At 68.6% G+C, this 46,087-nt stretch carries 63 protein-coding genes; 20 read left to right on the forward strand and 43 right to left on the reverse strand.

Annotated elements, in window-relative coordinates:
* Window positions 1-146 precede the first annotated feature (146 nt).
* The 3 genes from DEU32_RS16165 to DEU32_RS16175 are packed head-to-tail and all read right to left on the reverse strand — an operon-like array spanning window position 147 to window position 1,276.
* Entirely contained in the window at window positions 147-392 is a 246-nt protein-coding gene (locus tag DEU32_RS16165; protein WP_114851444.1) for a hypothetical protein, read from the reverse strand.
* A gap of 28 nt (window positions 393-420) precedes the next feature.
* Window positions 421-828, reverse strand: coding sequence for a hypothetical protein (locus DEU32_RS16170; RefSeq protein WP_114851445.1), 408 nt, complete (start codon window positions 826-828; stop codon window positions 421-423).
* Window positions 829-853: 25 nt separating this feature from the next.
* Entirely contained in the window at window positions 854-1,276 is a 423-nt protein-coding gene (locus DEU32_RS16175; RefSeq protein ID WP_114851446.1) for a hypothetical protein, read from the reverse strand.
* A gap of 332 nt (window positions 1,277-1,608) precedes the next feature.
* Between DEU32_RS16175 and DEU32_RS17325 the strand changes: the two genes are divergently transcribed.
* Together DEU32_RS17325 and DEU32_RS16185 are read left to right on the forward strand one after the other, a co-directional pair.
* A complete protein-coding gene (locus DEU32_RS17325) occupies window positions 1,609-2,010 on the forward strand; it encodes an antitoxin VbhA family protein (RefSeq protein WP_181819323.1) in 402 nt (133 codons plus the stop codon).
* Between the two features lie 74 nt (window positions 2,011-2,084).
* On the forward strand, window positions 2,085-3,038 hold the full coding sequence (locus tag DEU32_RS16185; protein WP_114851447.1) for a hypothetical protein: 954 nt from the start codon (window positions 2,085-2,087) through the stop codon (window positions 3,036-3,038).
* 87 nt (window positions 3,039-3,125) lie between these two features.
* On the opposite strand, the gene DEU32_RS16190 is transcribed toward DEU32_RS16185, so the two are convergent.
* The gene (locus DEU32_RS16190) at window positions 3,126-4,061 is read right to left on the reverse strand and encodes a DUF3560 domain-containing protein (RefSeq protein ID WP_114851448.1); all 936 of its coding nucleotides are present in this window, start codon (window positions 4,059-4,061) and stop codon (window positions 3,126-3,128) included.
* Between the two features lie 35 nt (window positions 4,062-4,096).
* Complete coding sequence (locus tag DEU32_RS16195) at window positions 4,097-4,462, reverse strand: hypothetical protein (protein ID WP_114851449.1); 366 nt, start codon at window positions 4,460-4,462, stop codon at window positions 4,097-4,099.
* Between the two features lie 365 nt (window positions 4,463-4,827).
* Here DEU32_RS16195 and DEU32_RS16200 point away from each other — a divergent pair, with 365 nt between their 5' ends.
* The gene (locus tag DEU32_RS16200) at window positions 4,828-5,136 is read left to right on the forward strand and encodes a hypothetical protein (RefSeq protein WP_147281497.1); all 309 of its coding nucleotides are present in this window, start codon (window positions 4,828-4,830) and stop codon (window positions 5,134-5,136) included.
* Between the two features lie 18 nt (window positions 5,137-5,154).
* Here the strand turns inward: DEU32_RS16200 and DEU32_RS16205 are convergent, their stop codons facing one another.
* Window positions 5,155-5,436, reverse strand: a complete 282-nt coding sequence (locus DEU32_RS16205) for a hypothetical protein (protein WP_114851451.1) — start codon at window positions 5,434-5,436, stop codon at window positions 5,155-5,157.
* Between the two features lie 117 nt (window positions 5,437-5,553).
* Here DEU32_RS16205 and DEU32_RS16210 point away from each other — a divergent pair, with 117 nt between their 5' ends.
* Entirely contained in the window at window positions 5,554-5,922 is a 369-nt protein-coding gene (locus DEU32_RS16210; RefSeq protein WP_114851452.1) for a winged helix-turn-helix domain-containing protein, read from the forward strand.
* 2 nt (window positions 5,923-5,924) lie between these two features.
* Here the strand turns inward: DEU32_RS16210 and DEU32_RS16215 are convergent, their stop codons facing one another.
* The 8 genes from DEU32_RS16215 to DEU32_RS16250 all read right to left on the reverse strand — a co-directional run bounded on the left by DEU32_RS16215 (window position 5,925) and on the right by DEU32_RS16250 (window position 12,724).
* Window positions 5,925-6,119 carry a hypothetical protein gene (locus DEU32_RS16215; RefSeq protein WP_114851453.1) on the reverse strand — a complete coding sequence of 65 codons (195 nt, stop codon included), beginning with the start codon at window positions 6,117-6,119 and terminating at the stop codon, window positions 5,925-5,927.
* Between the two features lie 52 nt (window positions 6,120-6,171).
* The gene (locus tag DEU32_RS16220) at window positions 6,172-8,019 is read right to left on the reverse strand and encodes a hypothetical protein (protein ID WP_114851454.1); all 1,848 of its coding nucleotides are present in this window, start codon (window positions 8,017-8,019) and stop codon (window positions 6,172-6,174) included.
* Between the two features lie 282 nt (window positions 8,020-8,301).
* Window positions 8,302-8,517, reverse strand: coding sequence for a hypothetical protein (locus DEU32_RS16225; RefSeq protein WP_114851455.1), 216 nt, complete (start codon window positions 8,515-8,517; stop codon window positions 8,302-8,304).
* 69 nt (window positions 8,518-8,586) lie between these two features.
* The gene (locus DEU32_RS16230) at window positions 8,587-8,895 is read right to left on the reverse strand and encodes a helix-turn-helix transcriptional regulator (RefSeq protein WP_181819324.1); all 309 of its coding nucleotides are present in this window, start codon (window positions 8,893-8,895) and stop codon (window positions 8,587-8,589) included.
* A 118-nt stretch (window positions 8,896-9,013) separates the two neighbouring features.
* A complete protein-coding gene (locus tag DEU32_RS16235; protein WP_114851457.1) occupies window positions 9,014-9,886 on the reverse strand; it encodes an FHA domain-containing protein in 873 nt (290 codons plus the stop codon).
* The gene (locus DEU32_RS16240; RefSeq protein ID WP_114851458.1) at window positions 9,883-11,361 is read right to left on the reverse strand and encodes a PQQ-like beta-propeller repeat protein; all 1,479 of its coding nucleotides are present in this window, start codon (window positions 11,359-11,361) and stop codon (window positions 9,883-9,885) included. Before DEU32_RS16240 ends, DEU32_RS16235 begins: the two co-directional genes overlap by 4 nt.
* Window positions 11,358-12,431 (reverse strand): D-alanyl-D-alanine carboxypeptidase family protein, encoded by a 1,074-nt coding sequence (locus tag DEU32_RS16245; RefSeq protein ID WP_114851459.1) that lies wholly within the window; start codon window positions 12,429-12,431, stop codon window positions 11,358-11,360. Before DEU32_RS16245 ends, DEU32_RS16240 begins: the two co-directional genes overlap by 4 nt.
* Window positions 12,428-12,724 (reverse strand): hypothetical protein, encoded by a 297-nt coding sequence (locus tag DEU32_RS16250; RefSeq protein ID WP_114851460.1) that lies wholly within the window; start codon window positions 12,722-12,724, stop codon window positions 12,428-12,430. The genes DEU32_RS16245 and DEU32_RS16250 overlap by 4 nt, the downstream gene beginning before the upstream one ends.
* A gap of 545 nt (window positions 12,725-13,269) precedes the next feature.
* On the opposite strand from DEU32_RS16250, the gene DEU32_RS16255 reads away from it, so the two are divergent.
* The 9 genes from DEU32_RS16255 (at window position 13,270) to DEU32_RS16295 (ending at window position 22,046) form a co-directional block, all read left to right on the forward strand.
* Window positions 13,270-13,746 (forward strand): DUF6668 family protein, encoded by a 477-nt coding sequence (locus tag DEU32_RS16255; RefSeq protein ID WP_114851461.1) that lies wholly within the window; start codon window positions 13,270-13,272, stop codon window positions 13,744-13,746.
* Window positions 13,743-14,018, forward strand: a complete 276-nt coding sequence (locus tag DEU32_RS16260) for a hypothetical protein (RefSeq protein ID WP_114851462.1) — start codon at window positions 13,743-13,745, stop codon at window positions 14,016-14,018. The genes DEU32_RS16255 and DEU32_RS16260 overlap by 4 nt, the downstream gene beginning before the upstream one ends.
* Window positions 14,019-14,039: 21 nt before the next feature.
* Window positions 14,040-14,792 carry a hypothetical protein gene (locus tag DEU32_RS16265; RefSeq protein WP_114851463.1) on the forward strand — a complete coding sequence of 251 codons (753 nt, stop codon included), beginning with the start codon at window positions 14,040-14,042 and terminating at the stop codon, window positions 14,790-14,792.
* Window positions 14,785-16,173 carry a hypothetical protein gene (locus tag DEU32_RS16270; RefSeq protein WP_147281498.1) on the forward strand — a complete coding sequence of 463 codons (1,389 nt, stop codon included), beginning with the start codon at window positions 14,785-14,787 and terminating at the stop codon, window positions 16,171-16,173. The genes DEU32_RS16265 and DEU32_RS16270 overlap by 8 nt, the downstream gene beginning before the upstream one ends.
* Entirely contained in the window at window positions 16,173-17,678 is a 1,506-nt protein-coding gene (locus DEU32_RS16275) for an SCO6880 family protein (protein ID WP_114851465.1), read from the forward strand. The genes DEU32_RS16270 and DEU32_RS16275 overlap by 1 nt, the downstream gene beginning before the upstream one ends.
* 41 nt (window positions 17,679-17,719) lie before the next feature.
* Window positions 17,720-19,354: a hypothetical protein gene (locus DEU32_RS16280; protein ID WP_114851466.1), complete on the forward strand. Its 1,635-nt coding sequence runs from the start codon at window positions 17,720-17,722 to the stop codon at window positions 19,352-19,354.
* Window positions 19,351-21,108 (forward strand): type IV secretory system conjugative DNA transfer family protein, encoded by a 1,758-nt coding sequence (locus DEU32_RS16285; protein ID WP_114851467.1) that lies wholly within the window; start codon window positions 19,351-19,353, stop codon window positions 21,106-21,108. Before DEU32_RS16280 ends, DEU32_RS16285 begins: the two co-directional genes overlap by 4 nt.
* Window positions 21,105-21,509: a DUF4913 domain-containing protein gene (locus DEU32_RS16290; RefSeq protein ID WP_114851468.1), complete on the forward strand. Its 405-nt coding sequence runs from the start codon at window positions 21,105-21,107 to the stop codon at window positions 21,507-21,509. The genes DEU32_RS16285 and DEU32_RS16290 overlap by 4 nt, the downstream gene beginning before the upstream one ends.
* An 84-nt stretch (window positions 21,510-21,593) precedes the next feature.
* Entirely contained in the window at window positions 21,594-22,046 is a 453-nt protein-coding gene (locus tag DEU32_RS16295) for a GNAT family N-acetyltransferase (protein ID WP_114851469.1), read from the forward strand.
* 13 nt (window positions 22,047-22,059) lie between these two features.
* Here the strand turns inward: DEU32_RS16295 and DEU32_RS16300 are convergent, their stop codons facing one another.
* The 5 genes from DEU32_RS16300 to mobC all read right to left on the reverse strand — a co-directional run bounded on the left by DEU32_RS16300 (window position 22,060) and on the right by mobC (window position 27,047).
* The gene (locus DEU32_RS16300) at window positions 22,060-22,971 is read right to left on the reverse strand and encodes a DUF3800 domain-containing protein (RefSeq protein ID WP_114851470.1); all 912 of its coding nucleotides are present in this window, start codon (window positions 22,969-22,971) and stop codon (window positions 22,060-22,062) included.
* Between the two features lie 144 nt (window positions 22,972-23,115).
* Window positions 23,116-23,919: a CPBP family intramembrane glutamic endopeptidase gene (locus tag DEU32_RS16305; protein ID WP_114851471.1), complete on the reverse strand. Its 804-nt coding sequence runs from the start codon at window positions 23,917-23,919 to the stop codon at window positions 23,116-23,118.
* Between the two features lie 140 nt (window positions 23,920-24,059).
* Entirely contained in the window at window positions 24,060-24,947 is an 888-nt protein-coding gene (locus tag DEU32_RS16310; RefSeq protein ID WP_114851472.1) for a hypothetical protein, read from the reverse strand.
* 67 nt (window positions 24,948-25,014) lie between these two features.
* Window positions 25,015-26,646, reverse strand: a complete 1,632-nt coding sequence (locus tag DEU32_RS16315; protein ID WP_114851473.1) for a relaxase/mobilization nuclease domain-containing protein — start codon at window positions 26,644-26,646, stop codon at window positions 25,015-25,017.
* Window positions 26,646-27,047: a plasmid mobilization relaxosome protein MobC gene (gene mobC, locus DEU32_RS16320; protein ID WP_114851474.1), complete on the reverse strand. Its 402-nt coding sequence runs from the start codon at window positions 27,045-27,047 to the stop codon at window positions 26,646-26,648. Before mobC ends, DEU32_RS16315 begins: the two co-directional genes overlap by 1 nt.
* Before the next feature lie 235 nt (window positions 27,048-27,282).
* On the opposite strand from mobC, the gene DEU32_RS16325 reads away from it, so the two are divergent.
* The 4 genes from DEU32_RS16325 to DEU32_RS16340 all read left to right on the forward strand — a co-directional run bounded on the left by DEU32_RS16325 (window position 27,283) and on the right by DEU32_RS16340 (window position 30,633).
* On the forward strand, window positions 27,283-27,624 hold the full coding sequence (locus DEU32_RS16325; protein WP_114851475.1) for a hypothetical protein: 342 nt from the start codon (window positions 27,283-27,285) through the stop codon (window positions 27,622-27,624).
* A gap of 251 nt (window positions 27,625-27,875) precedes the next feature.
* A complete protein-coding gene (locus tag DEU32_RS16330) occupies window positions 27,876-28,655 on the forward strand; it encodes a hypothetical protein (RefSeq protein ID WP_114851476.1) in 780 nt (259 codons plus the stop codon).
* Between the two features lie 20 nt (window positions 28,656-28,675).
* Complete coding sequence (locus DEU32_RS16335) at window positions 28,676-30,010, forward strand: hypothetical protein (RefSeq protein ID WP_114851477.1); 1,335 nt, start codon at window positions 28,676-28,678, stop codon at window positions 30,008-30,010.
* Window positions 30,007-30,633, forward strand: coding sequence for a hypothetical protein (locus DEU32_RS16340; protein ID WP_181819325.1), 627 nt, complete (start codon window positions 30,007-30,009; stop codon window positions 30,631-30,633). The genes DEU32_RS16335 and DEU32_RS16340 overlap by 4 nt, the downstream gene beginning before the upstream one ends.
* Window positions 30,634-30,809: 176 nt before the next feature.
* Here DEU32_RS16340 and DEU32_RS16345 read toward each other — a convergent pair whose 3' ends face one another.
* The 6 genes from DEU32_RS16345 to DEU32_RS16370 are packed head-to-tail and all read right to left on the reverse strand — an operon-like array spanning window position 30,810 to window position 34,134.
* Window positions 30,810-31,406, reverse strand: coding sequence for a hypothetical protein (locus DEU32_RS16345; RefSeq protein ID WP_114851479.1), 597 nt, complete (start codon window positions 31,404-31,406; stop codon window positions 30,810-30,812).
* Complete coding sequence (locus tag DEU32_RS16350) at window positions 31,403-32,008, reverse strand: recombinase family protein (protein ID WP_114851480.1); 606 nt, start codon at window positions 32,006-32,008, stop codon at window positions 31,403-31,405. The genes DEU32_RS16345 and DEU32_RS16350 overlap by 4 nt, the downstream gene beginning before the upstream one ends.
* On the reverse strand, window positions 32,008-32,808 hold the full coding sequence (locus DEU32_RS16355) for a nucleotidyl transferase AbiEii/AbiGii toxin family protein (protein WP_258554906.1): 801 nt from the start codon (window positions 32,806-32,808) through the stop codon (window positions 32,008-32,010). Before DEU32_RS16355 ends, DEU32_RS16350 begins: the two co-directional genes overlap by 1 nt.
* Window positions 32,805-33,125, reverse strand: coding sequence for a hypothetical protein (locus DEU32_RS16360; protein ID WP_114851481.1), 321 nt, complete (start codon window positions 33,123-33,125; stop codon window positions 32,805-32,807). The genes DEU32_RS16355 and DEU32_RS16360 overlap by 4 nt, the downstream gene beginning before the upstream one ends.
* Window positions 33,122-33,916 carry a Fic family protein gene (locus DEU32_RS16365; protein WP_114851482.1) on the reverse strand — a complete coding sequence of 265 codons (795 nt, stop codon included), beginning with the start codon at window positions 33,914-33,916 and terminating at the stop codon, window positions 33,122-33,124. The genes DEU32_RS16360 and DEU32_RS16365 overlap by 4 nt, the downstream gene beginning before the upstream one ends.
* On the reverse strand, window positions 33,913-34,134 hold the full coding sequence (locus tag DEU32_RS16370; RefSeq protein ID WP_114851483.1) for an antitoxin VbhA family protein: 222 nt from the start codon (window positions 34,132-34,134) through the stop codon (window positions 33,913-33,915). Before DEU32_RS16370 ends, DEU32_RS16365 begins: the two co-directional genes overlap by 4 nt.
* Before the next feature lie 393 nt (window positions 34,135-34,527).
* On the opposite strand from DEU32_RS16370, the gene DEU32_RS16375 reads away from it, so the two are divergent.
* The 3 genes from DEU32_RS16375 to DEU32_RS16385 are packed head-to-tail and all read left to right on the forward strand — an operon-like array spanning window position 34,528 to window position 36,477.
* On the forward strand, window positions 34,528-34,767 hold the full coding sequence (locus tag DEU32_RS16375) for a hypothetical protein (protein ID WP_114851484.1): 240 nt from the start codon (window positions 34,528-34,530) through the stop codon (window positions 34,765-34,767).
* Window positions 34,768-35,442 (forward strand): GNAT family N-acetyltransferase, encoded by a 675-nt coding sequence (locus DEU32_RS16380; RefSeq protein ID WP_181819326.1) that lies wholly within the window; start codon window positions 34,768-34,770, stop codon window positions 35,440-35,442.
* 60 nt (window positions 35,443-35,502) lie between these two features.
* Window positions 35,503-36,477: an HNH endonuclease gene (locus DEU32_RS16385; RefSeq protein ID WP_181819327.1), complete on the forward strand. Its 975-nt coding sequence runs from the start codon at window positions 35,503-35,505 to the stop codon at window positions 36,475-36,477.
* A 122-nt stretch (window positions 36,478-36,599) separates the two neighbouring features.
* Here the strand turns inward: DEU32_RS16385 and DEU32_RS16390 are convergent, their stop codons facing one another.
* The 18 genes from DEU32_RS16390 to DEU32_RS17330 form a co-directional block, all read right to left on the reverse strand.
* Window positions 36,600-37,082: a hypothetical protein gene (locus DEU32_RS16390; protein WP_114851486.1), complete on the reverse strand. Its 483-nt coding sequence runs from the start codon at window positions 37,080-37,082 to the stop codon at window positions 36,600-36,602.
* Window positions 37,079-37,363: a hypothetical protein gene (locus DEU32_RS16395; protein WP_114851487.1), complete on the reverse strand. Its 285-nt coding sequence runs from the start codon at window positions 37,361-37,363 to the stop codon at window positions 37,079-37,081. Before DEU32_RS16395 ends, DEU32_RS16390 begins: the two co-directional genes overlap by 4 nt.
* Window positions 37,360-37,731, reverse strand: coding sequence for a hypothetical protein (locus DEU32_RS16400; protein WP_114851488.1), 372 nt, complete (start codon window positions 37,729-37,731; stop codon window positions 37,360-37,362). The genes DEU32_RS16395 and DEU32_RS16400 overlap by 4 nt, the downstream gene beginning before the upstream one ends.
* Window positions 37,728-38,108, reverse strand: a complete 381-nt coding sequence (locus DEU32_RS16405; RefSeq protein ID WP_114851489.1) for a hypothetical protein — start codon at window positions 38,106-38,108, stop codon at window positions 37,728-37,730. The genes DEU32_RS16400 and DEU32_RS16405 overlap by 4 nt, the downstream gene beginning before the upstream one ends.
* A gap of 63 nt (window positions 38,109-38,171) precedes the next feature.
* Window positions 38,172-38,537: a single-stranded DNA-binding protein gene (locus tag DEU32_RS16410; protein ID WP_114851490.1), complete on the reverse strand. Its 366-nt coding sequence runs from the start codon at window positions 38,535-38,537 to the stop codon at window positions 38,172-38,174.
* Window positions 38,538-38,669: 132 nt separating this feature from the next.
* Window positions 38,670-39,014, reverse strand: a complete 345-nt coding sequence (locus tag DEU32_RS16415) for a hypothetical protein (protein WP_114851491.1) — start codon at window positions 39,012-39,014, stop codon at window positions 38,670-38,672.
* 30 nt (window positions 39,015-39,044) lie between these two features.
* The gene (gene nrdH, locus DEU32_RS16420) at window positions 39,045-39,278 is read right to left on the reverse strand and encodes a glutaredoxin-like protein NrdH (protein ID WP_114851492.1); all 234 of its coding nucleotides are present in this window, start codon (window positions 39,276-39,278) and stop codon (window positions 39,045-39,047) included.
* A gap of 250 nt (window positions 39,279-39,528) precedes the next feature.
* Window positions 39,529-39,732, reverse strand: a complete 204-nt coding sequence (locus DEU32_RS16425) for a hypothetical protein (RefSeq protein ID WP_114851493.1) — start codon at window positions 39,730-39,732, stop codon at window positions 39,529-39,531.
* Between the two features lie 2 nt (window positions 39,733-39,734).
* Complete coding sequence (locus tag DEU32_RS16430) at window positions 39,735-40,130, reverse strand: ParB family protein (RefSeq protein WP_114851494.1); 396 nt, start codon at window positions 40,128-40,130, stop codon at window positions 39,735-39,737.
* 2 nt (window positions 40,131-40,132) lie between these two features.
* The gene (locus tag DEU32_RS16435) at window positions 40,133-40,909 is read right to left on the reverse strand and encodes a ParA family protein (protein WP_220152799.1); all 777 of its coding nucleotides are present in this window, start codon (window positions 40,907-40,909) and stop codon (window positions 40,133-40,135) included.
* A 67-nt stretch (window positions 40,910-40,976) separates the two neighbouring features.
* Window positions 40,977-41,345 carry a hypothetical protein gene (locus tag DEU32_RS16440; RefSeq protein WP_114851496.1) on the reverse strand — a complete coding sequence of 123 codons (369 nt, stop codon included), beginning with the start codon at window positions 41,343-41,345 and terminating at the stop codon, window positions 40,977-40,979.
* Window positions 41,346-41,349: 4 nt separating this feature from the next.
* Window positions 41,350-41,694, reverse strand: coding sequence for a hypothetical protein (locus tag DEU32_RS16445; RefSeq protein WP_114851497.1), 345 nt, complete (start codon window positions 41,692-41,694; stop codon window positions 41,350-41,352).
* Between the two features lie 56 nt (window positions 41,695-41,750).
* Entirely contained in the window at window positions 41,751-41,981 is a 231-nt protein-coding gene (locus DEU32_RS16450) for a hypothetical protein (RefSeq protein WP_114851498.1), read from the reverse strand.
* A 64-nt stretch (window positions 41,982-42,045) separates the two neighbouring features.
* On the reverse strand, window positions 42,046-42,285 hold the full coding sequence (locus DEU32_RS16455) for a glutaredoxin family protein (RefSeq protein ID WP_114851499.1): 240 nt from the start codon (window positions 42,283-42,285) through the stop codon (window positions 42,046-42,048).
* Between the two features lie 27 nt (window positions 42,286-42,312).
* A complete protein-coding gene (locus DEU32_RS16460) occupies window positions 42,313-42,699 on the reverse strand; it encodes a hypothetical protein (protein ID WP_114851500.1) in 387 nt (128 codons plus the stop codon).
* Between the two features lie 60 nt (window positions 42,700-42,759).
* Window positions 42,760-43,011 carry a hypothetical protein gene (locus DEU32_RS16465; protein ID WP_114851501.1) on the reverse strand — a complete coding sequence of 84 codons (252 nt, stop codon included), beginning with the start codon at window positions 43,009-43,011 and terminating at the stop codon, window positions 42,760-42,762.
* 509 nt (window positions 43,012-43,520) lie between these two features.
* A complete protein-coding gene (locus tag DEU32_RS16470; protein WP_181819328.1) occupies window positions 43,521-44,981 on the reverse strand; it encodes a ParB N-terminal domain-containing protein in 1,461 nt (486 codons plus the stop codon).
* A 390-nt stretch (window positions 44,982-45,371) separates the two neighbouring features.
* On the reverse strand, window positions 45,372-45,521 hold the full coding sequence (locus DEU32_RS17330; RefSeq protein ID WP_181819329.1) for a hypothetical protein: 150 nt from the start codon (window positions 45,519-45,521) through the stop codon (window positions 45,372-45,374).
* Between the last annotated feature and the right edge of the window lie 566 nt (window positions 45,522-46,087).

Here is a 46,087-nt window from a genome sequence, read left to right on the forward strand (position 1 = left end):
ATGTAGATGATCTTGTCCGGTCAAGAGAAACTGCTCCAGGATCGAATCTCGTCAACCCTTCGATCCTCGTTCGCGGTGTGTCGTGGGGGAGCGCGAGGGGGCACGCCCCCTCGCGGCCGCCGCTGGCTGCGGCGGCCGCGGCGGCGCTACGCCTTGCGGCGTCCGGTCGCGGGGTCGTGCTCGTCGCCTTCGTCGTCCGTGGCTGCGTGGGCGTGGAGCCAGACGTCGGCGCTGTTGGTGTGCCCGGCGGCGCGGAGCAGGTCGGCGACGGCGTCGGCCTCGGTGCACTGCAGTGTCGGGCCGACCTCGTACGCGGTGTCGGTGCTGCGGAACAGGTCTGCGAGTCGTTCCGCTGCGTCGACCAGGGTCGGGACGGGGTTTGGGTGGGTCATGGTCGCTCCTATGCCTCTAACAGAACTATTACCGGTTGGCTGTGATGGTGATGTGGTCGTGCTCGTCCTCCCAGAACAGTTCGCGGATGGCGGCGGCGTGCTGTTCGGCACTGACGCGGTCCAGCAGGTGGCGGGGTGCTGTGACGGTGATCGTCAGCGTCACGGCGGGGTCGTCGACGGTGGGACCACCTGCGCCGTTCCACGCGTCCTGCCAGGCGAATCCGACGCGTCCGATGGGACCCGCACCGTGCCGGTCGAAGGCGGCGCGGTGCTCGTCGTCGGTGTGGCCTGGGCGGCGGGTGCAGTGCCACTCCATGCCGCCGACGTCCCACGTCGTGATCCCGCATGCTGCGCCGGTTTGGTCGAGGTCCGCGTCCGGGGCATTCGGGTCGGTCTGTGCGTCGAGGTTGTCGGGACGTTCGTAGGTGATGATCATGGTTCTAACCCCTCTAATAGTTCTGTTAGCGCTCGGTCCAAGCGGTCGGGAGGCTGACGGGTCGGTCGCAGCCGGTGCAGACGTAGCAGAGGCCGTCGAACTGGCCGCGGTCGTCGTAGTCGGGGCTGACGGTGCGGTGGTCGTGGTCGAACTCGTCGGCGCTGATGGTGGTGCTGCGGTCGTTCTCGTCGAGTACGTCGAGGTGTTCGCTGTTCTCGACGTCGATGCCGCACCAGGGGCAGCGGACCCCGGCGTAGGTTTCGCCGTCGTCGGTGATCTGCACGGGTATGAGGGCCGGGTACTCGGCGTCGCGGACGTACTGGGTGACGGTTTCGCGGATGGTGAGTGCGAGGTCGGGATGCTTGTCGATGAGGTCGCGGACGGGGATCAGGACGTCCCACTGGGCGTCCTTCGGTGCGACGGGCTGAGGTTCGATGGTGTCGGTCATGTGCTCTCTCATTCACGGGTGGCCAACGTTGTTTTTGACCTTCCGGCCATGAAGAGAAAGGCCGGCGCGGAGCTCGGAGTGCATAAGCGGGGGACCGGTCGGCGGCGAAGAATCTTGGGCGATGTGAGGGAGCTTGCGACCGCGTCCGAGATTGTTCGTCGACGGGCGGCGCCGTCAGGCGCCCGCGTTGCGCGGAGGGTGGAGCGTTGGCATGATCGCGAGGCCGGACAGGTCAGAGACCGGTCTTGAGGCGGCCGGCTGTGCCGGCTCCTTCCACCGACCTCCGTCGTCGGTGGCGCGAGCTACGCTCGCTTCGTCTTCGGGAGGGTGCGATGACTGAGGATCGACGGGTGCTGAGCGGCGACGAGCTCGAGCAGGCCATGGCGATGATCGAGAAGGGTCAGCAGCTCGCGGGGCACTTCCCCGACGCTGAGGCGCTGGCGCGGGCCCGCGGCATCCTCGATGGGTCACTGACGTACGACGAGGCAGCGGCGCAGCTCGAGGCGAAGTACGGGTTCCCCGTGCTCCCCTCGCAGCGGCCGTCCCGGCTGGATGCTGTGGAGCGGGATCGGCGACAACAGATCGTCGACGAGGCGCGCACGTCGACTGCGCTCGAGGGTGGTCGCGCGTCTGATGCGGTGCACGAGCTGCAGGACCGGTGGGTTGCCGGCGACATCACGCGTGAGCAGATGCACGCGGAGGTGCGGCGCTTGCACCCGTCGACGTCGGACTGACGGCGGAGTGCGGCGATCCGATAGCGCGCCTGGACGCAGAAGCCGGTGTCGGTGGCCGCTGCGACGATGGGGAGATGAGCGGTGCAGCCAGTGACGAGGACCAGCCCGACGACACGGTGACGGTCGAGTCCGACACCGCGGACCGTAAGGTCTTCCACATCGAGCCCAAGAACGCGGACCCTGCGAAGCGGCGCCGGTACACGCGCGCAGAGGTGAACGAGCGCATGGATCAGATCGCTGAGGCGCTGGACGCCCCTGACCGGCTGATGCAGCAGGTCACGCAGAACGCGATGGGACCTGCACTGACGAAGTTCTTGGCGCAGAACGATTCGATGACGAAGTTCATCGGGGACATGGTCAAGTCCCCGACGATCGCTGCCCTTGCGGCGACGGGGCCGTTCGACAAGGTCGCGAAGGGCTTCGTGCCACCGATCGCCACAGGTATCGACTGGGCGAGCGTGGCGCCGCCGGTGTCCGTGAAGCTTGCGGGCATGGACCTGCCGTCGAGCCTGATGGGTGTGGATTGGGCGAGCATGGTCCCGCCGTCGTCCGCGAAGCTTGCCGGCTTGGGACTGCCGTCGCACCTGGTCGACAACCTCGGCATCTTCGACGGCGTGCAGGCGACGAGCGGGCTCGCTGCGATCAGCTCACAGTTCGCCGGAGTGCGGGATGACGTCGACGAGCGCTTCTCGAGCGAGTTCGCGGGCGCGCTTCCGGCATCGTCGTCGATGGTGGAATGGCAGCCGACGGACCACGCCTGGTTGGACCTGCCGCCCAACCCGGTGCACGAGACGAACGCGCGCATGGGCGAGCTTGTTGAGATCCTGCGTGCGGAGCGCGAGGACCACCTACGGGACCAGCAGCGGGACGCTGAGGCGCTGGCCGAGCAGAAGCGGAAGAACGCCCAGGATCGGGCGCTCCTTCGAATCAGCGAACGCCGTCGACGTGCAGACGCGTGGAAGAACTGGGCTGCGCTTGGGGCCGGTCTGGTGGGTGCAGTGGCGGGAGTGCTGGCACTGTTCCACTGATCGTGGGGGAGCGCGAGGGGGCACGCCCCCTCGCCGGCGCCGGTGGCGTCGGAGGCCCGGTCCGGGTTCGGACCGGGCCTCCTGCTGCTACTCGGGTCGGCGGACGTCCTGGATCTCCGGGTAGGGGACGGTGTTGGTCCAGGTGTATTCGGTCTGCACGCTGACGCTCTTGGCGTTGACGCGGACGACGCTCCACCAGTGCCCGCGCACCCTCACCCGGTCGCCCTTCTTGACCGTCTCGCGGCTGTAGCCGGTGGCGGTCCCGGACTCGACCTGCGCGGCGCGCACGCCTTCCCAGTAGGCGACCTGGTCGCGCTTCTCGTCGATGTACGGGCTGAGGCGGGCGCGGGCTGCTTCGATCTGCTCGGGCGTCGCGGGGACGTAGCCGCGCTCGGCGTCGAAGCGGGGTTCGACGATGCGGCGTTCCAGCTTCCGGATCTCGGCGCTGAGCGTCTCGATGCGGTTAGCGACGGTGACGGGGCGGTAGCGGCTGTCGGTGGTCATGGCGGCGGCGTCGGCGCGGCCGCGGGCGCGCTCGGCGTCGGCGGTGGCCTCGATCGATCGGCGCATGGCGGTGTCGGCCTTGGCGATCGCGTTCCGGTGGCGGCCTTCGGAGTGGTGTCCGACCTTGATCGGTTCGCCGCCCTCGGGCAGGCGGGACATGGCGGTTTCGACGCGCTCCCACGCTGCGGTGTCGGCGGCGTCCTTCCGGTCGGCCTTGGCGTTGAGCGCGTCGACGCGGTCGGCCTGGCGGGCGATCTTCCCGGCCTCGACCTCGGCGGTGGTGCGGTGCTCCATGCTGAGTTCGGTGGTGACCTCGAATCCAGCGGCGGTGAGGGCTTGCACGGTGCGGTTGATCTTGAACCCGTTGGGGAGGTGGTCGCGGCTGTTCGGGACGTACCAGGTGCCGATGCTGCGGCCCCAGCGCCATCCGACGCGCTTGAGGACGTCGGCGGTGCCGTCGCCCTTGCTGGTGCCGTCGATGAGGGTTCCGGCTTCGTGGGTGTGGGTGATTGTCAACACTTCTGTTACCTCTAATACTTCTATTAGGTCTGCGGTTAGTTGCTCAGGGCGGCGTACTGGGCGACCGTCTCGGATCGGTCGTGGAGTGCGTACGCGGCGGGGTCGATGCCGAGTGCTCGGGCGAGTTCGACGCCGACGACGACCCAGGCTCCGGATGCCATGTAGCCGACGCGGTCGGCGGGGCACGGGGTGACGGGTTCGAAGTGGCGGAGCGTGACGCCGGGGATGGTGTTGGGTCGGGTGACGAGGCGGACGGCGGGGGTGCCGTCTTCGGCCTGGTGGGGTCCGTGCTCGTGGGCGACCGTGACGGTGTCGACGTCGCGGCTGATGCCGTCGGCGGGGCTGTGGCTCTCGCTGAACAGAAGCGTGGTGATCGTTCCGGTGCGCTGGTTGGTGGTCATGTGCTCTCTCCTTCACTGCTGACCGTTTTTTTGGTGCATCCCTGCATGGAGTGAACGGCCGGCGTGGAGCCTGGAGGGCCTAAGCGGGGGACCGGTCGGCGGCGAAGAATCTCGGGCGATGTGAGGGAGCGTGCGACCGCGTCCGTGATTGTTTGTCGACGGGCGGCGCGTCAGCGCCCGCGTGGCGTGGAGGGTGGAGCGTTGGCAGGATCGGATGCAGGAATGCACCAACGACGCTCGAATGGGTACGGGCGCTCTGCGCTCCGTGTGTCGACCGGTCGCGGTCGACCTGGGGTGCTCGAGCCGGTGCGTCCACGGCGCGCAGCATTCGAACATGTGTTCGAATCCGTGGGAGACTGCGGGACATGGGTAAGAACCGGCGCTACGGGACGGATGTGTCGGCGGCCGCGCTGAACGAGTTCCTGACCAGGCCGGCGCCGGTGTCGCTGACGGAGGACGAGCGAGGTCCTGGGCCGGTGACGGAGCTGCCGGCCGGTGCTCCGGTGGACGTGTGGCTCCGGTTCCGTCTCGACGCGACGGTGCAGGAGCGTGCGGTCGTCGTGGCCTACACGGATCGGGCGCGCCTGGTGGAGCTCACCAGGCGCGACGGGACGACGTACCGGGTGTGGGTGTGGGCGGGTGCGGTGACGAACCTGCAGCCGCGTCGGCCCTGACCTCGCCTCGAGACGGGATCAGTGGCGGCCGCGGGGCTTGAGGGTGCGGTGCGTGACGTGGGTTCGCGGGAGCCAGAGCTTGTGCGCGAAGCCCATGTGCACGAGTTGGACGTAGACCCGCTCGGTGGTCGCTGCCATGACGAATCCGGGGAGGTGCTGCTGCCCGGTGCGGGTGAACTCGACGTCGACCCAGACGGGGGAGTGGTCGACGGGTTCGGCACCGTCGACAGGCCCGATGCCGAGCGGCTGGTCTTCGGCCGGCTCGGGGTGGGTCGGCGGCGCCCAGGTGTAGTCGGTCACGACGGCATCATGCCGGGTCCGGCCGACGTCGGACTGTCCCAACCTGGGACAGTCCGATAGTGTCCCAGCATGGGACATCAGGACGGCGAACGCCGGACGCCGGCGGATGATGACTCGGTGTTCTCGGCCGCGCATGCGCGCGGCGAGGACCCTGAGACGCTGCGACATGCGGTCGCGGCCGCGGTGCAGGAGGCGGAGGTCGCCTGGTCGACGGCTCGGGTGGTGATGTCGCAGGCGGTGTGGTCGCTGCTCGAGCAGGACCCGTCGTTGTCGGTGCGCGCGATCGCGACGCAGCTCGGCATGTCGAAGTCGGAGGTCGATCGCGTCGTCCGGCGGTTCCGGAACGAGGACGGCTCTCTCGAAGCGATCCGATTCAGTCTCGGCGACGCGCGTGGCCGCGACGTGGTCGGGGTCCGCGTCGCGGACTTCAACAACGTGCGAGCGATGTGGCGGCTGGGCGCGGAGCGCGCAGTGCGCTCGAGCTGACCTCAGTCGCGGCGTCGGTCGCGTTGGACGCGGTCGATGGTTGCGGCTTCCTCGAGGACGCGGAGCTGGTCGGCGGCGTCGGAGTCCGGATGCCGGATGAGTCGATCGAACTGGCGGACGAGGTCGCGTCGACGGGCGGCGAGCTCGTCGACGGTGAGCCATTGGAGGGCTGCTTCGTCGACGGGGTCGTGGTGCATGTCGGTGAGCGTAGATCCGGCGTCTGGGGGCGGCCTTCGTGGCGGCTCGAGGCTATGCCGCGAGCTCGACGTCTCGGAGGGCTTGGAGGGCGCCCTGACGGACGTAACGCATGGCTTCCTGGTGGTCGCCGCGGCCGTCGCTGGTTCGCGGGTACGCGGGCCAGGAGTCGGCGGTGCCGCGGTCGTCTTCCATGCGGAACATGACGGGCTGTGGTGTCGCGGCTCGTCGGGGCTTGGAAGTCCTGCCGGCGCGGTGGGCGGTGTCGGCGTGCCACCAGGCCCACTGTTCGCGTTCGTGCGTGTACTGCTGCGTGCGGCGGTCGAGGGTCCCGTCGACGCCGAGCAGGCGGGCGACGTGGCGGCGGAGGTCGTGGCGGCGCCTGCGCCATCCGGTGTGGGTGAGGACGGCGAGACCGTGCCGGCGGAGTCGTGCGAGGGCGGCGCGGGTGCGTCCGGTGGGGAGGCCAGCCCGGTCGCTGACGTGCTGGTCGGTGTCGTCGCTGGTGGTGAGTGCTTCGTACGCGCGGCGGGCGGTGGGTCCGAGTCCTGCGCGGGTGAACACGTCGTGGCGGCCGGCTTCGAGTCGGTCTTCGAGGGCGTCGAGCAGGGCGACTCGGACGTCGAAGATCTCGGCCGGGGGGCGGGCGGTCACGTCGTGAAGTGGCCCGACGTGTTCGGTGACTGTGGAGAACCGGTCTGAGAGCCGCCAGACGGCGGCGTGGGGGCCGTCGGCTTCGCGTCGGCGGGTGATCCATCCGGCGGTGTGGAGACGGCGGAGGGACCGGTCGACGGTGCTCGAGGGGATGCCGGTGGCGATCGCCACGGAGCGGAGCGCGGCGGCGATGTCGCGGGAGCCGGAGCGGAGGGAGAGCCAGGCGAGGTAGGTGAGGACGGTGCTGTCGTGGATGTCCGCCTCGGTGCGGGTCCAGCGGCCGGGGGAGGTGGTGAACGCCTGCAGCAGGGCCTCGACGCCGGCGACGATGCCGCGGAGCTCGGTGAGGTCGCGGTGGGCGCGTTCCTCGGGCGCGTAGCGGTAGAGGACGGCGCGGTGCTGGGCCTTGGCCCACTGCCGCTCGAGGCGGGAGTGGGCCTCGGCGGTCTTGCGTGCTTCGCGGCCGCCGGTGGGGCGGTTGCGGGTGCGGTAGTGCTCCATGCCGGGGGCGGTCTTCGCTGCGTGCTCGACGTCGGCGAGGGTCCAGCCGGAGACGGCGGCAGCGAGTAGGCAGAGGTAGCCGGTGCGGGACGGGTCGCCGCCGCCGGCGATCGTCGCCATGTGGGCGGCGCCCCAAGCGGGCAGCGGGCGGTGCACGCGGTGGAGGGCGTCGACCCGGCCGGTGGGTTGCTCGTCGGCGGGGTCGATCGCGGGGCGGAGCGCGCGGAGCGCGGCGGTGATGCGCAGCACGTCCTCCGTGGTCACGGAGGGGGTGCGGAGCACGTCGACGTCGTCGGCGCCACCCATGAGGGTGGACGCGCCGCCGCGGGCGTGGGGGGAGAGCGGGGGTCGGACGGCGCCGGTGGTGTCGTTGCAGAGCAGTCCGTGGTCGAGGGAGCCGCGGAGGACGGCCTTCGCTGCGTGGGCGAGCTGCGACATGGCGCTCTTCTCGACGCCGGCGAGGGGCAACCACACGTGGTAGCCGCCGCGCTCTCCGGGGCTGGACTTGCAGGCCACGTGCGGGACTCCGACGTCGCGGAGGACGCGGATCAGGACGCCGAGCTCGGCGTCCGCGGCGGCTTGCTGCTCGGGGGTCTTCGCGTCGAGGTCGAACGCGGCGAACCAGAACCGACCGGCCTCGTCGGTGAGGTCGATCGTCCATGGCGTCGACGGCGGCTGGTGGCCGGCCGTCGGGTACTTGAGCGGGTAGCTGTTCGACCGGATCGTGCCGTCTGCTTCCGCGATCATGCGGTTCACGTAGCGGCGCTTGGCGATATCGCGGGTCAGCGCCCATGCCTCGTCGACGTCGGCGACACGCGATTCAGACAGACCGGTAGCGCTGTCGGAGTCCTGGGTTATGATGGCGGCACCTCCTGGGGCAACCTCGGTGGTACGACGAAGGCTCCCGGCTCCAACCGGGCTTCTTCATCGGGACTCTCACGACCTGGACTGTTTGGCGACTTGCACAGGTGGTGAAACTGACTTGGGGCTTCTAGCCCTGGACCCCCGCTTCGGCGGGGGTTCTGTCGTTTACGCGGCGACGATAGGCAACTCCGCGTCTGTGGAGTGGTCGATGGGTCTCGGTGCCTGGTCAGGCATCCGGAGATCGGCGGCGATGAGCGCTGCGAGGTAGTCGCTCATCGAGGCGTAGCCCAGCTCTTCCTTGCGCTGCCAGGCGGCCTCTGCGAGCACGTCGCTGGGCCGCGTGCCGAGCAGCGCGCGTGATCCCTTGCTCTTCCTACCCATGCGGCGATCCTGCCGCGCGGGTGTAACAGTTATGCGGACCTGCCGCGGCGTGTCGCCAGACAGCACGTTCTACTCGCCGTCGAGCAGCTCGGCGCGAATGCGCTCGAGCGTGGCGGTGATGTAGTCGGCCTGGACGCTGTACCGCACGCTGCGGCCGCGGCGCGCATCAACGGGCAGGTCGCCGGTGATGATGCCGTTCGCCTCGAGGTCCTGCAGGTACCGCGTCACGGAGGCGGTGGGGATCTCGGTGGCTTCCTGGATCTGCCCGTAGTAGCTGTTGGGGTGCTCGACGAGGTAGCGGACGATCTTCGCGGCCGGGAGCTTCGCGAGCGACGCGAGAGCGTCGAGCGAGGGCGTCAGGTTGCTGGGGTCAGTCAAGGAGAGAGCCTTCTTGGAGTGCCGGCGGATCACGCGAGAGCGGGTGGTTCTCGGGTGTCGGGTGTCATCCGTCGGGGATGCGATCGAGGGTAGTGAGTCGATGCGCTCGGCGGGGAAGTCAGACACGTGCGGTCACCGCCCCCGTGAGCGCGACGGTGAACGAGTGGTCGCCGATCAGCACCTTGTCTCCATCTTTGAGGATGTGCGCGGTGCTGGGGCTGAGCGACACCGTCTCGCCGTCACGCTCGACGCTGGTTCCGTTGCCGGAGTTCCGGTCGAGGATCCAGAACACGTCGTCCTGCCAGGACACGAGGCAGTGGGTGCGGGAGAGCGACCGGCTTTCGTCGTCGATGATGACGACCTGGTCGACCTTCTCGTTCTCGCCGATGCGCGGGTGGCGGCCGATGAGGGCCGTTCCGGTCACCTTCGCGACCTGCCCGGTGGTGAAGCTGAGTTCGGCCTTCGGCCGGTCTGCCGGGGTGCTCGTGCGGACGATGGTCGCTTCGAGCTCGTGGGTGACCTCGGCGACGGACTCGGGTTCCGAGTCATCACCGTGCGGGGCGAGGTCAAGCGTGGGCGGTGCCTCTCCGGACGCGGGGGCGGTGGGTTGTGGCACGGCGGTCGTGGTGTCCGCCGGCACCGCCGTGGGCGGGCCCGCGGCGACCGTGCTGCTCTCGGTGTCGGTGTCCTTGAACCGGGCGGCGACCTCGGGCGTGAGGGGCATGAGGTCGCCGGTGCTGTTGCGGTACATGCCGTTGTCGACGGAGTTGTTGACGGTCACGCGGCCGTCGACGTAGACGGTGAGCATGACCGTCTCGCCGGCGTCGAGCGCGATGACGTCGAGGCTCATGCTGCTCGAGGCGGCGTGCTCGGTGAGGACGCGGATGGCGCGTTCGCGAGCGGCACGCAGCGAGGCTGCTTCGACGGGCACGGCGCGGCCGGGGAGGCCGACCGTGCCGGTGCCATCGGGGTTGATGGTGACGTGGATCATCGGCTGGCCTCCGTGGCGCGGGGGAGTGCGTACAGGTAGGTGTTCTCGACCTTCTCCGCGACGATGAACGCAGTGCCGCCGGTGACGGCGGCGGGGAGCGTGCGGTCGTTGAACCCGTCGGCGGGGGTGTACGAGGTGGTCTTGAAGCTGTTGCCGTCGCGGGTGGCGGCGGCGGGCATGTTCTCGAACAGGCCGTAGACGGTGTCCTCGTCGACGACGGTCGGGGAGAAGTCCTCGACCTGGACGATGGCCGGCTGCTTGCCGTAGTCGACGAACAGGGAGCCGAGGGCGAGGGTCTTCGACGTGACGGACTGCACGGGCACGTCGCGCTCGTCGGCGGAGCGGGTGTCGACGCGTGCGGTGGCGAGCGTGGAGCCGTCGGCGACGTTCACGAGTGCGGCGATGTCGGTCTTCTCGTCATCGCTGGGCCACAGCACGATGAGCGTCGAGTCGTCTGCCGCACTGATCAGCTCGGGGGAGCCCTTCGCGCCCTTGGGCTTCGTCATGGCGACGTCGGTGGTCTTGCCGGAGGCGGGCACGGTGTAGATGCGGTCGCCGTTCGCGGCGACGACGCTGTCCTGCGTCGCGAGGATCGGCGACGCGGTGACTGGGACGTCCTTCCGGACGACGCCGTCGCTGGTGAGCAGGGCGACGGTCTGGTCGCCGAGGTCGATCAGGGGCGCCGAGCCGAGGTAGGAGACGGTGGCGCGGGCACCGATCGGGACGCTGGTCCCGGCGGTGCGCTTGCCGTCCTTGGTGTCGATCGGCCAGAGGGTGATCGACTGCGAGCTGGCGGAGGCGAGCACGGGCCGGTTCTCGACGTGCGTGTACGTCACGCCGGCGCGGCCGGAGGGTGCCCCGGCTCCGCGCCAGGTGGTCTGCCCGGTCTGGGTGTTGATGATGCGGAGGTTCCCGGAGTCGTCGACGGCTGCGATGCGGTCGCCATCGATGAGCACCGGGGCGGTCTGCTTGGTGACCTTCACCGCCCACGCGGCGGTCTGGGAGTACCCGGGCGGAGCGACGACGGGGAGCTGCGAGCCCTGGTTCGGGGGCGTGGGTGCTGCGGTGGCCACGGGTGCCGGGCGGTTGCTGCCGATCGCGTAGGCGGCGAGCCCGCCGCCGAGGGCGACGACCACGACGCATGCGCCGGCAAGGATCAGGGTGCCGGTGCGCTTCTGGGTGCGGCGTCGGGTGGCCTCAGTGGCCTCGCTGGGGTCGTCGAGTGCGTAGGGGCGGCCCTCGTCGGTGACGACCATGAGGTGTGTTCCGTCGGGGCTGGTGGCACGGACGCGGACCGCCTGCAGGCGCTGCGCGCGTGCGCGTGCGGCGACGGCCGCGATCCCTGCGTCCCGGGGGGACTCGTCGGGGCCGATGTCGATGGGCTGACCGTCGACGGCCACGGTGTCGTCGTCGCGGAGGTCGAGCGTCACGACGGGGAACGGGGGGACGGTCGTCGGGTCGAACGCGTCGGTCATTTGCTCACTCCGTAGTACTCCCAGTGCCATGCCTCGTGGGGTCCCACACCGCCGGGTTCCGCCCATGCGGGGTGCACCCAGCCGTACTTGCCGGCGTTGGCCTTGAGCCAGTTGTAGGTCGTGTCGTTGTAGGCGATGCGGGCGTGCCCGGTGGTGCCGATGTCGATGGCGAGCGCCCAGCCGTGGTTGCTCTTGCCGGGGGTGGCGGCCTCGCCGCCGTACTGCTCCTTCGCGGCGACCTGCCCGGCGTAGTCGCGGTACGCGTCGTTGAGGGGCAGGTCGTGGCCAATGTCCTCCTTGAACGCGTTGTTCATCGCGATGAGCGACTGAACGGCGTCCGGGCGGAGGTACATCGTGCCGCCGTAAGCCTGGCCGGCGGTCCACGGCACCGGGGCGAGTTCGCTCTCCGGGATCTTGCCGTTGTCGTAGCCGCCCCACTTCCCGGGCGCGGTGCCGTTGGCCTCGTAGTTGCCGGTCGGGCCGACGTTGCAGGTGCTCGAGGACGTGTCGCCGCCGATGGTGCTGAGGTCCTTACCGGACAGCTCGCTGACGACCTTGACGGCGGGGTCGTAGAACTTCGCGTAGTGGTTCGGGTCGGCGTTGCCCTGCACGCGGTGCGCCGCGATCGTCGGGGTGAGGTCTTGCCAGCCCTGAACCTTGATCAGTGCCTTGAAGAAGTTCGTGGCGCTGATGGTGGGGTTCATGCGGTCTTCGTAGGAGCCCCACGCGCCGTTGCCGCGCTGCTGGAACAGGCCGCGGCTGTCGGGCCCGACGGCGTCGCCCTTGTCGAGCACCTGCAGGCTCGACTCACCCATAGCGGTCATGACGCCGATGACCTGGGCCTTGCTGTCGAGCTCGAGGGCGGTGGCGGCGTTCATGATCGCGGCGGCGTTGTCGAGCTGCTTGCCGCTGTAGCCGGCGATGCTGCCACTGATGCTCGAGCTGTCGACGTCGCTCCCAGTGGTGGCGCCTGCGGCGCAGTTGCCGCCGCCGGCGATGAGGACGACGACCATCAACGGGACGAGCAGGATGGCTCCGGCGATGGCGGCGACGAGGCCGCCGCCCTTCATCGGCTGCCCTCAGGCGGGGTGAGGTTGTCCACGAGCCAGGGTCCCGGCTCGGTCCCGTCCTCAGCGCGTCGGTCAAGGACCACTTGGTACTGCCCGATGTCAGTCGGGACGAGGACGGTGATCGACGTCGCGCTCGGCGCGGCCGACACCTGCCCAGGGCCGGTGACCTTCGAGGCGGGCACGTTCTGCGGGTCGGTGTACTCGAACGCGTAGACGCCGTCCGGGGTCAGGTACGGACTGAGGTTCTTCCACCATGCGTCGTACGGCTGGTCGCGCTGGACGAACGCGGTCATGGCCTTCTCGGCGACGTCGACAGCGTCCTGCTGAGCCGCTGGCGGGGCAGTGTCCGGAACTTGGGGTTTGGGACTGTCGGAAGGGCGTGGTGTGATAGACGACGGGCTAGGGGCCTCGGGGGAAGGGGAAGACGTGCACGCGCTGAGGGTGGAAGCCACGACGAGCGCCGCGATCGCGGCTGCCGTGCGTGTCGCGCGTGCTGTTCTCATGCCCCTTGTGTCCCCTCTGGTGCGTCTGGATTCGCGCACCGCGTGAATCAGTCGTAAGTGATCGTACGACATCACTTGTTAGCCTGGCAACATCGGAGTATGGTTAGGGCACATCAACAACCGATGTACCTGGGGAGGCTAGAAGCGTGGCACGTAGATCGCAGAGCGAGACGCCCGCCAGCGCGCACCCGTGGATTCCGCAGGACGCACCGACGGCTCAGCAAGTCGAGACGATCGAGGCCGATCCACTGTGGGGCGACGCCCTGGCACTGAACGGTCCGAGCTCGCCGGCTGCAGCGCCGTTTGTCGACGTCTCACAAGACGTCCCGTGGCCGGTGACCGAGACGACGCGCGACGCGTCGGTGTGCGTGATGGGGCTGCACGGCGGCGCCGGCGCATCCCTGTTTACGCACCTGATCGGCAAGACCGCGCTCGACACGGAGCGGCAGTGGCCGCTCTACACCGGGTGGACCAGGCCGCTGCCGACCCTCCCCGTCCTCGCCGTCGCTCGGACGCACTACGAGGGTGTCGCGGCGGCGACACGGCTCGCACGTCTGTGGGCGGCCGGAGCCCTACCGGACTCGGCGCAGCTGCTCGGCATCGTGATGGTCGACGACGGGCCGAAGCTCGTCAAGGACCAGGAGCGGGCCGTGAAGCGGGTCGCGCAGATGGTGCCGAACGGCTGGCACGTCCGGTGGAACGAGACTTGGCGGCTCTCGCGGCCGTCATACGAAACGGCGCCCGCTCGGGTCCGTCGCATCATCGACAACATTCGATCGCTCGCCGCGAGCACGAACGGAGAACAGCAATGAGCCTTCTGACGATCACCACCACCCTCGCGGGTGTCCTGCCGAACCCGACCCCGGAGCAGCCCCCGGGTACCGACGGCTTCGTCACGGTCATCAACTGGATCTCGTGGATCGCCATCTTCCTCGGGATCGCCGGCTTCCTCGTCTCGGCGGGCACGCTCGCGTTCGCATCGTTCACCGGCCGCGAGATCAACAGCTTCAAGGGCCTGGTCCTCGCCATCGTCACGTGCATCCTCGTCGGCGGCGTCGGCGGCATCATGCAGGTGTTCGTCTAACCAACTGATCCGGAAGGCACCATGAGCAACGACAGCACGACCGAGCGCAGCCCCTTCAACCGCTGGTGGTTCATCGCAGGGGGCTTCCTTGTCGTGATCGCCGTGGTGCTGGGCCTGATCCTCAGCGGTGTCATCGGAGCAGGTAACGGCGGCGGCGGGAACAACGCCGGGGGCAATCCCGGCGCTCCCGCCGCTTCGTCGTCCCCGGATGACGGAGGGAACAGCACCCAGCCGGCTTCCGACGTCTGCTCACTCGAAGACGGTTCCCAGAGCATCCCGACGTCGGGACCGGCCGCGGACTGGAAGACGGACGTGTACTTCCAGTACCCGACGTCGGACAGGTACGGTCCCACGACGAATCCGAACAGCTCCGAGTGGGGCTGCTTCGCGCACTCGCCCACTGGCGCTCTCTTCGCCACTGCGAACCTCGTCCGCGGACTAGCTGGCCCCGACTACAAGAAGGTGGCAGAGGCGGCCGGTGTCAACAACGCAGCCCGCAAGCAGTGGGTCGACGCGCAGTCGCCCGCGCAGCACACCCAGACTGCCGGGAACGTCGGGCAGATCAGCGGCTTCCAGTTCCAGTCAGCACAGCAGGACTCGGCGGTGGTGAGCCTCGCTCTCTCCGCGTCCGACGTCACCGGATCGATGAAGGTGGCGCTGGTTTGGGATTCGGCCACGAACAACTGGAAGGCCGATTTTGCGACGTCGGATCTCGAGTTCTCGCGGGTCGATACACCGTCGGCCTTTACGCAATGGACGGTAACCAATGGCTGATAAGGAATGCGGTTTCATCGACCCGCTGTGCAACCTCGGTAACGGAATTGAGGATTTTGCTCAGGGTCAAATCGCGGACTTCGTGAAGTCGATCGCGGAGGGCATCGTGCAGGTGCTCAAGGTGGTCAACTCGTTCTGGATCTACGCGCCGTCGCCAGACGTGAAGAGCGACGCGATCGCGACGCTCAACAACAACCTCGCCTGGTACACCTACGCGTTCGCAGTCCTCGGCATCCTCGTCGCACTCATCCGGATGGTGATGCAGCAGGAGTTCAAGGGTGGCATGCCGGGCGTGAAGATGCTGTTCAACCTCATCATCGTCACCGGCTGCTACGCGACCGGGATCGCGGCGATGATCAAGGCGGGCGACGCGTTCGCGCCGTGGATCATTGAGAAGGCCACCGGCGCTCCCATGGACATCACCAGTGCCATGAGCGTGGAGACGATCATGGCTTCCGGCATCGGACCGGCGTTCCTGCTCGTGATCCTGGGCTTCCTCGGCTCGATCGCGAACCTGCTGTTCATGCTGGTGCGCGCGGTCATGCTGACGATCCTGATGGTGTTCTTCCCGCCCCTCGCCGCGGCGTCGGGGACCGAGACGGGCAACCAGGCGTGGAAGAAGGCCAACGGGTACCTGATCGCGTTCCTGCTCTTCAAGCCCATTGCGGCCGTGATCTTCGCGCTCGGAATCTTGCAGCTCAAGTCCCCGCCGAAGATCGAGGGCATGAACGACACCGGGAACGCACTGCTCGGAACCTCGCTCGGACTGATGACGCTGCTGATGGCGGCGCTGGCGCTGCCGGCGCTGATCAAGTTCGTCGTGCCCGTGGCGGCGAACGGTTCCTCGATGGCGTTCTCCGGGGGTGCTGCAGCGGCCGCGGGTGTCGCGGCCGGTGCTGCTGTGGTCACGATCGGGGCGACGGCGGGCGCTGGTGCCGCGGTCGGGGCTGGCGCAGCCGGTGCCGGCGCCATGGGTGGCGGTGGTGCCGCCGCTGCTGGAGGTGGCGGCGGTGCCATCGCCGGTGGCGGGACTGCTGCAGCGGGCGGTGGCGGCTCGGCCGCGACTGCCGGTGCTGCAGGCGGTGGCGGGTCGGGGTCGACGGCTGGTGCCGGCGCATCCGGTGCGACCGGTTCTGGGTCGGGCGCGAGTGGTTCCGGGTCGACCGGGTCCGGAGCCGAAGGGGCAGGCTCGGCCGGGTCCGCCTCGAGCGGGTCGGGTAGCTCCGACACTGGCGCAGCCGGAGCAGGGTCCACCAGCTCGAGCGGGTCCGGTGGCTCTGACCGACGTCGGGCCGACGACATCGCCGACGTCCTGCAGGGCCTCTCCGCCGCGTCCGGCTCGGCCGGCGGCGGCATCGATGACGCATCCAAGGAGAACTGATGAGCACCACCCAGCCGGACATCTACGGCAACATCATCAAGCCCGGCCGTTCGGGCATCCTCGGCCTGTCGATGGGCCTGAGCCTGCTCGGCGTCCCGTTCGTCCTCGTCATCGTGCTGATGCTGGTCCGGCAGTGGTACTGGCAGTCGCTCATCGTCGTCCTCGTCGGGGTCGTGTCGATCGCTCTCGCGGCGCACCGGTCCTCGAAGGACGGCATGAACTTCTACGAGCGTCGCTTCCTCCGCATGGCGCAGCGTCAGAAGGTCCGCAGCGGCAACGCCGTGTACCTCGCCGGCCCCGCCGGCCGAGTCCCGGACGGCAAGATCCGCCTGCCCGGTCTGCTCGCGCCGAGCGAACTTAGCGAGCACCCCGGCGCGTACGACGCACCGTTCGGGCTGATCCGTCTCCGCGGGCCGAAGCACTACACGGTCGTCCTCGAGTGCCACCCCGACGGTGACGCCCTGGTCGACCAGGTGCGCGTCAACTCGATGGTCGCCCACTGGGGTGCCTGGATGGCCGGCCTCGGCCGCGATGACGGGATCATCGGTGCGTCGGTGACCATCGAGACGTCGCCCGACTCTGGGCTCCGTCTCACCCGCATGACGCAGAACAACATCGCGAACGGCGCATCGGACTTCTCGCGCAGCGTCGTCTCCGCCATCCCGGAACAGATCCGCGCCGGCTCGCCGCTGATCACGACCCGCATCGCGATCACCTTCTCCGGCAAGTCCCTCGACAAGGACGGGTCGGACCGTGGCCTCGAGGCCATGGCCGACGAGATCGGCACCCGCCTCCCCGCGCTCATGTCGACCCTGTTCGACACCGGCGCTGGCACGTCGATCCGGGCCTGCACGGCTCAGGACATCATCGACTTCACCCGCACCGCCTACGACCCCACCGTGGCGTCTCAGGTGGAGCAGGCACGCGCTGAGGGCGGCACCGGCCTGACGTGGGAGGACGCCGGCCCCGTGTACGCCTCGGACGCCCACCTCGACCGGTACGTGCACGACCGGGCGGTGTCGAAGTCGTGGACGATGTTCGAGGGCCCGCGCGGGCAGTTCTACTCGAACGCGCTCAAGTCGCTGATGCAGCCCGTGCAGGGCGTGCTCCGCAAGCGCGTCACGATCATGTACCGGCCGATTCCGGCCGGTGAGGCGACCGCCGTCGTCGAGTCGGCCGTCAACGACGCCACCTTCGCCGGGTCGCAGCGCCAGCGCACGACCGCCCGCCAGGCCCAGAAGCTCGCCTTCGCCAAGAAGGCGGCGGAGGAAGAGGCCCGCGGTGCCGGCCTGGTGCGGTTCGGGATGATCGTCACCGTCTCGTGCGCTGACGCATCTGAGTTCCCCCGCCTCGAGAAGGCGATCCCGTCGCTGTCGAACCAGGCCCGTCTCCGGGTCCGGGAAGCGCTCGGCAACCAGGCCGTCTACTTCCAGGCCGGCCTCCCCCTCGGTGTGGTCCTCCCGGAGCACTCCGTGATCCCCGACTCTGCAAGGGAGCTGATCTGATGGGTGCTCGCAGCCGTCGCACGTTCCAGGAAACCGGACAGGTGGAGCTTCGCCTGTCCCGTCGCGAGGCACGCAGCCTCGCCCGCCGAGCGGACCGTGTAGCCCGCCTGCAGCCGCGCAGCACCCAGGAGGGCTCCTGGCTGTCCCGACTGCGGCAGACGGCCGCTGAGGGCCGCGCAACGGCCGCTCGGCGCCCGGGCCGTCGTGGCTGGGCCGGGAAGGGCACCGGCCGCGTCAACTACGTGCAGCCGAACCCGGAGTACCAGGGCACCACGGTGCAGGTGTGCGGCCTCTGGCCGTTCATCGCCGGCAGCGGCTCCCCGGTCATCGGGGCGCCGCTCGGCCGTCATCTGCTCAACGGCAGCGTCGTGTGCGCGGACCCGATCTACTGGTTCCTCGCGAACCTCGTGCTGAACCCGTCGTGCTTCGTCCTCGGACGTCCCGGCCTGGGGAAGTCCACGATCGTGCGCCGCATGGTGACCGTGCTCGAGGCGTGGGGCATCGTCCCGATGGTCCTGTCCGACACCAAGCCGGACTACGTCGACCTCATCACCGCGATGGAGGGTCAGGTGATCCGCGTCGGTCGTGGCCGCGGGCACCTGAACCCGCTGGATCTCGGCCCGCTGATGCGTGAGCTCGAGAAGATCCCGGATGAGAACAAGCGCCGCGAAGCACTCGACGAAATGCGCGGCCGCCGTCTGACGACGGTCCTCGGTCTGCTCGCCCTGGTGCGCGGCGCCCGCCTCGAGTCCTATGAGGCGTCGATCGTCACCGAGGCCATCCGTATCCTCGACGAGCGGGACCGCGTCGGCGCACCCGTGATCGGTGACGTCACCGACCTGGTCCTCAGCCGCCACGAGCGGCTGCGGGCCCTCGCCCGCGATCGTGGCGAAGAGAGCCGCTACGACGACCGCGTGCAGAACCTCCTGGACGACCTGGTCGCCCTCGGCGGGTCCGGGTCCTTCGGCGACATGTTCGCCAAGCCGACGACCGAGCACATCGAAATGGGCCGGCCGATGGTCTTCGACATGTCCTCGATCGACGACGGCGACCTGCAACTGCAGGCCGCCGTGCAGTCGGTGTGCTGGAACTACGGCTCCGCCGTGGTGTCCGCCGACAAGCACCTCGCAGAGGCGGGGATGCGCGAGCAGCGGCACTACTTCCTCGTCATGGACGAGCTGTGGCGCATGCTGCGCGCCGCGGACGTGATGGTCTACTTCATCGACGCGCTCACCCGCTTGAACCGTCAGCGGGCCATCGGCCAGGCGATGATCACGCACACGATGAACGACCTCGAACTCGCCAGCGAGCACCTGACCAAGATCGCGTGGGGCTTCGTCGAGCGGTCCGCGATGACGTTCCTCGGGGGCCTCGCGGAAAGCGAGATGGGGAACCTCGAGAAGGTGTTCGCGATGTCGGCGGAAGAGAAGTCGATGATCACCGACTGGTCCGCGGAGTCGGGTGTGAACCCGGAGTCGTCGACGGCGGCTGCCCCTCCCGGGCTGGGGAAGTTCCTGCTCAAGATCGGCAAGAAGCCAGGCGTGCCCTTCCAGTCGCAGTTGACCGACATCGAGCTAGCCGTGAACAACACGAACCAGTCGTGGAAGGACGCCGCGGACCGTGCGCGCACGTCCGCGTCGCAGCTCACCGAGGAAGAAGCGGAGCTCGTCGCATGAGCCGGGAGGCGAATCGCCGGTCCTCGATCGGTGTCGGCGGGGACATGCCGTGGCTGATCGCGCTGTGCGGGATCGCCGGCCTCGTCGTCATCGGTGCGATCCTCTGGCTCGGCTCGTTCGTCAACGCCGACGTGCGGGCCCTGCCGAGCGCCGGACCGTTCCAGGTCGCGGCCGCGTTCATCGCCGGCGACGTCACCCCGACCGCGGCTCAGGTCCTCGTCACGCTCGGGATCTTCCTCGTCCTCGGCGCCCTGGTGTTCGTCCTGGTTGTCGCGGCCCGCAAGCAGCAGTCGATGCGGTCCCGCGTCGACTACAAGGCCCGGTACATGGCGCAGAAGCGCGACCTCGGCAAGCTGACGGTGGAAGAGGCGGAGAAGGACGCCGAACGGCTCCGAGCCCGCCAGGCGGGCATCGGTGTGACGCTCGCGACGCACCTGCCCTCCAACCTGCCGTTGTACGCGACGTGGGAGTACGTGCAGATCTGGCTCATGGGTCCCCGCGCCGGGAAGACGTCGTGCGTGTGCGTGCCGCAGATCCTCGAGACGAAGGGTCCGGTGCTCGCGACGTCGAACAAGCGCGACATCGTCGACCTCACCCGCGGCCCGCGCTCGGAAGAGGGCGTGGTGTGGGTGCACGACGTGCAGGGCCTCATCGGTGAGGACGCTGACTGGTGGTGGAACCCGCTCTCGTTCGTGCGTGACATGGAGACGGCGGAGAAGCTGACCGGGATTTTCCAGTCCTCGGCGGAGTCCGCGGACGCGAAGCAGGACGCGTACTTCTCGTCCGCCGGTCGGGAGACGCTGGCGCGGCTGTTCCTTGCCGCGGCGCTGGGGAACCGGCCCATCACGGACGTGTTCAAATGGGCGAACAACCCCGACGACAAGCTCGACGACCCGGCCCGCATCCTGCTCGAGGCGGGCGAGGTCGCACAGGGCCGTGCGCTCGGTCAGACGCAGACCCTCACGGAGAAGCAGCGAGACGGCGTGTACGGCACGATCCGTCCCTGGATCGGTCTGCTCGGCAACCGGAAGGTGCTCCCGTGGATCACCGACACCGGCGGCAACCGGCCGCACTTCGACCCGTGGAAGTTCGTCACGTCGACGGACACCATCTACCTGATCTCCATGGAGGGCGGCGGCAACGCTCGCGCGATCACCGGGGCCCTCGCGATGGCGGTCCTCGAGGCCGCGGAGCGCACCGGTTCGCTGAACGCCGGCGGGCGGCTCCCCACGCCGCTGACGGCCGTTCTCGACGAGGCGGCGAACGTCGTTCGGTGGCGTGAGCTGCCGGACAAGTACTCGCACTACGGCTCCCGCGGGATCATCCTGTCCACGTTCTTCCAGTCCTGGCAGCAGGGTGTCGAGGCGTACGGGGAGACGGGCATGGGCAAGCTGTGGTCGGCCGCGAACGTCCGCGTCGTCGGGTCCGGTCTGGCGGAGGACAAGTACCTGCCGTTCATCAGCCAGGCGATCGGTGACTTCGACGCGGTGAAGCGGTCCCGATCGTCGCAGTCGCGGGGCGGGTCGACAACGACCAGCCTGCAGCGTGAGCGGATCTTCGACGTGTCGGATCTCGTCGCACTGCCGGCTGGCCGCGCGGTGATGATGGCGACGCAGACGCCGGCGGCGCTGCTCAAGCTGGATCACTTCTCGGCTCGTCCGTACGCGGAGAAGGTCAAGCAGTCTCAGGACTACTACGAGGCCCGCGCCGTCGAGCGCGGCGCCCGTGTGCTGGCGGAGGTGGGGAACCGATGAGCGACCCGTACGAAGAGTGGGGCGACCCGGAGGACCACGGCGAGAGCGCAACGCAGCCCGCGGCGCCGGTGCTCGAGCTGGCGTTCCAGAACGTCTACGAGTTCGTCGACGAGTGGCTGCTGCCGCGCTACCGGCGCAAACCCGATCTGAAGTGGGACCCGCGGTGGTTCGAGAACCTCGAGGCGCTGGATCGCCTCGAGGCGCTGTGGCGCTCGTTCGAGTACATGCGGTACCAGGGCATGACCGGGATGCAGGTGTTCTGGAACGACTACCTCGGCCCGACGATGCGTGAGCTCACGATGCCGGACGGGGTGTTCTGGTACGTCGAGCAGTACGACGACAGCGGCAAGAAGCCCGATCAGTTCCGATCTGAACGCCCACCTGCCGAGGTCATGGTCTAACCCCAGCACACCGCAGAACGCCCGTCACCGGCCCGGTGGCGGGCGTTCTCGTGTGCGGTCACAGGTGCTCCGTACGATGACGGCATGACGGCTCCGCTGACCCTGCGTGTTCTTCCTCCTGCTCCGCGCTACGGGACGCCGTTCGACGCCGACGCCGACGGTTTCAAAGAGGGCTGGTGGATCTCACGGTGGCACGAGAGCGGCGGTCCCGACGCGGACGCCATCACGCTCTCCCTTGACGGCGACGAGGTTGCGCGTGCGATGATCCGGCATGACGGCCCGGAGGCTGAACACATCGGTCTGGGGCCGTTGACTGATCCGGTCGAGCTCGCGCGTATCGAGGTCGCCGAGCAGCATCGCAGGCGCGGCCTCGGCCGCGCCGCCGTCCTCGCGATTGCTCGTCACTACGCCGGCCGCGACGTCTGGGTGCACGGCGACGAGGCCGCGTTCTACGAGAAGACGGGATGGACCCGGTACGAGCGGGCGGACCGGGACGCGTCGATTGTGCCGTTCTTCGTCCTACGGTCCGCCGGCTGAACGTGCGGGATCTCTAGCCGGCGGCGCGCTGCCTCGCCCGCTCGGCGGCCGCTTTCATCCGGGTCCAGTCAGCCGGCGACAGGTTGCTGGTGAGGTTCGACGCTTTCCCACCCATGACCCTGGTGGAGTGGAAAACGTCGTAGTGGTGGAGATCCTTCACGCTGCTTCGCCACAGGTGCAGCTTCGACTGGTTCGTGAACGACCCGTGAAGCGCCGGCATGGCGGCACCACTGGTGACCCACTGGTAGGGCGAGTCGTCGAGGAGCTGGTAGTCGATCGCGCGCGTGACGCACGCGGCGACCCAGTCCGCGAACTGGATGTTCGAGCTCAGCTTGCTGTCGACGTGCATCGGAGGCTCCACGATGCGGCGCATTTCGGGGAAGTCGGCGGCTCTGGCGTAGATGTGGCCGTACATGCGCGGGAGCCGTTCTGCGCGGGTCTTCTCGTTGATCTGGTCGATGACGACCATGACGTTCTGGTCATGCTCGTCTGCGTACCGAGCGATCCGGTTCAGCGTCTCCTGCATCGCCGTCTTCTCGCGGTCTGCCGGGTCGACGACCACCTGCTTCGGCGTGCCAATCGGCTTCTCGTCGGCGTAGTAGAACAGGTTGCCGCCGAGCCGCTTGACGTGGCTCACAAGGCCGTTGAAGACGCGGATCTGGTGGGGGTACTTCGCGTAGGTGTCGGGGCGGAAGATGTCCGAACCCTTCCTCTCCCACCTGCCCGGGTCCGCCTGCGCGGCAGCGATCTCCGAGCGGAAGAGGGCGGCCTTGTCGGCGGCAAAGAGTGCTCCGAACCGCCGGGCTTCACCCTCGGGGATCACGAAACCTGCGTAGCCGAACGATGGGCTGGTCCGGAACCGGGCGTGGTCACGGCTGACGAACGCACCCGTCTCCCCGATCTCATCGATGTACGCAAGCAACACGTGAACGATTATCAGGGGTTAACGCAGAAACCCACGCCATCGGCGTGGGTTTCTCGAATTGGCGCTCGGGGAACTGTTTCATCCCTAGCTACCGGTTTCGACTGTAGACCATCCGTACACACCCGTGCCAGACCAATTCGGCGGTCACAGCACGTTCTCGGCACGCTGACGCCGTTTCGTCCGGTCGCGAACGATCGAACGGACGCCCGGGACGAGGACGATGACCACGATCGCCGCGGCCGCGAACACGTTGCGAAGCTGTGGGGCGTCAGGGACGACTTCGTAGGCGCTAAGGAACGCGGCCAGGTCGTAGACCGTGTGAGCCGCGACGAGGCCCCAGATCGCTCCCGTTCGGCGGTACAGGTACACGAACGCGACCGGCCAGAACGCGAACGCGAGGACGCCCCACCCGTAGTACAGGTGGAACGGGATGCGGACGGCGACGGCCACGAGGTAGACCCAGCCCCAACCGACGTCGGCACGGCGCAGCGCGACGACGACGAGGCCGGTCAGTGCCAGCTCTTCGGATGGTCCCGGCAGGCCCGCGTCGATGGTCGCGAGGATCATTGCCGGGGCGCCCTCGATGCCCGGCCACGGGTAGTTGTTCTGCTCGAGGTGGAACACCACAGAGACGCCGGCGAGAGCGACGAACGCGAACGCCATCACCGTCAGCCCGATCGGGACCGTGAGCGCGCCGCGGGCCCACGCGATCGCGCGCGGTGGGCGGCCGGCGAACGCGCGCATGAGGATCGCCGCGAGGACGGCCACACCGGCGGTCCACGCAACGCCGTTCAGCTTGAACAACTCGTGCAGCAGGTCGGCGTCGGTGCTCCCGTGGCTCTGTCGCGGCAGTGGGGCGCCCGCCAGGACGGCGATCGCCGCGACGGTCGGCCACCCCCAGCCGACGATGACGACGAACCCGATGCTGCCCCATGCGACCGCGCGCATCACCGGTCGCCCTGAGGGCCGGACGGGCTCGATGTTCAGCCGGTCGAGGCAGACCCAGGCCCACGCCTCGGCGGCGGAACGGCGGAACCCGCCGGCACGAGGTGCTGTGTCGGCGGGTTCCGTGGGTGGCGTGCTGGCCGTCACCGGCTGAGGCCGGACGTCCGCTCGCGCGCCTGCTGCTGCTTGGCGGACTTCGCCTTCGGTGCGCGGCCCTTCGCCGACGACGCGAGCGCGCGCTTCGCGCTCTGCGGGTAGCTGCTGTCCATCGCCTCACGGGCGTGCCCTGCAGCCGTCGTCGCGGGCGCGCGGGGCGCCTCGTGATCGGCGACGGGTTCGGGCATGGAGCTCGTCTCACGGGCCGCTGCGGCGTCGTCCACGCCGGCGTCGTTCAGGTGCCGGTCGTGGTCCTGCTCGTGGCCGTACTCGTTCGCGAGGTCGACGTCGGCTTCGCTGTCGAGGCGGTCTGCCGTGCGCTCGTGCCGTTCGGAGTCGGGGGTCGCCTCGCCGGCGTCCCGTTCCTCGTCGGCGCCCTGCTCGCGCTGTGCGCGGGCTTCGTCCTGCAGGTCGGCCGCTGCGGCTCGGTCGTCGCGACCGAGGGCGTCGTCGCGCATCGCGGCGAGGCGGTCGTCGACGGCGTGCATGAGCGCGTCGCGGCGGGCTTCCTCGGAGTCCGGATGCTGCGCGCGGATCTCGTCGACGTTGATCCCGAACCGGGCATGCGCCTGGTCGCGGACGGTGTCGTAGATCGTCGCGGCGTTCCGGTCGACGTTGTAGAGCGTGGCGCCGTAGGTGGCTGCGTTCGCGACCCGCTCTCCGGTGGCGTTGTCCCAGAAGTCCTGCCGACCGACGATCTGTCGGAGCTGCGCGGTGCGCTGCTCCTGCTCGCGGATCGCGGCGGCGGACTGGGCCTGCGTCTGACGGTCACGTTCCGCTGCGCGGCGGCTCATCGCCTCACGCACCTGTCCGAGCGCCATCATCGCGGCGCGGACGACGCGGTCGAACTCCTGCCCGACTTCTTCCTCCGACATGCTGTCTCCCCTCGTTGGTTCCATCCTCGCCGCCCCGTCCGGGGAGCGAAAGCGTCTCTGACGTTCCCTACCGCTCGGTGCCTCTGTCGCGGCCGCCGGGGGTCTGCTCAGGCCCGCGCCGTGTCGGCATCGGTGCGACCGACGGCGTGCTCGGTGCCGGTGCTGCGGGCGCCTGCGCGGTGACCTCGTCGGCCGCGCGCATCGCGTTCGCCATCGCCCGCTGCACCGCCACCACGGCGGCGGTGTCGCCGGCGAGCTGACGTTCCTGCGCGATGACCTTCCCGACGCGGGAGAGCTGCCGGAACACGGCCGTCCAACCGGTGATGCTGTCGCGTCCGGTGGCGCGCTGCACCAGACGTGCCGTGTACGCGGCGTTCGCGGCCAGGGCGGAGTTCTGCTCCTTCACCCGGCCCGGGTCCTGGTTCGTGAACCGGTCGCGAGCGCCGATGCGGGCGAACACGTCGGACGCCTGCGCGAACGGTCCGTGCTCGCCGCGCTCGAAGTAGATCGACGCCTGCGCGAACGCGCCGGACATGTCGATCGCCGCGTGCCGGTTGAACCCGGCGGAGCGGTCCGGGACGACGTTCTGGCCGTGTGCGTTGAGCCGCTGCACTGTCTCCCACGGGAGACGTGCGGGACGTCCCTGGTTGGGGACGTCGTACTCGTGCTTGCGTGCTGCGTCGCCGCGCGCGGTCCACACCTCGACGGCGTCGCGCTCGTCAGCCTCGGTGCTGTTCCACCGGTTGCGGAGCTGGCCGAGTCCGAGCGCGGAGTCGAGCTTCGCGCCGCCGAACCAGACGGCGGTCCCGCGGGACCCGTCCTCGTTGCGCGGCGGTACGAGGGCGGCGGAGTAGCCGACGACCTTGGTGGTGCTGCCCTTCTCGTACCGGGGTCGGATCAGTACACGTGCGTCACGTGCGCGCTCGATGAAGTCGCGCTCACCCGTGGCCGACACCGCGGCGGAGCGGAGGCGACGGCGGAGCTCGTCGCGGTCGGCGGCACGTGCCTTGCCGGCGGCGACGCGGTCGACCTCTGCTGGCTTCGCGCCGCGCTGTGCCTCCCGGTCCTGCTCACGTGATGTGAGGACCTGCAGGCCGTACTTGTGCTCGAGCTTGTTCGCGATCTGCTGCGCACGCTTGTAGTCGTCGTGCACGCGTGCCTTGGTGCCGTCCTCGCGGACGAGGTTCACGGCGATGTGCACGTGGTCGTTGCCGGCGGTCGAACCGCCATGGCGGACGGCGACCCAGCGGCACGCGGCCGGGGCGTCGTCGTCGCTGCCGAGCGCATCGAGGTTGCCGTCGTCGAAGCCCATTTCGCGGACGAAGTCGCGCGCGATGCCCGCCCACTGTTCGTCAGTGAGCTGCCCTTCCTCCGCCTTGATCGACAGGGATGCGTGCCACATGTGCGCCGGCTTGTCGCCGATCTTCACGTTGCGCTCCGCCTCGGGGTCCCACCGCTTCACCGGAGCGGTGACCTGTGTCCCGAAGGTGCGTCGCGGTTCGTCGAGCGCGTTGGCGATGTCGAGTGCGTCGTCCATCGACAACTCACCGTCCGTGATGCCCTGCACGACCGCGTCGTGACCGGCGACGACGTGCGGGTTCTCGTGCACATTGTGGCGGTGCTCTTCGCGCGTGGACTGTCCCACGAGGTAGCTCATCAGCCCTGCCGCGGAACCGCCGCGGGTGATGTTCGGCATCATCAGCGCACCGCCTGGTCGCGGAGCAACGTGTCGATCGTCGCGGTGAGCTCGTCGATCGAACGGAGCGTGTGCACGATCTGACCGTCCAGCGGCGCACCGGAGTTCACCGCGCGGGTGATCTGGTTGAGGTTGTTCGAGTTCGCGGCCAGCAGTCGACGGATGCGGAACAGCTCAGCCAGGTACTCGCGACGCTCTGTGCTCGTCGCACCACCCTCGGGTGCGAACGCGCGCTCGACCAGGACGCGAGCGATCGTGACGCCGCCGGCCTCCTGCGCCATGACCATGGCACGGGCCTCTTCCTCGTCAGAGAGCTTGACGCGGTGCTCGTGAGGGCGTCCACCCGGCACGTTCTCGCGGCGACGACGGGACCGACTGCGCGCGGTCCCCACCTGCTCGCTCATGCGTGCCTCCTAGCCCAGTGCAACGAACCCGCCCCTGCGGGGAAGCACACGTCCAGTGTGCCGCATCCGACGGCCTCCGGTCGAGGATCAAGCCAGTTAGGGGACCTAACCGTATAGCTTGCTCTCACCCCAACCGGGGCGTGAGCCTGCTACACCCGCGTGCATGGATGGGTCCACGTCAGAGACGTGGTCAAAGATCCTGCGGGGGTTGCCGCGTGCTCGATAGCATCGAAGCATGCCTAGGGAAATCAGCCTCGAAGAGATCGAACAGCGCGCACAGCAGGCGCTGCAGGACCGCATGTCCGCCATGCGTGACCTGATGGACAAGCGCCAGAGCGTCATCGACGCTCGCGCGCTTCTGGAAGACGCGGAGCGGCAAGCCGCCAGCTCCTACGCCGACGCAGTCGGCGCCGGGTGGACCGACGCGGATCTGCGCGACTACGGCCTCGGCGACCTCGCCGGGTCCGGCTCGAAGCCGCGGCGGAAGTCGACCACACGGAAGACGCGCGCGACGCGTCTCGCGGAGGGTACCTCCGGGACGCCGACCGAGTCCTCGGAAGACGCAGCAGAGTCCTGAGGGCAGCCCGCTGGGGACTGATCGTCATGCGGGAGCCGGGCCGGCGTCAAGGGCGCTTCGCGTCGCACGCGATGTGACTTCGTCACACCCTTGACCCCGTCCCGCCTCCCTCATTGGGTCCCCCTATCAGCGTGATGCCGCAGTACCGGGCAGAGGACGCAGCGCCCTTGTAAAGGGCCGGTGTCGGCAGCAGTCGGAACCGCTGATAGCGACGCGTGACGAGCGCGGTCGGGATGGAAGGAACACGCACCATGGAGTTCAAGGAACACCGCGCAGAAGACCTGCTCGGCAACGACCGCGACCAGCGCACCCGTGCGTTCATGGTGCAGTCGTACCGGCAGGGGCAAGACGAACGGCTCGCGCGGCGGGCGTACCTCGACGCGGCGCGCGCCGGCGACGAGCGTGCACTGTCGAAACTGGAACTGGACCAGGCCGTCGACTCACAACGAGCACGCGAGCTGGCCCGCTCCCTGGTGAAGGTCCTCGCCCGGCACGAGCCGATTACGGGACGTACGTTCGGTGAGCTGCGCGACGTGATGCACCTCGCCGGCAAGTGGGACGAGGCGGACCGTTCGATCGCCCGCCACGTAGAAGAAGTCGAGCACGCCGTGCACGACTACCTCGCAGCGATGCGTGACACCGGCGCGCTCCTACCACTCACCCCACACCAGGTCGACGAGCTCTCCTTTGACGCCGTCGACGTACGGTCCACTCGCGAGTGGGACGACGTCGCCGTGGCGGAAGAGGCGTTGCACGAACAGCGCCTCGACGAGCGGCACGCAGCACTCGAAGCGCGACGCGACTACGACGCACTGTGGCTCGACACGGTGCGGGACCTGCGCGACTACGGCCAGCAGAACGAACGCACGGACCCGCTCACCGTGGAGTGGCGAGAGCCCTCCCCCGTGAGCACCAGCTACCCGCACTCTCCGCGTGCCACGCTGAACAGCAGCACCCGCGGTTCCGCCATCCCGGCGCCGCGCACACACAAACTCCGCCCCACCGGGCCGGATCACACCACCGAACGATGAGGACAGCAGGGGGAACACTGATGGCAGAGAACACCGCGTTCACGTACACGCTCGATACCGCCCGCCGGCGGTTGCTCGAGCTTGAGTACGACGTGACCAACGAACGGTCGACCGCGGGCAAGGCGTCGCACCTCAACGAGGCATTGAACGTGATCCGCTCCACCGCGCTCGGCCGCGACGAGGGCCCCGCCCTGGTCGACGCGACGCGCAACCTGCAGGACACCGCTGGCCGTCAGGGCATGACGGTCGACATCGTCAGCGACGCACGTGCGCAGTCGTTGCAGGCTGCGTGGGGTGCGTTCGAGCGGAACCCCTTCGACGGGTGGACCGGACATGACCTCAGCGACGACATCGCGTACTTCGCCGAAGGTAGCGCGCAGCCGCACAACCTTGGTCGCGTCGCCGAACTCACGCCGGAGGAACGTCGCGCCGAAGCGACAGACGCGCTCGGTCGGGTCGACGAGTGGTCCCGTGAGGGCATCCACACGGCCATGACGAACGCCGTCTCGACGGCGGCGGTGTATGAGGGCTACCCGGAGACGAAAGCGCTCGTCGACGAGGTGAGGTTCGTCTACGAGACGGCCCGCACCACGCCGGGAGCGTTCGCCGAGCTGCAGACGTTCGACCAGGTCCTCGACGCTGCGAACCCGAACCGGTCGCAGCCGGCGGCGGAGCAGAGCAGCACCCGCGACCGCATCCGGGAGAACTTCGCCGCGCAGCGCGACGGCGTCGCGCCCGTCGGCCGGGACGACCTGCTGCAGCGGATGACGGCCGCGTTCCAGCACGGCCTACAGGAACGGCAGGACCGCGCCGAGCGTGGCGCGTACAGCCTCGACGCGGTGCAGGCACGAGCAGCCGACCGGGTCCGCGACATCAGCCTCGCCGAGTCGACCACGACCCGGCTCATCGACAGCCTGCCGGACACGTCACGCACACCGGTGGAGCACCCGATCAGCGGGCACGAGGCCGCCGACCTCGAGACGATGGCGCGCCTGCACGGCAAGTGGGGCGGGACGGACCCGGTGATCGCCGATCGTGTCGACGTCGTCGACCGGATCGCGACGCAGACGACCACCCGGCCGAGCATCAGCGACGCCGATCAGAACTCGTACGCCGGGTTCGACAAGCGCGCATGGGACGGCTGGCAGGACGTCGAGCGGAAGGAGCTCGCGAACAACACCGCGGAGCAGAAGACGATCGTGCAGGCCCTCTCCGGTCAGCAGCAGTCGGCGTCGTTCCCGCAGTCCGCGGCCGCGCAGCTCAACGCGTCGGTGGGGCAGGCGCAGCCCGCCCCATCGTTTCGCTCCGGCCGCGGGTTCGGTACCCCGACGAGGGATGCCGGCGTAGAGCGATGAGCATGGCGGACGCGGCGGCGCTGGACGGGTTCATCGCCGCAGTCGGCGGCGATGACCCGGTCTACACGGGCCAGTGGCCGCGCGTGGAGTGGCAGGCGGCGTACAACGCCTTCCAGGCGTTCACGCGCGGCCCGGCAGGCTGGCGGCTTGCGCCGTTCGCGGGCATGCCGGAATGGCTTCGTCAGATGGTGGACGGGCGTGCGGTGCCGGACACGGAAACGCCCGCTCCCACGCTTGGTCGGCTGTGGACTGAGCGGCTGAACTGGTTTCAGGTCGTCGACGAACACCCTGCCGACCTGGTCCTCTGGGTCGACCGCCCAGCGCAAGGACATCAGGTGTCGGCGCAGCAACTACGCGCCGCGTTCGATGCCGTCCACGCCGTCGGAGCGACGCCGGTGTTGACGGTCCACCTGGACCCAGCGATCGAGTCCGAGGATCTGCGAACCACGGTGAGCATAGAGGCGCTCTACGTAGTGGACATGGTCGGGACCATGGGCGCCGATGTCGCGGCGGCCATCCTCGGGTGGCCGGGTGCCGAGCCGTATCACTTCGAGCAACCGTCTGACGTGCTCAACGGCGCAGGGTTGCAACACGGGCACGTGACAGCCTGGGAGTGGTTGTAGGCGGCACAGGCCATGAGAGGCGAAGGCTCCATCGGATCTCAGCTGTGCGCGCCTCAGTAGGTCACCGCTCGATCGAGCGAACGGCCCCCGCCGGTTCTCCGGTGGGGGCCGTTCTGTGCGCCGACACCAGGGGTGTCAACGGGGCAGGTCGTAACCTACGCCGCGGAGACAGGACGTCAGTCGGTGCGGTGTACGAGGTCTTGGTCGTACGCCTCAAACTGGCCGCGGAGCTGAGCAGCACGGGTCCACTCGTCCGCAGTGAGACGAGCGTTGACGTCGACGTTCTTCCAGGTTGCGGGATGGGCGATCCACGACTGAACGTAGGCACGTCGGATTGCACTCAATCGGTCGCGCTCCTCGTAGTGGCTGGGCAGAACTCCGTGAGGCGACTTGCTGGTCACAAGCTGCACGAACGCGACCAGGTCGTAGCCGTTGATCTCGTCGAATGCCGCGGCCGCGGCGTCTACGCCCGCCTTGAGCTCGTCGGCCGTCTCCCCCTGCAGCGAGCCCTCATCGTGCACGCGGATCTCGGCGGTGAGTCTGTCAGCCCAGCGGAGAACTGCGGCGCCGAAGGCGACTCGAGACTGCAACGAGTCCGTGGCGTACTCACGGTTCGCGATGCGCTTCGCGATGCGGTTGCTTGAAACCGCGACAGCCACCGCGCCTGCACCGACGGCGATGGTGCCAATGGCACCGAACGCACCGACAAAGGCGGGGACACCGATGTCCGCGAGCCACTGGTAGGACCACGTCGGCGCCCACTCGCCTGTCATGCTGCGCCAGCGACAGGCTCAAGCGCGATACGTGCTTCCTCGTCGACGCGCTCGAACGCGCGGAGGACGCTCGAGCGGCCGACACCGAGCGTCGCAGCGATCGCGCCGGGCTTCTTGCCGTCGTCGCGCATGCGGAGGGCTTCGGCGATGCGCTCCGGGGTCATCACGGTGGGCCGGCCGCCGACGCGGCCCTCGGCGCGTGCGCGGGCGAGGCCGTCTCGGGTGTTCTGCCGGATGGTGTCGACGCGGAGCTGGGCGAACACGGCGACCATGCCGTAGAGCGCCCGGCCCATCGGAGTCGTCGTATCGATCTCCGGTTCCGTCAGGGAACGGAGGTTCAGGCCCCGCTCCCCCAGGTCATTGACGACCTCGATCAGGTGGCCGGTCGAGCCGGCAATGCGGTCGAGCCGGTAGACGACGATGGTGTCCCCTTCGCGGGCGTAGTCGAGGCAGGCCATCCACTGCGGTCGGGTCCGCTTGCGGGAGGACTCTCCGTGGTCGGTGAAGACGCGGTCGCAGCCGGCGGCCTCGAGGGCGGCTTGCTGCGTGCCGGGGTTCTGGTCGTGGGTCGAGACGCGGGCGTACCCGATGGTGTGCGTCATCATCGCTCCATTCCGGTGTCACGGCCACGGCTGGTGTCGCCGTGGTGACGCTGTGCGGGGTTCTCGGCGCCGTTGCCGATGGTGTCCTTGGCGGAGGCCGGGTACGACGCGTCGAGGCGCTGGCGGGCGCTCTGGGCGTCGCTCGTCGACGCCGGGGCGTCGAGTGCGCTCGCCCAGGCGCGCGTACGCTCCTGGACGCCGGCGAGGTCCGTGGCGTCGTAGCCGTAGTCCTGCACGTCGACGGGACGGATGCGGTCGACCTGCTCGAGCTGGCGGGCGAACATGCTGCGGTCGAATCCGGGGTCGTGGTGCACCGCGGTGTCCAGCAGCTCGTCGTCGGTGAACCGACCGGACCGGCGGATGGCGTCGACGTCGAGGTAGTCGCGGGCTTCCCCGCGGCCGTAGAGCGCACCGACCTTGTTCGCGACCGCGTCGTCCAGGTCGAGCACGGGCCCGACCTCGAGGGTGACGGGGTCGTGTGCGCGCCAGTCCACGCCCATGTCGACGTCGAACCGGTACCCGTCCGCGGAGGTGACGTCGAGGCGGGCGAACTTTTCGGCCTGCCGGGCGATGTCGACGGTGTACCCGTTGTCGCGGAGCGCGGCCACGCCAGCGTCGAGTCCTTCGGTGAACAACGCCGGGGCGATGTTCGTGGTGAACAGGTCGACGTCCTCGGTGGGCCGGGCGATGACGCCGTGCTCTCGAATCGCGCCGGAGCCGGCGAGGGCGAAGCCCTGCCCGCGCATCGCGTCGAGCATGATGCTCGTCGCGGCGCGCTGGTGTTCCTCGGACGTCGTCACTGCAGCCCCGCTGCCAGCTCGGGGAACTTCGACTCCCACGCGGCCGCGCAGCGGGCCGGGAGCGCGAGGTCCCGCCACACCTGCAGGAGCGTCGACGCGTGCAGCGTCGACTCCTGCACATGGCGCGTGCCCTCGCGGACGATGTTCCGGTACGCCTTGATCAGCGTGTCATGGTCGGACAGGTCGAACTCCCGTTGCGGACCCCAGTAGACGGTGATCGGCAGCGTCAGGACGCCGTCGGCGGGCCCGTGCAGGGCCGCCAGGCTCGAGGGGGTGTCGTACGGGATGACGTCGGCGAATCGGACGCGGTCGCTCATCGTTCGTAGCCCTTCTGCTCGGTCTGGTGGGTCTGGGCGGCCGATGGCTTGACGTCGGGGCCGGCGGTGTAGCGGGCGGCGCGGAGCGCGTCGATCGCGGACGTCGGGTAGGACGCGGATGCGTCCTTGGTCGCGGTGAGCTCGCTGACGGGCTCGCGGGGCGGTGGACCGTCCCGTTCGACGGCCATCATCTTGAACACGGGCACGAGCGCCTGCCAGTTCGGGACGGCCTCGGTGATCGGCGGCGTCGCGGCCGCGGACGCCTGGTTCCACCGCTCCGGGGACACGGCGCCGAAGTCGAGCGAGAACCGCGACGTCTCGGCGAGCTGGGTCATCAGGATCTTCGACGTACGGCCGTTGCCCTCGCGGAACGGGTGCGCCTGGTTGACCAGGGCGAACACCTTCGCAGCCCCCACCGCGAACTCCTGCTTGTCGGCGTTGGGCCAGTCGACGGCGTCGACCATTCTTCGTGCGTGCTTGAGGTAGACGTCGATGTCGCCCGTGCGGGCGAACCCCTTCCCCTGCTTCGCCATGTTCACGTTCCGGTACTCGCCGGCCCACTCGTAGACGTTCTGGAACAGGTGCCGGTGCACGGCCTTGACGTGGTCGGCGTCGAACGTGCGCGGGATCTCGACACGGCCGGTCAGGATCTCAGCTTGACGTGCTGCCGTCTCGCGGTACTCCCGCTGGGTCAACTTGTCGCCCTCGAGGGCGCCGTAACCGTAGAGGTTCTTGAGCACGTACCCGTGGGGCTCGGTCATGTACGAGTCCCACGTGTCGAACGTGGTCACGACGTCTGGTCGATCGCAGCCGCGGTGCGGCGTTCGTACTCGGCGTTGTCGATCGCCCCGGTAACGAGATCGACGAGGTCGACGACATCGGCCCGGTTCGGGGTCCACCCCTCGTGCCAGCTCGAGGCGAGCGTCTGCAGAACGGCATCACGGTCCTGCGCGCTCAGCGGCGCGAACAGGTCCGGGTACTCGGCTTCGAGCTCGAGTCGATTCGCCATGGGTCCCCCTCGTTCGTGGTCTGACCAGCCTAGCGAGAAAGTGCCCGAAAACGGTGTCCGTTACCGAATCGCGTCCAAGGTTTCGGACAGGCGTTTCGGTCAGCGCTGCAGCGGCGTGTCCCGGAAGTCGTTTCGGGCGCCCAGAAACGGTCGTTTACGGGCACGACGCGCCCGGCTGCTCAGCCCGTCGGAGCGCCGGGCTACTTTCACGGCGACCACGTGACCGATTCGGCGCCCAGCGCTGTAGATACCGGAGTGAGGTTCTGCCTTTGTCGCCCGTATAACTCAGTACCGATGCACTGCTCCGCCGGTGGAGACCTCGCGGCATACACCCTGTGCTGCACACCTCCGTGCGGCGTACCAGAGTCAGTACCTCACACTTGGAGCCCGCCCGTGACCATCCTCTCCGTCCTCTTGAGCGCCAGCGTCCTTGCCGCACTCACACCGCTCGTCGCACTCGGTGTGTTCACGTACTGGGGACATGTCGCCGTGAAGAACGCCGGGACCCAGGCGGAGCGTGCGTCGCTCGCCAGAGAGTTCGCGCTGCGGGTGCTCGACGTCGGCAGGTGGAAGTGGCGGAAGAAGGACGACGGGGCGGCACCCCCAGGTGGCGACGACCGGCAGGATGGGTGAGTGAACTTCGACATCTACGAGGACAGCGCTGATGCTGTGCGTAAGAGGACCTGGAAGTACCTCAACCGCATCCTGCCCCACGGAGGGATGTTCCCCATGCAGCCGGTCGAGCGCGAACGTGAGGCCGCGGGGACGAACGCAACGGTGCTCCGTGCGGTGCACGACGGAGACACCATCGGCGCGGTCTACATCGGTCCGAGCTGGGAAGAAGCAACTGATGCGAAGTCGAACGGCGCGGACGCCATGGCCAAACGCATCCTGCGCTCCGTCCGCTCGCTCCACGGGATCGGTGTTGACCCCGATCACCGATCCCAGGGCATCGGGTCGGCCCTGCTCAAAGCGGTAGAGGCTCGCGTCGCGTCAGAGCCGGACACGTGGCTCATCATCGGCGTGGCTCACGGGGCACCGGAGCTCGAGGGGTTCTACGAGCGCCACGGGTACGTACTCGGCGAGCCGTCTCGCTCGATGATTCTCCGCGTCGGAAGCGACGTGATCGTGCTGCCGCAGTCTGATCCGGAGCCGCGATGGTTCTACAAGCAGCTCACACGTGACGAGGCTGCAGGGAAACCCCCGGTGCGCGCGTTCCATCCGACCGACCGCCAGCTCGCGATGATGCGCGCTGGCGCCGACCAGATCGCCGGCGAACGGCCGCGTACAGGCAAACTAGGGGTTTGAGAAATGGCAACAGATACTGAGTACTTGGTCGGTCAGGACAACTCCCGCTTACGCTGGGCCTTGTACGACAATTACAAGCGGGGGTGCTACTTCTGCAAGCGGAAAATTATTTTCGCGTTCATCCAAATCGATCACATCATTCCGCGAAAGACGAGCGTCGCGGACGGCACTAAGATTTGGGCTCGCGTACGGCCAGGTGAGACCTACCCAGGCATTCATAACCTAGCGAACCTTGCACCCATATGCAGTGAGTGCAACGGCCTACAGAAGAAGAGTGATTACCTCCTACCCGATGGAGTCCTCACCCTTTACCTCAACGAGGCCAACGAAAAGATAACTGAGATCGACGAAGAAATTGCTCGGCTCAGGGACGTCCCCGAGCTTGAGCTCGCTGCTCTGACGATCATCCAGGCAGACATCGAGAACAAGCACCAAGTCCAGGCGATAAGCCAGCAGGCTCAGGCGGTGCTCGAAACGATCGCCGCTACTGGTGTGAGCATGGAGTACCGCGAATTAGAACAGATACCCCTCAACCTGGACGAAGGCTGGAACCAGGCCTGGCTCCTCTGGGAACAACAGGGTCGAGAGTTCGACGCAGCAATTCGCTTAGTCTGGCAAACCGGCGCAGTCGGTGCCATTGCTCGTCGAGCAGTCCATGAGGTATGGCCCGCGGTCGAAACTCTGCTCTACCAGCACTTCGGCGGTCGCGCCGGTCGCACCAGCGAAACCGAAGCAAGCGATCTCCATGTTGACTACGTTCGAATGGATGTGCGGCCTGCAAAATACTTCAACGAGTTCGAGGGGTTCTCACTCGAGCTGCATGTTGCCGTACAGGCGTCCGGCAATATCACAATCCTGCAGCAGCGCATGGACGGCGATGGGCTTGAGGAGGACGACGTACGCGAATGGGCATTCGACGGCGTCATGGAAGTAACCTATCGGTGGTACGACCATAATACTGACGATCATTTCAGCGCGAGATCCATCCGCTCCAAGCCGATCAAGGACGGCGGCTGGGAAAAGACGCTGCAGTAGTAACCTTTGGCAGGTATACCAAAGCCCCCAGCCAAACAATGGCTGGGGGCTTTGGTGTCGGTACCGGGAGAGAGTCGGTACCGACGGGCTCGAGCGGGTCGGAGAGAGTGACCCGTCGAGAGCTATAGGGGGCGGGACGTCGCGATGTCGTTGGCTGCGGCGATCAGGGCGATGATCTGTCGGGCGGCCGACACCGGGTCGTCAGCGAACACGTCGAAGGCGACGGTGTCGCCGCGGCCGGCTGCCGTGTTGTGTGGCCGGGAGTGGTCGAGCAGGGCTGTTTCGATGCGGGCGTACGCCGTCTCCATGTCGTCCGGGGTGACGTCGCCGCCGGGCGGGTCCATGGGGTCGAGCTCGCGGATGCGCTGCAGCGCATCGGGCGTGTGGGCGAGGGCCTTCACGGCGCCGTCGAGGGTGCCGGTGACGAGCATGTGCGCGGCGACGGGGTTCTCGAGCGCAGCGACAAGATCTCGTTCGTCGTCGATGATGTCGGCCAGGGCGAAGCCCATGGCCGGGTCGAGCGCGATGACGCGTTCGGCGACCTCGGCCGCGCGGTCGTGGAGGGCGGTCATGTTGACGGGGCCGACGCCGGCGGTGTCGCTCATGCTGTGCCTTCCTGGGTGGTGGGGCTGGTGCCCCAGCGTGCGGTGATGTCGAGGTCCGTCTCGTAGACGATCAGGCCGATGTACCGGTGCCGCTCGGCGCCCTCGATGCGCTGGGTCTGGCGCTCGAGGCCGGTGATCTGCCGGATGGCTTCGCCGTCCTGCCGGTATTCCTCGGCGGAGTACTGGAACCGGGCGAGGGCGTCGATGGCGGAGTTGCACCACTCGGTCTGCAGGCCCCAGGTGCGGGTCTGCATCCCGAACAGGCGGTCGTCGGGGGTCATCGTGCGTCGTCCTGGTCGTCGGAACGGCGGCCGCGCTCGTTGTCGCGGTCGCGCAGCTCGCCGCGCTCGACTCGCTGCTGCAGGCCGCGGAGGGTCGCGGCCATCCACACGGTCGCGGCGGCGATGAGGACCCAGACGATGAGCCGGAACGCTGACGGCCAGATGAAGGCGGACGCGATGTTGAACACGATGCCGACGGACCAGATGGTCATGCCGATCCACACGGTGCGGAAGCTGATGTTCTCGCGCCTCATCCATCGGACGCTGCCGGCGGCGACGACGCCCCGGCGGAGGCCGAGCATGATCGGGACGACGCCGGCGATGACGAACACGGCTTGCGTCACGGAGACGGCGGCGGGGTAGCTCATGCGGAACGGTCCGGTCGGGCGTGGGCGGACTGACCGCGGAGCGCGGTCTGCGCCTGCTCGAGGTGGTCCCACACGAGCTCGAGCATGGTGGCGGCTTCACCGAGGTGGTCCGCGGCCTTCGCGATCGCGAGGGCCGGGTCAGAGCCGTCGTCCTCGCGGACGTCGTAGGCGTCGAGCGAGTAGCCGAGCGCGCGCACGAGATTGCGGAGCGAGGTGGGGAGACGGTCGCCGACACCGGACTTGAGCTCGCCGAGGGCGGCGTAGACGTCCTGGCCCTTGATGTCGTCGAACTCGCTGGCGGCCTGCAGCGCATCGAGCGCGGTGCAGGCGTACGCGGAGGCGCGCACGACGGTCGGGCGGTTGTCGTCGTCGGTCATGGGTTCATCCTCTCCCGTACCGGGGACGGAGGGGCGGCCGGCGCCGCCCCTCCCCCTGGCGAGCTACTGGCCGTTGTCCTCGCGCTCGGCCTTGCGGACCTGCGCCACGGCGTAGCGGAGGTCGGGCCCGATCGAGGTCGCTCGGAGGACCCGGCGGAACTGCCGTTCGGTGCCTTCACCCCAGGACTCGGTGTGCTCGTCGCCGACGACGATCACGGGCATGCCGGAGCGGAGGGTCGCGGCCGCGTTGTTGCCGAGGTCGAACCACGCTTCGACGTTGTGCCGGGTCGGGGTGTCGTCCTTCTGGAACTCGCCGCGGACGTAGCGGCCGGTGTTCTCGAGGACGGTGATGCGGGTGACGGTGGCCTTGCCGGCCTTGGTGCTGGTGGGGTCCTCGGCGAGGTTCCCCAGGATCGTGCGAGTTGCCATGGTGTCGCTCCTTCACGGATCGAGGGCTGGCGCCCCCTAGTGGTGTCGAGCCGCCCGGCGGGCGACTCCCCCAACACCTCTATTGGTACTAATAGTACTCTTACAGGTGTCGGAAGTCAACGGTGTTGCGGCCTACTGGCCTGCGTCGCGGTCTTCTTCGCCCCAGTACTCCCAGTGCAGCGGCCGGGTGCGGGCGCCCTTGTACGGGCCCTTGTTTTCGTGGATGGCGCAGTCGTGGTTGTCGTGGTCGTACGCGGCTCGGTAGTACCGGTCGGCGTCATCCTCAGCTCCGAGGTAGGCGTTGTGCAGGGTGGTTACTTCCGGCTGTCGGGATTCCCAGCCCCAGCGTTGCCCTTGGCGGAAGATTGCCCACTCTCGTTCGGTGAACTCGGCCTCCGGGATCTCGCGTGCCGGCGCATCGTCGGAGGGCGCGCGGAGCTCGCGGTAGTCGGCGGGGCCAACGAACGGGTCGGTCATGTCCTGATCCTCGGTGCTGGTGGGGCGTTCCTAGGCGGTGAGCGTGGCGATCTTGTCGGGCCGGAACCCGGTCCACGTGTCGGTGTCGGTGTCGGTGACCACGGCAGGGGCCTGCAGAAGACCGCGGGCCTTGAGGTCGTCGATGGCTTCGGGGTGCTGGTCGAGGTCGACCACGGTGTAGCTGATGCCCTTGCTGTCGAGTGCTCGGTAGGTGGCGGTGCACTGCACGCAGGCGCTCTTGCTGTAGACGGTGATGCTGCTCATGGTCGTGGTCCTCTCCCCGATCGTTTTTCTTGCCCTTCCGGCACAGGGATCGATTGGGAGCGGGAGCGATGGAGTGCAGGGTCCGTGGAATACCGGACTGAGCATCGCGAGGGAGGATATGCCGCGAAAGCCCTGCCGGAGTCGTGGAGCGACCTATGATCGCCCAGCCGGAAAGGTGCAAGAAGCCCTGATGAACCTCAGTCGCCGCCGTGCGGCGACGGCCCGTCCGCGGCCCGCCGTGGCCGCGGACCTACGGGGTGCGGAAGAGCGCGAACCCGGTGTACCGGTACTGGGTGGTCCCGTCGACGTCTTCGACGATGACCTCGACGCCGGCGAGCTGGTGCAGGTCCTCCCCCGACTCGCGGGCGGTCTGGATCTGCGCTTCGAACTCGATCGCCGCGGCGGCGCGGGTCGGCTGCGGCTCGGTGTAGAGCCAGTTGGTACGAGTCGGCATGGTCAGCTCCCCATCGGTCGGCCGCGCGGGATCTCGCCGGCCTCGACCGGCGGCCAGGGCTGGCCGCCGTTGTAGCGCTGCTCGAGGCGTTCGGCCTCGCGCATGAGGGCGCGGTCGACGAACTCGCTCCACGAGCGGCTGCCTTCCTGTCCCTGCGTGTGGACCATCGCTGCTCGAGCGCGAGCCGTGTCGTCGGGGTCCTGGTAGAAGGACACCTTCGGCTTCTTCCCGGCCTTGGGCGCGGGCTTCGCTGCTGGTGCGGTCGGCGCGGGGCTGGTGGCCGCGGGCGCCGGCTCGGGTGCGGAGGCGGGCGCCTGCGGCGTCGCGGGCGCGGCCGGTGCGTACGGCTGGGCGGCGCCGAGGGTGCTGCGGCGTCGTTCGGGCTTGCTGGTCGCCATGGTTAGCTCCTGCGGATCGTGTCGAGGTGTGCGGCGTAGATGTCGGCGACGGCGCGGGCCTTGCGGGTCCCCCACTCGTCGAGGCCCTTTGGGACCTCCTGGGCGTCGCGAATCCACGTGTGCTTCGGGATCGCCGGCGTCAGCACGTTGTCGATGCTCTGGTTGAACTCTTCGATCCAGTACTGGTCGTGGGAGGTGGCTTCCTCGACGCGGTTCACCAGGACGCCGGCGATCTGCAGTCCGGGGTTGAAGTACTGCTGCACGGAGCGGACGGTGTTCTGCAGCTCGGCGATGCCGTCGGCGGCGAACAGGCCGGGCTCGGTGACGATGAGGACGCGGTCGGAGGCGGTGAGCGCGTTGATGGTGATGAGGTCGAGGTTCGGCCCGACGTCGATCAGCACCAGGTCGTAGTCCTGCTCGACGGTCGCGAGGGCTTCGCGGAGGCGGTGTTCGCGGCCGGCGACCATGCCGGTGAGCTGATCGCGGACGATCGATAGCTTCCGGCTGCCAGCGACGACGTCGAGGCCGTCCCACACGCCAGGCCGGATGGCCTCGGCGAGGGTGACGTCGCTACCGGCGGCGATGACGTCGGCGAGGTCGAGGTCGTCGGTGGTTGCCCGCTCGCGGGCGGCGACCGAGCTGATGTTGCCCTGCGGGTCGGCGTCGATGATGAGGGCGCGGAGGCCCTGCACGACCGCGGCGCGGGCGAGGTTCAGCCCGCTGGTGGTCTTGCCGACGCCGCCTTTCTGCGCGGCGGTGGTGATCTTCTTGACGGTCACGTGTGTACCTCCATTAGGGGTAACAGTACTAGTAGAACTATTTACTTGGTGCGCGGCGCGCTGCGGGTCAGTCCGTGAGGCGGCACGCGTCGCGCGGGACGATGCGGAGACGTCCGTCGTCATCGGTCCAGACGCGGAGTGTGGATTCGTCGGACGACACGGCGATGACCTGGCCGACGAAGGATTCGTCGAGGAGGGTGACGCGGACGGTGCGCCCGACGAGGGGGTGGTCGCCGCGCGGCGCGGGAGCGTCGCGACGGGTTCCCGCGACGTCGCGGAGGCCGACGCCGGCTTCGCGGGGGTCGGCAGGTCGGGGCGTCGCCTCCGAGCGCCGATATGCTCGTGCGCGCTGCTCGACCCGGGCGAGCGCCGACCAGGCCGGGCCGTGCTGGACCGCAGGCCGCGGCGCGGATGACTCGGGCTCGTGTTCCCCCATGGCCCTATCCTGCCGCGTCGTGGCCGCCGCTTGGCGAAGCATGGCGGTCCGCCTCGCGGAGGTGGTACCGGACGTTCGCGACGGTGCAGTGCAGCGCCTCGGCGATCTGGCGTGGTGCGAGCCCTTCGGCTCGCTTGGCGAGGACGTTGGCGCGCATGGGGCCGCGTGCTCGATCGCCCGTGTCTGACTCGGCCTCCTGCTGCGGCGCGTAGCGCCGCCGCTCGCGTTCGACGATGAGGTCGGCGACGCTGGTGTCGAGGGCGTCGGCATCGCCGGCGATCAGCCACCAGAGGCGGCCGGGGATGCGCAGCGGCACCAGGACGGTGCGTTCCGGGTACTCGGTGGTCATCGTTCCTCCTTCCCCCAATCCCCCTAATAGTGGCATTAGGGGGATTGGGGCCAGCCCTACTCGGGGCGCTCGATCTCCATGTCCTGCCCATCCATGTGATTCGGGTAGAACACCCACTCGAGTTCCGATCCCTCCGGCGGGACGAACCGGACGCCCTGCACCTCGCCGACGATGACGCCGAGGGGGTCCTGCACGACGAGGGGTCGGGCGCGCTTGACACCGTTGACGGCGATCAGTGCGTCCCCTTCCTTGAGATCGGAGAGCTTGCGGATGTGCAGGTGAGCCATGGTGGCGGGTTCCTTTCATGCTTGGTTCTAACAGTACTAATAGTACTGTTCCGCGTCGGGGCTGTCAACTCTTGAGGGCGAGGATCAGGTCGGGGCGGAGGCCGGACCAGTGGTTCTCGGGTTCGTCGTCGACGACGACGATCGGGGCTTCGGAGTAGCCGAGTTCGTTGGTGACGTAGTCGAGGGCGGCGTCGCTCGTGGTGACGTCGACCTCGGTGTACGCGACGCCCTGGATCGTGAGGAACTGCTTCGTGCGGTCGCACTTGAAGCAGCTCGGCTTGGTGTAGATCGTCACGCTCGTCATGGGGTCCCCATCCCTCCAATGCTTCTATTAGTAGTCGGTCTGTAATCGGATGGTGGCGACCGCTTCGTCCGCGTCGCCGCGGCTCATGGTCAGGGTCAGCGTGACGGCTTCGGCCCGGGCTGCGCCGGGTGTGTTCGGTACGCGGTCGAGGCTGAACGGGACGCGTGTCGCCCCGGGGGCGGCTTGGAGCGCCTGGACGAACGCGGCGTCGAGGACGGCACGGAGCCGGTCGTCCTCGTGCTGCGCCCGTGGGTCGCCATCCCAGCGCACGACGTCGGACCATGCCTGGCGGGTCAGGTCGACCGCACAGGTGAAGCCCGCGGCGGCGGCGTTGCTGTCGGTGGCGATCAGCGCGCCGAGCTCGAGTTGCCGTGTGCGAGTGGTGCGGTGCTTCTCGTCGAGGTTCCGGAACACGGGAACGCCTTCCCGGTGGGGCGACTCGCGCCGCCCCACCTCTAATAGTGCTATTGGTACCTACCGGGGCAGGATGGTGTTGAGGTCGACGGTGACGCCCTTCTCGAGCAGGCGGGCCTGGTTCTCGACCTTCGCCGCGATCCGGGACCAGCCGTCGGGGGACAGGACCATGAGCGGGTCCCCGTCGATGTCGTTGAGCACGACGCAGGTGCGCTCGTCGAGGACGTGTCCGGCGATGGGGCAGAACATCGTCTTCGTCACGAGGTAGCGGACCATCTCGTCGCGGAGGATCTTCTCGAGGGTGGTGGACATGGGTTCTCTCTCCTAATGCCGGTAATAGTGGCGTTCTGTCCTGGTGGCTGTTCCGGCTCTTGCCCCACCGAACGTTTTTTGTTCCCTCCTGGTAATCGAGTCCAAAGCCGGGAAGCGACCGGAGTGCAACCCGTCAGGGCGGTGGGGGAGAGAGTTTCGGCGCGATGTGAGGGAGCTTGCGACCGCGTGCCGAAAGTCTCGGCGGAGACGGCAGCTTGCCGCTTGCGCGTAGCGAGTGCCCGGCGACGATGAGTGACCAGGAGGGAACCAGCACGCTCTGCCCTGTCAGGCTGGCCGCCCCGTGGGCGGCTCCGCTGGGGGAGAAGGGTGCCGGCCTCCGTGCCGGCTCGATGGGCGAGGCCTCCGTGCCGAGCCGGGCGGTCCCGGCCGCTCGGGGGTGCAAGCGACCGGGACCTAGGGGATACCTCCGGTCCGTGTGGGGGGACACGGGCCGGAGGCGGGAGTCGGGCCGCGTCTTGGAGGAACCACGGCCCGACTCGTCTGGGAGGCTACTCGACCTCGTCGCCGTCCGGGGCGATGTCTGCGCCCTGCTCCGACTCGGCCTCCGTCGCCTGCTCCGGCTCGGGTGCGTCGATGTCCGGCAGCCCGTCGAGGACGATGCGCTCCACGTCGGAGAGCACGTAGCCCCAGGTCTGCAACTGGGTGAAGTATCCGGCGAACCGCTTCCGTTCGGTCTCGTAGCGCCAGGTCTCCTTGCTGGTGGAGCCTTCGACGCCGCCGAGCACGACTGCGAGGGTGACGTACGCGGCGCGGGCCGGGTGGCTGGTGAGGTAGGCGCTCACGCCGTCGCGTGCGCCGTGGTCCTCGGCTCCGAGCAGGGTCGCTGCGAGGCTGTTGCCGCGTCCCATGTGGTCGGCGACGCTGGTGCGGTATTGGGTGACCGCCGTCGCGATGAACGCGGTGACGTCCTTCGGGAGCGTCTTGCGGGTGAGGAACTTCGCGATCCACTCCCGACGGACCGTCTCGGCGCTCGCCCATGCCTTGTTGTTGGCGACCAGGCGCTTGCGTTCGGCCTTCTGCTCGTCGTTCATCGGTCCGGACTGGCTGGTGGGCTGCTGGTAGACCGGGCGGGCGTCGTAGCCGTGCTGGGCCTCGTTGCGGACGTAGAGCGTGACGGTCGGCTCGTCCTGGTAGAAGTACTTCTCCACCCGGACGCCGCGGTCCTCGCCGATGCTCTCGGGCAGGGGAGCGTCCTGGTCGATGGGCTGGCCGTCCTTGCGGAGCGACGCGGCCCGGTACCACTCGGACCCGCTGTAGACCGACTCGGTGATGACCGTGTAGCCCTTCGCGGCCCATTCCTCGGTGAGGGCGGCGATCTGCGCCCGTTCGGTGCGCTCGTCGCGGGCGCGCTGCACCTCGTGCTCGAACTGGGCCGGGTCGAACTCGGCGGCTTCGACCAGGGTCGCGTGCAGGTCGGCGTCGTCCTCGAACTCGATGAGGATGGCCGCCTGGTCGAGGGTGATGTCGTGCTTCGTGACCGTCTCGACGGCGACGGCGCTCTCGGCGACCTGCAGTCCGGCCTTGACCTCGGATGCCTTGCGTCCGGTGCGCTTGGCGATCTTCGTCGGTGCCATGCCGTCGAGGGACAACTGCTGCCACGCGGCGGCGCGGTCGGCGTTGCTGAGCGCTTCCCGCTGGTCGTTCTCGATGATCTGCTGCACGATCCGGTCGGCGGTGTTCTCGTCGGCGGTGACGATGCGGGCCGGGAGCATGACGCCTGCCTCGCGGGCTGCGAGGGTGCGGCGCTGGCCTGCTCGGACGTACACGGTGCCGTCCTCAGCGCGGCGGCACAGCACGGGCGTCAGGACGCCCTCTGCGCGGATGCTGTCGACGAACTCCTTGGTCAGGTACGTCTTGTCCTCGGTGCGGACGTTGGACTCGACGACGACGGTTGTGGGGTCCAGCATCACGAACTGGTCCGTGACGGTGGGGGTCGTGGTGTCAGTCATTGCTCTCTCCTTCTCAGACCAACTTTGTTTTTTGCCCTGCTGGGCGAGGAGAGAACGGCCGGCGCGGAGCCTGGAATGCATAAGCGGGGTACCGGCCGGCGGCGAACAATCTCGGGCGATGTGAGGGAGCTTGCGACCGCGTCCGAGATTGTTCGTCGACGGGCGGCGCCATCAGGCGCGCGCGTTGCGTGGAGGGTGGAGCGTTGGCAGGATCGGACGACCAGACAGGTCAAAACGCATCTGATCAAGACCGCCGGCCTTGCCGGCTCCGCTGAGAGAACACGGCCCGCTCTGCGGGCTCCACCGACCGGAGCTCCGTCGGAGGTCGCCAACATCGTCAACGCCGACGCGGCCTAGCCGGCTACGAGCTCGAGGGCTCTCCCGGCGTCGTCAGCGGTCGAGGATCTCGTCGGGGAACGGCAAGCCCATGGCTCGCGCGGTGCAGGAGACGTGCATGCGCTGGCCGTCGTCGAGGGTGAACGTGTCGGTCGAGTGTGCGGCGGCGCGGTTCTCGCAGACCGGGCAGACGTCGAGGCTCATGGCGACATCCTCCGGCATCGTCGGGGGAGCCTGGGGCGACGGGCGCGAGCCCGCCGCCCCAGGTTGTCAGGAGCCGCCGGTGAGCAGCGTGAGCAGCCAGTGGAAGACCCACCAGCTCAGGTGCGCGATCGCGGCGATGAGGTTGAGGATGCCGGTGAGCCGGGTGAGCTTCGTGCCGGACTTGTTACCGTGGGATCTGATGGTGCCTCCTTGAGGGGCTTCGTCGGAGCCGACCGCGGATCATTGGTACGAGGCGCGTTCGGCTGTGGATTCGGGGAGCCCGACTGGTTGTAGCCGGTCGGGCTTCCTCTCCCTCAAGGGTGACGTACGGTGCCGACGGCGAGGCCCCCGAACGGGAGGTTTCGGGCGTGTTGGAGTCCACCGGGAACCACACGGGTCCGTATGTGCACACACGGAACTTCCGCGTAGGCATGCGGATCGGGCGTGTCCCGGATCTCGTCGACCTCGTCGATGTAGATGATCTTGTCCGGTCAAGAGAAACTGCTCCAGGATCGAATCTCGTCAACCCTTCGATCCTCGTTCGCGGTGTGTCGTGGGGGAGCGCG

Origin of the sequence: Curtobacterium sp. AG1037 (assembly GCF_003349855.1) — a bacterium.
Classification (GTDB): Bacteria; Actinomycetota; Actinomycetes; order Actinomycetales; family Microbacteriaceae; genus Curtobacterium; species Curtobacterium citreum.

What these genes read in the sequence shown, in the direction of transcription:
- DEU32_RS16175 (WP_114851446.1), bottom strand. Translation starts at nt 1,276, where the DNA reads ATGACCGACACCATCGAACCTCAGCCCGTCGCACCGAAGGACGCCCAG.
- DEU32_RS16260 (WP_114851462.1), top strand. Translation starts at nt 13,743, where the DNA reads ATGAGCCTTCTGACGATCACCACCACCCTCGCGGGTGTCCTGCCGAAC.
- DEU32_RS16345 (WP_114851479.1), bottom strand. Translation starts at nt 31,406, where the DNA reads ATGACAGGCGAGTGGGCGCCGACGTGGTCCTACCAGTGGCTCGCGGAC.
- DEU32_RS16315 (WP_114851473.1), bottom strand. Translation starts at nt 26,646, where the DNA reads ATGATGCCGAACATCACCCGCGGCGGTTCCGCGGCAGGGCTGATGAGC.
- DEU32_RS16240 (WP_114851458.1), bottom strand. Translation starts at nt 11,361, where the DNA reads ATGACCGACGCGTTCGACCCGACGACCGTCCCCCCGTTCCCCGTCGTG.
- DEU32_RS16395 (WP_114851487.1), bottom strand. Translation starts at nt 37,363, where the DNA reads ATGACCCCCGACGACCGCCTGTTCGGGATGCAGACCCGCACCTGGGGC.
- DEU32_RS16430 (WP_114851494.1), bottom strand. Translation starts at nt 40,130, where the DNA reads ATGGCGACCAGCAAGCCCGAACGACGCCGCAGCACCCTCGGCGCCGCC.
- DEU32_RS16265 (WP_114851463.1), top strand. Translation starts at nt 14,040, where the DNA reads ATGAGCAACGACAGCACGACCGAGCGCAGCCCCTTCAACCGCTGGTGG.
- DEU32_RS16445 (WP_114851497.1), bottom strand. Translation starts at nt 41,694, where the DNA reads ATGACCACCGAGTACCCGGAACGCACCGTCCTGGTGCCGCTGCGCATC.
- DEU32_RS16215 (WP_114851453.1), bottom strand. Translation starts at nt 6,119, where the DNA reads ATGCACCACGACCCCGTCGACGAAGCAGCCCTCCAATGGCTCACCGTC.
- DEU32_RS16410 (WP_114851490.1), bottom strand. Translation starts at nt 38,537, where the DNA reads ATGGCAACTCGCACGATCCTGGGGAACCTCGCCGAGGACCCCACCAGC.
- DEU32_RS16295 (WP_114851469.1), top strand. Translation starts at nt 21,594, where the DNA reads ATGACGGCTCCGCTGACCCTGCGTGTTCTTCCTCCTGCTCCGCGCTAC.
- DEU32_RS16330 (WP_114851476.1), top strand. Translation starts at nt 27,876, where the DNA reads ATGGAGTTCAAGGAACACCGCGCAGAAGACCTGCTCGGCAACGACCGC.
- DEU32_RS16195 (WP_114851449.1), bottom strand. Translation starts at nt 4,462, where the DNA reads ATGACCACCAACCAGCGCACCGGAACGATCACCACGCTTCTGTTCAGC.
- DEU32_RS16285 (WP_114851467.1), top strand. Translation starts at nt 19,351, where the DNA reads ATGAGCCGGGAGGCGAATCGCCGGTCCTCGATCGGTGTCGGCGGGGAC.
- nrdH (WP_114851492.1), bottom strand. Translation starts at nt 39,278, where the DNA reads ATGAGCAGCATCACCGTCTACAGCAAGAGCGCCTGCGTGCAGTGCACC.
- DEU32_RS16185 (WP_114851447.1), top strand. Translation starts at nt 2,085, where the DNA reads ATGAGCGGTGCAGCCAGTGACGAGGACCAGCCCGACGACACGGTGACG.
- DEU32_RS16225 (WP_114851455.1), bottom strand. Translation starts at nt 8,517, where the DNA reads ATGGGTAGGAAGAGCAAGGGATCACGCGCGCTGCTCGGCACGCGGCCC.
- DEU32_RS16425 (WP_114851493.1), bottom strand. Translation starts at nt 39,732, where the DNA reads ATGCCGACTCGTACCAACTGGCTCTACACCGAGCCGCAGCCGACCCGC.
- DEU32_RS17325 (WP_181819323.1), top strand. Translation starts at nt 1,609, where the DNA reads ATGACTGAGGATCGACGGGTGCTGAGCGGCGACGAGCTCGAGCAGGCC.
- DEU32_RS16465 (WP_114851501.1), bottom strand. Translation starts at nt 43,011, where the DNA reads ATGTCCACCACCCTCGAGAAGATCCTCCGCGACGAGATGGTCCGCTAC.
- DEU32_RS16415 (WP_114851491.1), bottom strand. Translation starts at nt 39,014, where the DNA reads ATGACCGACCCGTTCGTTGGCCCCGCCGACTACCGCGAGCTCCGCGCG.
- DEU32_RS16370 (WP_114851483.1), bottom strand. Translation starts at nt 34,134, where the DNA reads ATGGCGAATCGACTCGAGCTCGAAGCCGAGTACCCGGACCTGTTCGCG.
- DEU32_RS16360 (WP_114851481.1), bottom strand. Translation starts at nt 33,125, where the DNA reads ATGAGCGACCGCGTCCGATTCGCCGACGTCATCCCGTACGACACCCCC.
- mobC (WP_114851474.1), bottom strand. Translation starts at nt 27,047, where the DNA reads ATGAGCGAGCAGGTGGGGACCGCGCGCAGTCGGTCCCGTCGTCGCCGC.
- DEU32_RS16305 (WP_114851471.1), bottom strand. Translation starts at nt 23,919, where the DNA reads ATGCGCGCGGTCGCATGGGGCAGCATCGGGTTCGTCGTCATCGTCGGC.
- DEU32_RS16200 (WP_147281497.1), top strand. Translation starts at nt 4,828, where the DNA reads ATGGGTAAGAACCGGCGCTACGGGACGGATGTGTCGGCGGCCGCGCTG.
- DEU32_RS16235 (WP_114851457.1), bottom strand. Translation starts at nt 9,886, where the DNA reads ATGATCCACGTCACCATCAACCCCGATGGCACCGGCACGGTCGGCCTC.
- DEU32_RS16310 (WP_114851472.1), bottom strand. Translation starts at nt 24,947, where the DNA reads ATGTCGGAGGAAGAAGTCGGGCAGGAGTTCGACCGCGTCGTCCGCGCC.
- DEU32_RS16165 (WP_114851444.1), bottom strand. Translation starts at nt 392, where the DNA reads ATGACCCACCCAAACCCCGTCCCGACCCTGGTCGACGCAGCGGAACGA.
- DEU32_RS16440 (WP_114851496.1), bottom strand. Translation starts at nt 41,345, where the DNA reads ATGGGGGAACACGAGCCCGAGTCATCCGCGCCGCGGCCTGCGGTCCAG.
- DEU32_RS16250 (WP_114851460.1), bottom strand. Translation starts at nt 12,724, where the DNA reads ATGACCGCGTTCGTCCAGCGCGACCAGCCGTACGACGCATGGTGGAAG.
- DEU32_RS16405 (WP_114851489.1), bottom strand. Translation starts at nt 38,108, where the DNA reads ATGACCGACGACGACAACCGCCCGACCGTCGTGCGCGCCTCCGCGTAC.
- DEU32_RS16340 (WP_181819325.1), top strand. Translation starts at nt 30,007, where the DNA reads ATGAGCATGGCGGACGCGGCGGCGCTGGACGGGTTCATCGCCGCAGTC.
- DEU32_RS16245 (WP_114851459.1), bottom strand. Translation starts at nt 12,431, where the DNA reads ATGAAGGGCGGCGGCCTCGTCGCCGCCATCGCCGGAGCCATCCTGCTC.
- DEU32_RS16390 (WP_114851486.1), bottom strand. Translation starts at nt 37,082, where the DNA reads ATGAGCGACACCGCCGGCGTCGGCCCCGTCAACATGACCGCCCTCCAC.
- DEU32_RS16325 (WP_114851475.1), top strand. Translation starts at nt 27,283, where the DNA reads ATGCCTAGGGAAATCAGCCTCGAAGAGATCGAACAGCGCGCACAGCAG.
- DEU32_RS16450 (WP_114851498.1), bottom strand. Translation starts at nt 41,981, where the DNA reads ATGGCTCACCTGCACATCCGCAAGCTCTCCGATCTCAAGGAAGGGGAC.
- DEU32_RS17330 (WP_181819329.1), bottom strand. Translation starts at nt 45,521, where the DNA reads ATGAGCCTCGACGTCTGCCCGGTCTGCGAGAACCGCGCCGCCGCACAC.
- DEU32_RS16270 (WP_147281498.1), top strand. Translation starts at nt 14,785, where the DNA reads ATGGCTGATAAGGAATGCGGTTTCATCGACCCGCTGTGCAACCTCGGT.
- DEU32_RS16290 (WP_114851468.1), top strand. Translation starts at nt 21,105, where the DNA reads ATGAGCGACCCGTACGAAGAGTGGGGCGACCCGGAGGACCACGGCGAG.
- DEU32_RS16170 (WP_114851445.1), bottom strand. Translation starts at nt 828, where the DNA reads ATGATCATCACCTACGAACGTCCCGACAACCTCGACGCACAGACCGAC.
- DEU32_RS16350 (WP_114851480.1), bottom strand. Translation starts at nt 32,008, where the DNA reads ATGACGCACACCATCGGGTACGCCCGCGTCTCGACCCACGACCAGAAC.
- DEU32_RS16220 (WP_114851454.1), bottom strand. Translation starts at nt 8,019, where the DNA reads ATGATCGCGGAAGCAGACGGCACGATCCGGTCGAACAGCTACCCGCTC.
- DEU32_RS16470 (WP_181819328.1), bottom strand. Translation starts at nt 44,981, where the DNA reads ATGACTGACACCACGACCCCCACCGTCACGGACCAGTTCGTGATGCTG.
- DEU32_RS16275 (WP_114851465.1), top strand. Translation starts at nt 16,173, where the DNA reads ATGAGCACCACCCAGCCGGACATCTACGGCAACATCATCAAGCCCGGC.
- DEU32_RS16455 (WP_114851499.1), bottom strand. Translation starts at nt 42,285, where the DNA reads ATGACGAGCGTGACGATCTACACCAAGCCGAGCTGCTTCAAGTGCGAC.
- DEU32_RS16400 (WP_114851488.1), bottom strand. Translation starts at nt 37,731, where the DNA reads ATGAGCTACCCCGCCGCCGTCTCCGTGACGCAAGCCGTGTTCGTCATC.
- DEU32_RS16335 (WP_114851477.1), top strand. Translation starts at nt 28,676, where the DNA reads ATGGCAGAGAACACCGCGTTCACGTACACGCTCGATACCGCCCGCCGG.